Source organism: Rhodococcus sp. 06-235-1A, assembly GCF_002258785.1.
Taxonomy (GTDB): domain Bacteria; phylum Actinomycetota; class Actinomycetes; order Mycobacteriales; family Mycobacteriaceae; genus Rhodococcoides.
This window is the reverse complement of the sequence record NZ_NOYI01000027.1, coordinates 54,875-111,363: the sequence shown is the minus strand read 5'-3', so window position 1 is coordinate 111,363 and position 56,489 is coordinate 54,875. Positions and strand designations below refer to the sequence as shown.

General features: G+C 64.0%; 58 protein-coding genes and 2 riboswitches (2 of these 60 running past the window's edge). Of the genes, 21 read left to right on the top strand and 37 right to left on the bottom strand.

Going from position 1 to position 56,489, the window contains the following annotated elements; all coding sequences use genetic code 11:
• On the top strand, window positions 1-31 hold the 3' portion of the coding sequence (locus CH275_RS24120) for an OsmC family protein (protein WP_094659497.1). Its footprint begins 446 nt before the window's first position; only the last 31 of its 477 coding nucleotides appear in the window; its start codon lies off the left edge, out of view; the stop codon is at window positions 29-31.
• 45 nt (window positions 32-76) lie between these two features.
• Here the strand turns inward: CH275_RS24120 and CH275_RS24115 are convergent, their stop codons facing one another.
• The 8 genes from CH275_RS24115 to CH275_RS24075 all read right to left on the bottom strand — a co-directional run bounded on the left by CH275_RS24115 (window position 77) and on the right by CH275_RS24075 (window position 7,549).
• Window positions 77-1,423, bottom strand: coding sequence for an LLM class flavin-dependent oxidoreductase (locus CH275_RS24115; protein ID WP_094680702.1), 1,347 nt, complete (start codon window positions 1,421-1,423; stop codon window positions 77-79).
• A 15-nt stretch (window positions 1,424-1,438) separates the two neighbouring features.
• Entirely contained in the window at window positions 1,439-2,311 is an 873-nt protein-coding gene (locus CH275_RS24110; protein ID WP_094680701.1) for an LLM class flavin-dependent oxidoreductase, read from the bottom strand.
• Window positions 2,312-2,317: 6 nt separating this feature from the next.
• The gene (locus CH275_RS24105; RefSeq protein WP_094680700.1) at window positions 2,318-2,632 is read right to left on the bottom strand and encodes a rhodanese-like domain-containing protein; all 315 of its coding nucleotides are present in this window, start codon (window positions 2,630-2,632) and stop codon (window positions 2,318-2,320) included.
• Between the two features lie 488 nt (window positions 2,633-3,120).
• On the bottom strand, window positions 3,121-3,543 hold the full coding sequence (locus CH275_RS24095; RefSeq protein ID WP_094680699.1) for a nuclear transport factor 2 family protein: 423 nt from the start codon (window positions 3,541-3,543) through the stop codon (window positions 3,121-3,123).
• 191 nt (window positions 3,544-3,734) lie between these two features.
• Window positions 3,735-4,199 (bottom strand): phosphotransferase, encoded by a 465-nt coding sequence (locus tag CH275_RS24090; protein WP_179276317.1) that lies wholly within the window; start codon window positions 4,197-4,199, stop codon window positions 3,735-3,737.
• The gene (locus CH275_RS24085) at window positions 4,196-5,518 is read right to left on the bottom strand and encodes an MATE family efflux transporter (RefSeq protein ID WP_179276316.1); all 1,323 of its coding nucleotides are present in this window, start codon (window positions 5,516-5,518) and stop codon (window positions 4,196-4,198) included. The genes CH275_RS24090 and CH275_RS24085 overlap by 4 nt, the downstream gene beginning before the upstream one ends.
• The gene (locus tag CH275_RS24080; RefSeq protein WP_094680696.1) at window positions 5,515-6,048 is read right to left on the bottom strand and encodes a CGNR zinc finger domain-containing protein; all 534 of its coding nucleotides are present in this window, start codon (window positions 6,046-6,048) and stop codon (window positions 5,515-5,517) included. Before CH275_RS24080 ends, CH275_RS24085 begins: the two co-directional genes overlap by 4 nt.
• Before the next feature lie 202 nt (window positions 6,049-6,250).
• Window positions 6,251-7,549, bottom strand: a complete 1,299-nt coding sequence (locus tag CH275_RS24075) for an NtaA/DmoA family FMN-dependent monooxygenase (RefSeq protein WP_094680695.1) — start codon at window positions 7,547-7,549, stop codon at window positions 6,251-6,253.
• A 166-nt stretch (window positions 7,550-7,715) separates the two neighbouring features.
• Between CH275_RS24075 and CH275_RS24070 the strand changes: the two genes are divergently transcribed.
• Genes CH275_RS24070 through CH275_RS24050 form a run of 5 tightly spaced genes read left to right on the top strand, consistent with a single transcriptional unit; the run spans window position 7,716 to window position 13,600 of the window.
• On the top strand, window positions 7,716-9,551 hold the full coding sequence (locus CH275_RS24070; RefSeq protein WP_094680694.1) for an FAD/NAD(P)-binding protein: 1,836 nt from the start codon (window positions 7,716-7,718) through the stop codon (window positions 9,549-9,551).
• Between the two features lie 44 nt (window positions 9,552-9,595).
• On the top strand, window positions 9,596-10,684 hold the full coding sequence (locus CH275_RS24065) for an ABC transporter substrate-binding protein (protein WP_256991191.1): 1,089 nt from the start codon (window positions 9,596-9,598) through the stop codon (window positions 10,682-10,684).
• The gene (locus tag CH275_RS24060; RefSeq protein WP_094680693.1) at window positions 10,684-11,541 is read left to right on the top strand and encodes an ABC transporter permease; all 858 of its coding nucleotides are present in this window, start codon (window positions 10,684-10,686) and stop codon (window positions 11,539-11,541) included. The genes CH275_RS24065 and CH275_RS24060 overlap by 1 nt, the downstream gene beginning before the upstream one ends.
• Entirely contained in the window at window positions 11,517-12,275 is a 759-nt protein-coding gene (locus CH275_RS24055) for an ABC transporter ATP-binding protein (protein WP_094680692.1), read from the top strand. Before CH275_RS24060 ends, CH275_RS24055 begins: the two co-directional genes overlap by 25 nt.
• The gene (locus CH275_RS24050) at window positions 12,272-13,600 is read left to right on the top strand and encodes an LLM class flavin-dependent oxidoreductase (RefSeq protein ID WP_094680691.1); all 1,329 of its coding nucleotides are present in this window, start codon (window positions 12,272-12,274) and stop codon (window positions 13,598-13,600) included. The genes CH275_RS24055 and CH275_RS24050 overlap by 4 nt, the downstream gene beginning before the upstream one ends.
• 75 nt (window positions 13,601-13,675) lie before the next feature.
• Here CH275_RS24050 and CH275_RS24045 read toward each other — a convergent pair whose 3' ends face one another.
• The 10 genes from CH275_RS24045 to CH275_RS24000 all read right to left on the bottom strand — a co-directional run bounded on the left by CH275_RS24045 (window position 13,676) and on the right by CH275_RS24000 (window position 24,875).
• Window positions 13,676-14,407, bottom strand: coding sequence for a class I SAM-dependent methyltransferase (locus CH275_RS24045; protein WP_094681092.1), 732 nt, complete (start codon window positions 14,405-14,407; stop codon window positions 13,676-13,678).
• A gap of 126 nt (window positions 14,408-14,533) precedes the next feature.
• Window positions 14,534-15,475, bottom strand: a complete 942-nt coding sequence (locus CH275_RS24040; RefSeq protein ID WP_094680690.1) for an NADP-dependent oxidoreductase — start codon at window positions 15,473-15,475, stop codon at window positions 14,534-14,536.
• A 38-nt stretch (window positions 15,476-15,513) separates the two neighbouring features.
• Window positions 15,514-16,638 (bottom strand): LLM class flavin-dependent oxidoreductase, encoded by a 1,125-nt coding sequence (locus tag CH275_RS24035; RefSeq protein ID WP_094680689.1) that lies wholly within the window; start codon window positions 16,636-16,638, stop codon window positions 15,514-15,516.
• Window positions 16,635-17,375, bottom strand: coding sequence for a DUF1684 domain-containing protein (locus CH275_RS24030; RefSeq protein ID WP_094680688.1), 741 nt, complete (start codon window positions 17,373-17,375; stop codon window positions 16,635-16,637). Before CH275_RS24030 ends, CH275_RS24035 begins: the two co-directional genes overlap by 4 nt.
• Window positions 17,372-18,727 (bottom strand): NtaA/DmoA family FMN-dependent monooxygenase, encoded by a 1,356-nt coding sequence (locus CH275_RS24025; RefSeq protein WP_094680687.1) that lies wholly within the window; start codon window positions 18,725-18,727, stop codon window positions 17,372-17,374. The genes CH275_RS24030 and CH275_RS24025 overlap by 4 nt, the downstream gene beginning before the upstream one ends.
• The gene (locus tag CH275_RS24020) at window positions 18,724-19,800 is read right to left on the bottom strand and encodes an LLM class flavin-dependent oxidoreductase (protein WP_094680686.1); all 1,077 of its coding nucleotides are present in this window, start codon (window positions 19,798-19,800) and stop codon (window positions 18,724-18,726) included. The genes CH275_RS24025 and CH275_RS24020 overlap by 4 nt, the downstream gene beginning before the upstream one ends.
• Window positions 19,793-21,391, bottom strand: a complete 1,599-nt coding sequence (locus tag CH275_RS24015) for a dipeptide ABC transporter ATP-binding protein (RefSeq protein ID WP_094680685.1) — start codon at window positions 21,389-21,391, stop codon at window positions 19,793-19,795. Before CH275_RS24015 ends, CH275_RS24020 begins: the two co-directional genes overlap by 8 nt.
• Entirely contained in the window at window positions 21,388-22,281 is an 894-nt protein-coding gene (locus CH275_RS24010) for an ABC transporter permease (RefSeq protein ID WP_094680684.1), read from the bottom strand. Before CH275_RS24010 ends, CH275_RS24015 begins: the two co-directional genes overlap by 4 nt.
• Complete coding sequence (locus CH275_RS24005; RefSeq protein ID WP_094680683.1) at window positions 22,274-23,254, bottom strand: ABC transporter permease; 981 nt, start codon at window positions 23,252-23,254, stop codon at window positions 22,274-22,276. Before CH275_RS24005 ends, CH275_RS24010 begins: the two co-directional genes overlap by 8 nt.
• A 4-nt stretch (window positions 23,255-23,258) precedes the next feature.
• A complete protein-coding gene (locus CH275_RS24000) occupies window positions 23,259-24,875 on the bottom strand; it encodes an ABC transporter substrate-binding protein (protein WP_094680682.1) in 1,617 nt (538 codons plus the stop codon).
• Window positions 24,876-25,094: 219 nt separating this feature from the next.
• Window positions 25,095-25,189, bottom strand: a riboswitch (SAM riboswitch).
• Between the two features lie 79 nt (window positions 25,190-25,268).
• Between CH275_RS24000 and CH275_RS23995 the strand changes: the two genes are divergently transcribed.
• A complete protein-coding gene (locus CH275_RS23995) occupies window positions 25,269-26,078 on the top strand; it encodes a phosphotransferase (RefSeq protein ID WP_094680681.1) in 810 nt (269 codons plus the stop codon).
• A gap of 66 nt (window positions 26,079-26,144) precedes the next feature.
• Here CH275_RS23995 and CH275_RS23990 read toward each other — a convergent pair whose 3' ends face one another.
• Entirely contained in the window at window positions 26,145-26,699 is a 555-nt protein-coding gene (locus CH275_RS23990; RefSeq protein WP_143546867.1) for a hypothetical protein, read from the bottom strand.
• Between the two features lie 333 nt (window positions 26,700-27,032).
• Between CH275_RS23990 and CH275_RS23985 the strand changes: the two genes are divergently transcribed.
• Together CH275_RS23985 and CH275_RS23980 are read left to right on the top strand one after the other, a co-directional pair.
• Entirely contained in the window at window positions 27,033-28,808 is a 1,776-nt protein-coding gene (locus CH275_RS23985) for an HNH endonuclease signature motif containing protein (RefSeq protein WP_094680679.1), read from the top strand.
• A 148-nt stretch (window positions 28,809-28,956) separates the two neighbouring features.
• Complete coding sequence (locus tag CH275_RS23980) at window positions 28,957-29,295, top strand: TfoX/Sxy family protein (protein ID WP_094680642.1); 339 nt, start codon at window positions 28,957-28,959, stop codon at window positions 29,293-29,295.
• A 72-nt stretch (window positions 29,296-29,367) separates the two neighbouring features.
• On the opposite strand, the gene CH275_RS23975 is transcribed toward CH275_RS23980, so the two are convergent.
• The 6 genes from CH275_RS23975 to CH275_RS23950 form a co-directional block, all read right to left on the bottom strand.
• Window positions 29,368-29,892, bottom strand: a complete 525-nt coding sequence (locus tag CH275_RS23975) for a GNAT family N-acetyltransferase (RefSeq protein WP_094680643.1) — start codon at window positions 29,890-29,892, stop codon at window positions 29,368-29,370.
• Window positions 29,889-30,938 (bottom strand): FAD-dependent oxidoreductase, encoded by a 1,050-nt coding sequence (locus CH275_RS23970; protein WP_094680644.1) that lies wholly within the window; start codon window positions 30,936-30,938, stop codon window positions 29,889-29,891. Before CH275_RS23970 ends, CH275_RS23975 begins: the two co-directional genes overlap by 4 nt.
• Window positions 30,939-30,945: 7 nt before the next feature.
• Entirely contained in the window at window positions 30,946-31,923 is a 978-nt protein-coding gene (locus CH275_RS23965; RefSeq protein ID WP_094680645.1) for an ABC transporter substrate-binding protein, read from the bottom strand.
• Between the two features lie 34 nt (window positions 31,924-31,957).
• On the bottom strand, window positions 31,958-32,755 hold the full coding sequence (locus tag CH275_RS23960) for an amino acid ABC transporter ATP-binding protein (protein WP_094680646.1): 798 nt from the start codon (window positions 32,753-32,755) through the stop codon (window positions 31,958-31,960).
• Window positions 32,752-33,717, bottom strand: a complete 966-nt coding sequence (locus CH275_RS23955; protein WP_094680647.1) for an amino acid ABC transporter permease — start codon at window positions 33,715-33,717, stop codon at window positions 32,752-32,754. The genes CH275_RS23960 and CH275_RS23955 overlap by 4 nt, the downstream gene beginning before the upstream one ends.
• Before the next feature lie 116 nt (window positions 33,718-33,833).
• Window positions 33,834-33,927, bottom strand: a riboswitch (SAM riboswitch).
• Between the two features lie 103 nt (window positions 33,928-34,030).
• Window positions 34,031-35,386: an LLM class flavin-dependent oxidoreductase gene (locus tag CH275_RS23950; RefSeq protein WP_094680648.1), complete on the bottom strand. Its 1,356-nt coding sequence runs from the start codon at window positions 35,384-35,386 to the stop codon at window positions 34,031-34,033.
• Between the two features lie 159 nt (window positions 35,387-35,545).
• On the opposite strand from CH275_RS23950, the gene CH275_RS23945 reads away from it, so the two are divergent.
• The 5 genes from CH275_RS23945 to CH275_RS23925 all read left to right on the top strand — a co-directional run bounded on the left by CH275_RS23945 (window position 35,546) and on the right by CH275_RS23925 (window position 39,428).
• Complete coding sequence (locus tag CH275_RS23945; RefSeq protein WP_094680649.1) at window positions 35,546-35,914, top strand: hypothetical protein; 369 nt, start codon at window positions 35,546-35,548, stop codon at window positions 35,912-35,914.
• A gap of 130 nt (window positions 35,915-36,044) precedes the next feature.
• Window positions 36,045-36,383, top strand: a complete 339-nt coding sequence (locus CH275_RS23940; RefSeq protein ID WP_373453738.1) for a WhiB family transcriptional regulator — start codon at window positions 36,045-36,047, stop codon at window positions 36,381-36,383.
• Between the two features lie 120 nt (window positions 36,384-36,503).
• The gene (locus CH275_RS23935) at window positions 36,504-37,262 is read left to right on the top strand and encodes an HAD-IIA family hydrolase (RefSeq protein WP_068053998.1); all 759 of its coding nucleotides are present in this window, start codon (window positions 36,504-36,506) and stop codon (window positions 37,260-37,262) included.
• A complete protein-coding gene (locus CH275_RS23930; RefSeq protein ID WP_094680650.1) occupies window positions 37,262-38,335 on the top strand; it encodes an isochorismate synthase in 1,074 nt (357 codons plus the stop codon). Before CH275_RS23935 ends, CH275_RS23930 begins: the two co-directional genes overlap by 1 nt.
• A gap of 151 nt (window positions 38,336-38,486) precedes the next feature.
• Entirely contained in the window at window positions 38,487-39,428 is a 942-nt protein-coding gene (locus CH275_RS23925) for a TauD/TfdA dioxygenase family protein (protein WP_179276311.1), read from the top strand.
• Window positions 39,429-39,434: 6 nt separating this feature from the next.
• On the opposite strand, the gene CH275_RS23920 is transcribed toward CH275_RS23925, so the two are convergent.
• Genes CH275_RS23920 through CH275_RS23905 form a run of 4 tightly spaced genes read right to left on the bottom strand, consistent with a single transcriptional unit; the run spans window position 39,435 to window position 42,536 of the window.
• Window positions 39,435-40,658, bottom strand: coding sequence for an O-succinylhomoserine sulfhydrylase (locus tag CH275_RS23920; protein ID WP_179276312.1), 1,224 nt, complete (start codon window positions 40,656-40,658; stop codon window positions 39,435-39,437).
• Window positions 40,655-41,068, bottom strand: a complete 414-nt coding sequence (locus CH275_RS23915) for a rhodanese-like domain-containing protein (protein ID WP_094680651.1) — start codon at window positions 41,066-41,068, stop codon at window positions 40,655-40,657. The genes CH275_RS23920 and CH275_RS23915 overlap by 4 nt, the downstream gene beginning before the upstream one ends.
• Window positions 41,069-41,113: 45 nt before the next feature.
• The gene (locus tag CH275_RS23910; protein WP_094617789.1) at window positions 41,114-41,641 is read right to left on the bottom strand and encodes an Rv0361 family membrane protein; all 528 of its coding nucleotides are present in this window, start codon (window positions 41,639-41,641) and stop codon (window positions 41,114-41,116) included.
• 34 nt (window positions 41,642-41,675) lie between these two features.
• Window positions 41,676-42,536, bottom strand: a complete 861-nt coding sequence (locus CH275_RS23905; protein ID WP_094680652.1) for a TauD/TfdA dioxygenase family protein — start codon at window positions 42,534-42,536, stop codon at window positions 41,676-41,678.
• Window positions 42,537-42,832: 296 nt separating this feature from the next.
• Here CH275_RS23905 and CH275_RS23900 point away from each other — a divergent pair, with 296 nt between their 5' ends.
• Window positions 42,833-44,218 (top strand): FAD-dependent oxidoreductase, encoded by a 1,386-nt coding sequence (locus CH275_RS23900; protein WP_094680653.1) that lies wholly within the window; start codon window positions 42,833-42,835, stop codon window positions 44,216-44,218.
• Window positions 44,219-44,287: 69 nt separating this feature from the next.
• On the opposite strand, the gene CH275_RS23895 is transcribed toward CH275_RS23900, so the two are convergent.
• Window positions 44,288-45,157: an SMP-30/gluconolactonase/LRE family protein gene (locus CH275_RS23895; protein ID WP_179276313.1), complete on the bottom strand. Its 870-nt coding sequence runs from the start codon at window positions 45,155-45,157 to the stop codon at window positions 44,288-44,290.
• Window positions 45,158-45,212: 55 nt separating this feature from the next.
• Between CH275_RS23895 and CH275_RS23890 the strand changes: the two genes are divergently transcribed.
• Window positions 45,213-45,959 (top strand): amidohydrolase family protein, encoded by a 747-nt coding sequence (locus CH275_RS23890; RefSeq protein WP_094680655.1) that lies wholly within the window; start codon window positions 45,213-45,215, stop codon window positions 45,957-45,959.
• Window position 45,960: 1 nt separating this feature from the next.
• Here CH275_RS23890 and CH275_RS23885 read toward each other — a convergent pair whose 3' ends face one another.
• Together CH275_RS23885 and purT are read right to left on the bottom strand one after the other, a co-directional pair.
• Complete coding sequence (locus tag CH275_RS23885; RefSeq protein WP_094680656.1) at window positions 45,961-46,443, bottom strand: DUF456 domain-containing protein; 483 nt, start codon at window positions 46,441-46,443, stop codon at window positions 45,961-45,963.
• A gap of 24 nt (window positions 46,444-46,467) precedes the next feature.
• Window positions 46,468-47,664, bottom strand: coding sequence for a formate-dependent phosphoribosylglycinamide formyltransferase (purT, locus tag CH275_RS23880; RefSeq protein ID WP_094680657.1), 1,197 nt, complete (start codon window positions 47,662-47,664; stop codon window positions 46,468-46,470).
• A 96-nt stretch (window positions 47,665-47,760) separates the two neighbouring features.
• Here purT and CH275_RS23875 point away from each other — a divergent pair, with 96 nt between their 5' ends.
• Window positions 47,761-48,837, top strand: a complete 1,077-nt coding sequence (locus CH275_RS23875) for a CaiB/BaiF CoA transferase family protein (RefSeq protein WP_094680658.1) — start codon at window positions 47,761-47,763, stop codon at window positions 48,835-48,837.
• 11 nt (window positions 48,838-48,848) lie between these two features.
• Here the strand turns inward: CH275_RS23875 and yczR are convergent, their stop codons facing one another.
• Window positions 48,849-50,330, bottom strand: a complete 1,482-nt coding sequence (gene yczR, locus CH275_RS23870; RefSeq protein ID WP_094680659.1) for a MocR-like transcription factor YczR — start codon at window positions 50,328-50,330, stop codon at window positions 48,849-48,851.
• 91 nt (window positions 50,331-50,421) lie between these two features.
• On the opposite strand from yczR, the gene CH275_RS23865 reads away from it, so the two are divergent.
• Window positions 50,422-50,946, top strand: coding sequence for a methylated-DNA--[protein]-cysteine S-methyltransferase (locus CH275_RS23865; protein ID WP_094680660.1), 525 nt, complete (start codon window positions 50,422-50,424; stop codon window positions 50,944-50,946).
• A gap of 70 nt (window positions 50,947-51,016) precedes the next feature.
• Here CH275_RS23865 and CH275_RS23860 read toward each other — a convergent pair whose 3' ends face one another.
• Together CH275_RS23860 and CH275_RS23855 are read right to left on the bottom strand one after the other, a co-directional pair.
• Window positions 51,017-51,457, bottom strand: coding sequence for an LGFP repeat-containing protein (locus CH275_RS23860; protein WP_094680661.1), 441 nt, complete (start codon window positions 51,455-51,457; stop codon window positions 51,017-51,019).
• A gap of 191 nt (window positions 51,458-51,648) precedes the next feature.
• Window positions 51,649-52,938, bottom strand: coding sequence for an adenylosuccinate synthase (locus CH275_RS23855; RefSeq protein ID WP_094680662.1), 1,290 nt, complete (start codon window positions 52,936-52,938; stop codon window positions 51,649-51,651).
• A gap of 201 nt (window positions 52,939-53,139) precedes the next feature.
• On the opposite strand from CH275_RS23855, the gene CH275_RS23850 reads away from it, so the two are divergent.
• Together CH275_RS23850 and CH275_RS23845 are read left to right on the top strand one after the other, a co-directional pair.
• Window positions 53,140-53,805: a hypothetical protein gene (locus CH275_RS23850; RefSeq protein ID WP_179276314.1), complete on the top strand. Its 666-nt coding sequence runs from the start codon at window positions 53,140-53,142 to the stop codon at window positions 53,803-53,805.
• Entirely contained in the window at window positions 53,802-54,575 is a 774-nt protein-coding gene (locus CH275_RS23845) for a site-2 protease family protein (RefSeq protein WP_094681087.1), read from the top strand. Before CH275_RS23850 ends, CH275_RS23845 begins: the two co-directional genes overlap by 4 nt.
• A 1-nt stretch (window position 54,576) precedes the next feature.
• Here the strand turns inward: CH275_RS23845 and CH275_RS23840 are convergent, their stop codons facing one another.
• Window positions 54,577-55,518 carry a helix-turn-helix transcriptional regulator gene (locus CH275_RS23840; RefSeq protein ID WP_094680663.1) on the bottom strand — a complete coding sequence of 314 codons (942 nt, stop codon included), beginning with the start codon at window positions 55,516-55,518 and terminating at the stop codon, window positions 54,577-54,579.
• Window positions 55,519-55,571: 53 nt separating this feature from the next.
• Here CH275_RS23840 and CH275_RS23835 point away from each other — a divergent pair, with 53 nt between their 5' ends.
• A complete protein-coding gene (locus CH275_RS23835) occupies window positions 55,572-56,039 on the top strand; it encodes a pyridoxamine 5'-phosphate oxidase family protein (RefSeq protein WP_094680678.1) in 468 nt (155 codons plus the stop codon).
• On the opposite strand, the gene CH275_RS23830 is transcribed toward CH275_RS23835, so the two are convergent.
• Window positions 56,029-56,489 carry the end of a cation diffusion facilitator family transporter gene (locus tag CH275_RS23830; RefSeq protein ID WP_094680664.1) on the bottom strand. It continues 469 nt past the right edge of the window, so the window shows 461 of its 930 coding nt (coding positions 470-930); its start codon lies off the right edge, out of view — the gene reads right to left on this strand; the stop codon is at window positions 56,029-56,031. The two genes, CH275_RS23835 and CH275_RS23830, sit on opposite strands and share 11 nt — an antisense overlap.

Sequence of the window (56,489 nt, the reverse complement as noted above, 5' to 3'; positions counted from 1 at the left end):
GAACGAGTGGTCGCGCGCAGAGTTGAGCTGACCGGCCCTGCCCTTCGACCCGACTCGTAGGGCGCTCCAAAGCGCCCTACGAGGCCTGCTCCCGCTCAGACGCGGTCTGCTCGTCGAGACCGAGGTGCCCGCGCAGCGTGGTGTTCGTGTACTCGGTGCGGTACACCCCGCGCTCTTGTAAGGCCGGAACCAGCTTGTCCACGAGGTCGTCGATGGCATCACCCAAGTGGTAGGGGTTGATGTTGAATCCGTCGACCACCCGGTGCCGCACCAGATCGGCCCACCGATCGGCCAACGCCGCAGGCGTTCCGGAATGGAACCGAGACGCAGGCGAGATCTCGAGTACCAGTTCGCGGATCGACAGGCTTTTCTCCACGGACAACGCACGCCACTGGGCAATCTGATCGAGCTTGCCGGTACGTGCATCGACCGCGAGGGTTCCACGGGACGGGTCGAGCTCGTCCTCTACCGGATCGATGTCCGGCAGCGGACCTTCCGGGTCGTAGCTCGACAGGTCCTTACCCCAGTAGTGCTCGAGGAACGCGATGGCGCGAACTCCGTTGTAAGCGTTGGATCTTAGCCAGCGAACCTTCTCTTCCGCCTCCGACTCGGTGTCACCGAGAACCACGGTGACACCCGGCAGAATCTTGACCGCATCGGCGGCGCGACCGTACGCAGCCGTTCGCGCGCGGAGATCTCGCGCGTAGGCGACAGCCGAGTCGTAGGCGTTGTTGGCCGAGAAAACGACGTCGGCGTGCCTCGCGGCCAGATCGCGTCCACCCGAAGAATCCCCGGCCTGAAAGAGCACCGGCCTGCCCTGCGCACTGGACCGAACATTAGGTGCTGCATGGGCTTTGAGCAGATCGGTATCGGCGTCGATATCCGAACCTGCCCAATACTGTTTCGCCAGTTCGACTACCTGGGTGGCCCGCTCGTAGCGTCGTTCGTGCTCCAGCCAGCCGCCACGACGGAAGTTCTCACCCGTCCACGCATTGTCGGTCGTGACGATGTTCCATCCGGCGCGCCCGTCGGAGAGGATGTCCAGGCTCGCCAACCGCCGGGCGAGCTCGACGGGGATGCTGTAGGTGGTGTTCTGTGTGGCGACCAGGCCGATGCGCTCGGTCACCGACGCCAATGCAGCGAGCTGAGTGATCGCATCCGGCCTGCCGGCGATGTCGGTCGACAGGATCGCACCGCGGTTCTCCCGCACCCGCTGACCGTCGCCGAGGAAGAAGGCATCGAACAGACCGCGTTCGAGCTTGGTTGCCACCTCCACGAAGGTGTCGGTCGCAACCTGATCGGGTGCCTTCGGATCCTCCCAGACCGTTTGGGCGCCGATTCCCGGATAGAAGACGCCCAGATGGATCTGTGCATTCGGGTCGAACGGTGCGCCGGTGTCCGGGTGCTGGTCGTTGGTGCTCACGATGATTTCTTCTCCCTATTTCTGAGCCGAGGCGGCGTAGCGGCTGACCGGACGCGCTAGTCCCAGATTCTCGCGCAGCGAGAGTTCAGGGGTCGGCCTGCGAAGCAGATGTGCCGGGACGGCAAGGTCTTTCACAGCGTCCGTCCCGAGATGCAACCGGATACCGTCGGCCGCGCCGACCAGCGACTGGGCGTCCGACAGAGTATCGATGTCGGCGAACACCAGGGCTGCTCCATCTGCGCGCGCCGCTTCCGCCCGATCCGCGACATCGTCGCCGCGCACCAACGCCACATCCAGCAGATCGGTGACGCCCAGATCTACATCTCCCATGACGACCACCTGACCCTGCGGCGAACGCGGGGTGATCAGGGGCCCGACGACGTCGAAGAATTCGCCCTCGAACCGCACGTGATGCACCTTGGCTGGGTCGAGATATCGACCGGTCGCCGCGTCACGAATAACCGCGTCGTCCTCCCACGAATCCCACAGTCGCCGAGAGACTTCGATGACGTCCCGGATCTCGGCGGTCACGCTCGACCGCACCTCCGATCCCACTGCGGCATGAGCAGCGGGAGAGTTGTCTGCGCCGATCACCCAGGCTCCCCGGCCGTGGGATGCATAGTCGAGACTGGCGAGTTGTGTTGCGAGAAAGAAGGGTTCGGTGGTCACGGTGTGGACGGTCGGGGCCAAACCGATCGTCGACGTCGTCGACGCTACGAACGCCGCACGCGTGCCTGCATCGAGTCGATTCCGGGCCGAGACCAAAGAATCACCGAAGGTGACCAAAGTGAATCCGGCGCGTTCGGCGTCCGCGACGTTGCTGTGAAGCCGCTCGGGTGACTCGTCGTAGCCGTCGAGTTCGAGGGCGAAATACAGGGTGTCAGCCACTGTCGCTCACACGCCCTGGATCGGTAGGCCGTCATCGCGCAGCGCGGGAAAGCCACCGTCGACGTGCGAGACGTTGGTGTAGCCCAGCTCTTTCAGTTTCTCGACGACCGGGCCGGATCCCTCGACCGAGCCGCAGAACACCACGATGCGCTCGGAACGGTCGCGATTGTCGGCACCGAATTCGATTGCCACATCGCCCTTGTCGACCACGATCGCTCCTGCGAGCGTGCCGAATTCGATTCTCGACGGTGCGCTTCGCACATCCACCAACGTGGCCTCGCCCGCCACGGCTTCGCTGGGGCTGATCAACTCCGAACTCATCGTGATCCTGCTTTCTCCGGGGCGTGCACCGATACCTGCACAAGAGCCCACGCTGCCTCAGTTTCGCCCGAGAGTGAAGGGTTCCGATCAGCGTGAGGCAAACCAAGGAATACAGATGTGAACACTCAGGACGAATGGCCGAACGACGATAGGCTGCCTGATCATGGGCGCCGATTGCTTCTCGCGCTGCAAGATCCGGACGACAATGGGCCGGCGGCGCATTTTCCCCGGCGAACTTCGATGGTCCCGAAGCTCCTGGGCAACCCTGGACTGCCACCACTCGGTCTCTGAATTCGCTGCGCGAGTGGGGTCTGGACCCTCACCCGCAGACACCGAAGTCGACAGCAGCATGGGTGCAGGCGGACTGCGATCCCAGGCGATCGATGATCGCCGTCGGTCGCCTTCCGAGCCAGGTCATAAACGTGACGCTAGGCTCGCCGGCCCCGATAGTGCACCCGCTGCAATCACGCTGATTCGACGGCCAGGTGCTACCGATCCTGTTCCGTCGACCTCCAGGATGATCCGGTCTCCCGCTCGAAAGCTGGTCGCACGTCGACGGTGTCGTACACGATCGACAGTGTTGTGATGCGCCCGTCGTCGTCGAGTTCGGCTACATCGACGACGTCGAACGGGGCAGCTACCCCGGAGGGCAGCCGCCAGTCGAAATGGAACCAGAACGTGACGAGCCGCGCTCCTGCCGAGGTGCGCCCCTCGGCCACGCCCTTCGACGTCAGCTCGGCGCTTGCGGTATCGATGAACAATGCCCGATAGAAGTCGGGTGCCGGCGTCGGACCGTACAGCGGCGAATGCACGACGGCACCGGGCGCGAACAGACTCACGAGCGCGTCGAGGTCGGCGCGATGGAGGGCGTCGAGGTAGCTCTTCACGAGGTCGTCCGTGGCCGAGTTCATGCGCCCACGCTAACCGATCGCAGAACGTTGGCAGCGGCCTGCCGCCGGACGCCACGGCCGCCTCGGCAAGCGGGAAGGTCTTGGCAACCGTCACCTGGAATCAGCGTGAGGCAAACCCGACGCAATGGCGGTCAGAGTTCCGACACCCACCCCGCAGAGTCGTTCTCATCCGAAACCGCAGCAGGTGAATGTCACAGCACCAGCACGTCGAACCATTGTGCCGCTGCAGAACTCAACGGTGGCACCTGTTCGTAGCCGGCCCGAAACGATCGCCGTACCGACGCCGGTATGGGTCGCCACTCGGTGAAACGGGTACCGAGATAAACGCTCGCCTTGGCCAGATCCAGCACCGGAGGATCAGTCCGCACCTCGTCGAAATCGAGGACCCCCACCACCCGAGAATTCTCGGTGAGGATGTTCGCTGCTCGAAAGTCGTTGTGCACCAGTTGGACACTCTCGTCGAGCTCGGGAAGATCGGCGAGAGAATCGCGAAGCCTGCGCGGCGCGTCGGGCGCGAACCCTCTGTCCCGATCGGACAGCCAGTTCTCGATTCGCTTCTTCACGTGCACCTCGCCGTGAGGTGACGGCCAGGCGTAGGAGCAGAGATCGCTCGATGCCCGATGTAGCAGAGCGAGGCTCGCTCCTGCGGATCTCACGGCGATGTCGAGGTACCAGAGGCGAACGGCCGACGTGGATCGGAACCAGAATGCAGACGCGACGGACTCCGGCTACTCGCCGCGTGGAGCCTGCGATGGGGCCAGACCGCTCGAACCAGCAGACCTACCGGCATCCCGATCCACATCCACCTCAGATCGCCCGTCAACCATGTGGCACCGGCACCGACCACGGTGATGCCAGTGCCGAGCCCGATGCGAATGAGATTCACCCCGAACGCACCTCGGCCGAACTCGACTCCGTCACGGGTGAACGCCACCGCACCGACAACGAAGCTCAGAGCCGACAGCCACCAGATCGTTCGTGCCGCAGACTCGACCTCCTCCGAGGCCGCGAGCATCTGCATCGCCAGCGGCCCGATTGCGAAAACAACTGCTGCCGAAACACTTCCGAGCCCGATAGATCCGATCAGTACGGCCCTCTCCACCTCCGAGCGCTCCGCGTCCGATCGAGACGAGGACACCAGAATTTGAGCCGCCGACTTCCACCCTTCGACGGCCAGCACCACCAGCAACCACACCTGATACACCACCAGATGCGCGGCCGCGTCCACCGCCGAGGACCGCACTGCGGCTGCAGTCATCGCCAGCGTCGCGCCGCCGAGAAGCCCCGAGCGCACCGCGAGCAGACCAGCTGCGGCAACCGAAGTCTGCCATCGATCCCGTCCGCTGCCGGATGACGCCGTACGCAACCACAATCCGCGGCGCGCCAATATCCGCCATCCGACTGTGGCGACGGCCAACTGCGCCAGACCCGATGCGGCACCGAGGCCCAGGATCCCCAGATCCATCGAGACAGAGGCAACGACGATTCCCACGTGTATCACCGCCCCGCCCAACGCAAGTGCGGTGACGTCGGAGACGTGCCCGGCCCCGCGAAGCGCGCCGTAGCCGGCCAGTACCACTGCCGACACCGGCAACCCAGCGGCCCGCACCAGGAGGTAGGCGCGGGCATCACCCTCGGCGACGGTCGACAACGCGAACAGCGTGACGCCGCAGGCGAGCACGAGGCCCCACACCGCCGCGAGAGCAACCGATCTTCGTACAGCCGCCTGTAGCCCCACTCGGTCTCCTGCTACCCGGAACCGCGCAATCTGGGTCGTCTGCGCGAACATCAACGGAGTGAGCAGCCACGTCGTCGTGGTCACCACACCGGCACCGAGGGCAAGCGCGCTCTGCTCGGACACTCCCAGGTACCCGGCCGCGGCAGTGTCTGCGAGACCGCTCAGCGGCTCCGCGAGCAGCGCCAAGCCGGCCAGTCCTGCCAACCGCAATGCCGACCGGAGGATTGCCGTGTTCACGACACCCTTCGTCGATGCTGACGCACATGAGTACGAGTAGCGCATCGACGAGAGCAGAAGCGTTGGCGCGCAGAGCGACTGAAGTCCACGAACGCACTTTCGCACGAGTCGCACACTCCCAACCGCAGTGCACCGGACGGGTCGGCCAACACGGTCGCGAGCGCGACCAGACAGTTGGTCCGCAGTCGTTCGGCGATTCCCGTCGTCGCATCGTCGTAGTGCAGGTGCGGAGCGAAGTCGTCCGAAATCGAGACGGTGACTCGAACATCTACCGATGCCAACACGTCGTTGAGCAGCTCGGCGGCCGACTTCGACGTCTCGGCCTCGAAGACGGGCGAAACCTCTCGAGCACACCGTTCGAGGACCGCTTGGGCATGGGCAACTTCGACCGGACCGGCGACCCCACGGTGCCTGATGGGCAGCGATTCCCGCACCAACAGCGCAGCGACCCAATCACGGTCCAGACTGTCCGTTTTCCAGGCGTTGACAATCTCGGCCGCCAGCTCGGCGGCAGGTCGGTGAACGGTCATGACGCCAGCATGCAGTAAGCGTCTACTTCAATTCAACGCTTACCGAACGCGGAGAGAGTCAGCCGCGGATCCCGAAGTCGACGGCAGCGTGGGTGCACGCAGACTGGGATCCGAGGCGGTCGATCAGAGCGGCTACTCGTGCTTTGAGCCAGGTCATGAACGCGACGCTAGGCCCGCCGCCCAGATTCGTCACCCGTTGCAATCACGCTGATTCGAACGGAGGCAAGGGAGGAAGTTCGAGATTTTCGCGGAAGGTTCCGCCGATGTAATCGGTGCCGAGGATGCCCCGTGTGCGCAGTTCCGGGAACAGTCCGTTGAGCACGAAGTCCCCTGTCCGTGAGTCGGTCAGTCCGCCGACGGAGATGACATCGAGAACGCCCGCGTCGTAGCGTTCCTGGATGGCGTCGGCCAGCTGCTCGGGGGTTCCCGCCGCGGCCCAGTGGCCGGTGTCCTTCGATGCGATGATCAACTCGCGCAGCGTTTTTCCCTGCGCCGCCAGTTTGCCGAAGATTTCCACCCGGCCGCGTCGACGGTTGACCGAGGACGGGTCGGGCAACACCGACTCCGGGATCGGCTGGTCCAGCGGCAATTCCGACAGGTCGACGCCACCACCGAGCATGTCTTCGAGCCGTATTCTTCCGGCCTCGAAGTCGGTCGCATCCTCGGCCTCGCGAACGATCTGCGCCACTTCTGCTTCCGACGCGCCGTAGGTGGCATGGAAGGAACTGAAGATCAGGGGCAGTTGGTCACCGCGACCCAGTTCGGCGGCCCGGGTCCTCACTGCCTTGGTGTAGGTGACGGCGTCTTCGAAAGTCGGAAGTGAGGTGAACACCACCTCCGCGAATCGGGCACCCAACTCGATCCCGCCTGCGGACTGCCCAGCCTGGAACTGCACCGGCCGACGCTGCGGCAAGGCAGGAATGTTCAGCGGACCCTGGACGGTGAAGTACTTGCCCCGATGATCGATGCGCTGCACCAGCGAGGAATCCAGTTCCGTGCCCTTCGGCCCCGACGTCAATGCGCCGGGCTTCCAGCTGTCGAACAACTTGTTCACCACCTCGAGCGACTCGGTGGCGCGGGCATACCGTTCCTCCGGGCTCGGCAGGTCCAGGTCGCTGTAGTTCTCCTCCCCCAACGACGAGGTGACGGCATTCCACGCGGCACGGCCGTTGCTGACGTGGTCGAGCGTCCCGAAGAGCCTCGCCAGGTTGAACGGATGATGAAACGTCGTGGTGACCGTAGCGATCAACCCGACATCCGAGGTGACCGCAGCCAGCGCGGCCAGATAGATCAACGGTTCCTGGGCGCCGATCGCACCTTGCGACCCGAAGCTCAGCAGATCGGCCGCGAAGAGCGCATCGATCTTGTTGGCCTCGGCAATTCTGGCGACCTCGAGCGCCTGATCCAGGGTGGACTTCGTGGAATCGACTGCCGCGTCGTAGATATCGGTTCCACCACTGACGCCGGTGACGGTCTTGAGTGTGCGACGACGCTCGCTCATGCGCCCTCGTGCCGAACTGTTGCGAATGTCATGTGAAACGACGGTAAAGTGCCGCCGGCCGAAAAGGGAAGACTTCTACTCAGCGTGATTTTTTACACCTGCAATCCCCGATTTCTGCACGTGCATACTTGATTTCGAGACGTCTGCACACTCGGGAAGGAAGCCAGTGACCGCGTTCACCATTGCGATAGTCGGCGCAGGCCCCCGCGGTACCGGCGTGCTGGAACGGCTTCTGGCACGCGAGCCCGCCGCGGATATCCACGTGATCGATCCCTTCCCGCCCGGAGCAGGCAGAATCTGGCGTGGCAGCCAACCGCCACTGCTGTGGATGAATTCCGTCGCTGCCGATGTCACCATGTTCACCGACGACACCACCGTCGTGGACGGACCCATACGAACGGGTCCGACGCTGGCCGAGTGGGTACTCGACCACGTAGACACACTGCGCGCGGACCCCGAACTTTCGGACGAGCTCGAGCGGTTCACGCCCGGATCGTTCGCCTCACGCACCCTTCAGAGTCGCTACCTCGGTTGGGTGTTCGAGCGCGCCATCGCTGGGTCCAGAGCGCACGTGCATGTACACCGCGCGCGGGCGACAGACCTGTCGGCCGACGGAGTTGTCACTCTCGACGACGGTTCGACCATCCACGCCGACGTGGTTCTGCTCGCGCAAGGCCATCCCGATGCGCTTGCCTCACAACGGGAGACAGAATTGGCAGACTTCGCGAATGCCCACGGGTTGACGTACATCGGCCCCGGATACACCGCAGATCTGGACCCGAGCCCGGTACCTGCGAGTGCGCCGGTGTTGGTTGCGGGACTCGGGCTGGCATTCATCGATTGGATGGTGTTGCTCGCGGAAAGTCGCGGCGGCACCTTTGCACGGAGCGAGAACGGCACACTCGTGTACACACCTTCGGGCCGAGAGCCGGTGCTCTACGCAGGCTCGCGACGCGGGGTGCCGTATCACGCGAAACTCTCCTACGACATCGCCACCGCTCGGCCACCTCTGCCGAAGTACTTCACCGCCGACGCGTTCCCCGGCGACGGACCGCTGCACTTCCGCGACGAGATCTGGCCACTGGCGTCCAAAGAACTTGCCTGGGCCCACTACTTCGAACTGTTCGCTGCCCATCCCGAGCGCACCACAGGATCCTGGGCGGACTTCGAGACCGGATTGGCCGAGATCGAGTGGGAGTCGGAGGAACTCGGTCGGTTCGTCGAGCAGTTCGTTCCGAAGGACGACGACCGGATCGATCTTGCGCGTATCGACAAGCCCTTCGCCGGAGTGCGATTCGAGAGCCTGGAGGATGTTCGGACACACCTGGACGAGTACATCGAGACCGATCTACGCCGTCGAGCCGATCCGCATTACAGCTCCGACGCAGCGGTCTTCTCCGCATTGCTGTCGGTGTACATGACGCTCGGTGAGTTGTTGCGCCACGGCCGTATTCCAGCGCACTCCGTTGCAACGGACGTCGAAGGCTGGTTGCATTCGTTCTTCAGCTTCGTCGCCAGCGGCCCGCCCCCGGAGCGGCTCGAGCAGCTACTGGCCCTCAGCCGGGCAGGAGTGGTCCACTTCCTCGGGCCCGACATCACCTTCACTGCGGAGGACGCGTCCTTCGTCGCTCGCAGCGCTGCCCACGATGTGGTGGTGCACGCCGCGACCTTTATCGACGCGCGCCTACCCGTCGCATCGATTGCCACTGCGGGCGACGAGCTACTCCGCACCCTGCATGCGCGTGGGGAGATCACCGACATCCGCGCGACCGAACAGAGCGCCGCGAAAGTAGCCGTGGACGGGCACTCTCGATTGATTACAGCGTCGGGAGAGATCGCTGGTAACCGGTATGCGGTGGGGCCGTGGGTTGCTGGACACACGTGGTCGAGCGCCTTCCCGCGGCCGAGGACCAACGCTGGGTTCTTTCGACACAACGATCAGCTCGCCGCCGAGCTGCTCGGCCACCGAAATGATCGTGAAGCGCACTTAGAATCACGCTAACGTAAACTGTTGTTCAACAATCAGTCTCGCGTTTCACTGGTCCCATGCGCACCTTGATGGCCATACGACGACCGTTCCGAACCGCGACCACAGCCCTGGTCGCCCTGTGCACCGTGGCCGTGGCTCTGTCCGGTTGTGCGTCGGACGATTCGCCGGACAACGCTCTCGCCGCCGACGCTGCGCTGCCCACCGAGGTCCCGGAGGGAACCAAGCTGGTCATCGCGGACCAATCGGAGGCTCAGCAGACCGTTCTGGCCGCATCGGGCGAAGCAGATGCTCTGCCGTTCGACTACGAGTTCGCAAACTTCGTGGGCGGACCTGCGATTCTGGAGGCCTTCCGGGCCGGGGCCGCCGACGTCGCCATCGTCGGCGACACCCCGCCGATCCAGGCACTCATCGCCGGCCAGGATGTGCCCATCATCGCTGCACGCCAGTCGGACCCGAACAACACTCGGCTCGCAGTGGCCGCGGGTCGAGACATCACCACTCTCGCCGATCTGCGAGGCACCAAGATCGCCTACGCCGAGGGCACCGCTCAGCAGGCAATCGTGTTGCGCGCGTTGGCTGCTGCCGACCTGACCACCGATGACGTCGAGCTCGTCCGGTTGCAGCTGTCGGAGTTTCCGGACGCCATCCGCACCGGTCAGGTGGACGTCGCGCCGCTGAACGAGCCCAATTTGACCCGCTTCCTTGCCAATCCGGGCACAACGTTGATCGACGTCAGCGAGTCCGACGGCACGTCCACAGGATTGAGCTACCTGTACGCGCGTCGTGAAGCACTGCAGGATCCCGCCAAGGCCGCAGCCCTGCGCGCCTACGTTGCGTCCTACATTCGCGCGATCGACTGGTCCAACGACAACCCGGACGAGTGGATCCAGGCGTACTACGTGGACAATCAGGGGCTCACCGAAGCGGACGGTCGACGTATCGTGGAGTCGCTCGGACCGGCGACCTTCCCCGTCCTCGACGAGGCTCTGGTACAGCGCCAGCAGGACACCATCGACGTCATCGATGCAGCAGGCGAACTGCCCGAGAAGGTCACCGCATCGGACGGATTCGACCTGCGGTTCGAGCCGATCATCGCGGAGACGGTCACCGAGGTCGGCGCCACCCGCACGCGCGAGGACAGCTGATGGCCACCCTGGCACTGCGCCGCACCAGCAAGCCACACGTACTCGACTCGACCGGCAAGCTCGCGCCCCGGCGTACCTCGACCCGGCGCCTGGGGCCGGGCAAGCCAATTCCGTACGGGTTGGCCGTCGGCCCTGTGCTTCTCCTTCTTCTCTGGGTGATCTCGTCCGCCGCCGGATGGCTTGACCCGCAGACCCTCCCGGCTCCTTGGACCATCTACCAGGCCGCGGCCGAACTGATCGCCGACGGTCGCCTGCAGAGCAATCTGCTCACGTCCGTTCAGCGCGCAGGGATTTCACTCGTACTGGGCGTCGCCATCGGGGTCGTACTCGCCCTCGTCGCCGGCCTGAGCAGGCTCGGTGAAGCTGTGGTCGACGGGCCGGTGCAGATCAAACGCGCCATTCCCACCCTGGCCCTGATCCCCTTGTTCATCGTCTGGTTCGGAATCGGCGAGTCGATGAAGATCATCGTCATCACCACCAGTGTGCTCATCCCCGTCTACATCAACACCCATGCCCAATTGCGCGGAGTCGACAAACGTTTCGTCGAGCTGGCCGAGACCGTCGATCTGTCCCGCTGGCAGTTCATCCGAAAGATCGCTCTCCCAGGCGCACTCCCCGGTTTCTTCACCGGCCTGCGCATGGCGGTCACGATTTCGTGGCTGGCACTCGTCGTGGTCGAACAAGTCAATGCCACCAGCGGCATCGGCTACTTGATGACGCAGGCACGCACCTACGGGCAGATCGACATCATCGTCGTCGGGTTGGTGGTGTACGCGCTGTTCGGATTGATCGGCGACACCCTTGTTCGGGCGGCCGAAAGAAAGGCACTGGCATGGCGACAGACACTGGGCGGTTGAGCACCACAACAACGCCGAACGATTCTCGAGTAGTCGAAGCTCGCGGTCTCAGCAGAGGTTTCGACGATCGGCTCGTGTTGGACAACATCGACCTCGATATACACAAGGGCGAGTTCGTTGCGCTGCTCGGGCGAAGCGGCTCGGGCAAGAGCACGCTACTTCGCGCATTCGCCGAATTGGATGACGGCGTACTCGGTTCCGGCGACCTACGCGTGCCGCGAGCTCGAGCCGTCGTCTTCCAGGACTCTCGTTTGCTTCCGTGGGCCCGTGTACTCGACAACGTCATCCTCGGACTCGCCGGCCGCGATGCCTCTGCTCGTGGCCGCGCCGCCCTCGCCGAGGTGGGCCTGGAGGGCCGCGAGAGGGCCTGGCCCAAGGAACTGTCCGGCGGCGAACAGCAGCGAGTTGCGTTGGCCCGCTCATTGGTTCGTGAGCCGGAGCTATTGCTTGCCGACGAGCCATTCGGTGCACTCGACGCACTGACCCGCATCCGCATGCACGTCCTGTTGCGGGATCTCTGCGCGCGCCACAACCCTGCCGTGCTGCTGGTCACGCACGACGTCGACGAGGCAGTACTACTCGCCGATCGCGTACTCGTACTCGACAACGGCCGCTTCGTTGCCGATCGCCAGATCGATCTACCGTCACCGCGTCGTCACGGCGACCCCCGATTCGTCTCGCACCGCAACGCCTTGCTCGAGGCTCTCGGTGTCGAGGAAGGAGCACACGCATGACCAGGACCCTGCACTTCAATGCCTTCCTGATGTCCACCGGTCATCACGAGTCGTCCTGGCGTCTGCCGGAATCCGACGCGCGCTCCGGCACCGATATCAAGCACTACCAACGTCTCGCCCAGATCGCCGAGCGCGGCACGTTCGATTCGATCTTCTTCGCCGACAGCCCCCAATTGATGGCAAATGTCGCGCTACGCCCGTCCGGGAACCTCGAACCGTTGCAGATTCTGACGGCCGTATCGACGGTCACCGAACGAATCGGCCTGATAGCCACTGCCACAACGAGTTACAACGAACCGTTCAACCTTGCGCGTGCATTCGCCTCCCTCGACCACATCTCGGGCGGTCGTGCAGGCTGGAACATCGTCACCACGGCCGGTCTGGAGGCGGCACAGAACTTCAACCTCGACGAGCTGCCCAAGCACGACGTTCGGTATGCCCGCGCGGCGGAATTCGTCGACGTGGCTCAGAAGTTGTGGGACAGCTGGGACGACGATGCGATCTCAGCGGACAAGGAGTCCGGCGTATGGGGACACAACGACAGGGTGAGGACTGTCGATCATCGAGGCGAATTCTTCTCGGTCCGAGGGCCGTTGAATGTCCCGCGACCGATCCAAGGGTATCCACTTCTGGTCCAGGCGGGCTCGTCCGAGGACGGCAAGGATCTTGCGGCCCGGCACGCCGAGGCAGTGTTCACCGCGCAGCAGACCATCGACGATGCTCGTGCGTTCTACGCAGATCTGAAGGCGCGCGCTGCTGCTGTCGGTCGAAATCCTGACCACATCAAAATTCTGCCCGGCATCGTACCGGTCATCGGCTCGACCGAGGCCGAGGCCCGCGCACTCGAACTCGAGCTGGACCGGCTCATCGTGCCCGAATACGCACTTGTTCAGCTCGCGAAAACCTTGAAAGTGGATCCAACGGCTCTGCATCTGGATGAACAGCTTCCTGAGCAGCTACTGCCCGAGGACGCTATCGAAGAGGCCAAGAGCCGCTACACCCTGATCGTGGAACTTGCTCGACGCGAACGGCTCACGGTGCGGGAACTGATCGGTCGCCTCGGCGGCGGACGCGGGCATCACACGTTCACCGGTACGCCGCTGCAGGTGGCCGACGCCATCGAAGAGTGGTTCCTCGGCGGAGCCGCAGACGGCTTCAACATCATGCCGCCGGCGCTCCCCTCCGGACTCGAGGTGTTCGTCGATGAGGTGGTCCCGATTCTGCGGGCTCGCGGCCTGTTCCGAACCGAATACACCGGATCGACGTTGCGTGAGCACTATGGCCTGCCGCGGCCGGTGAACCAATTCGGTTTGGTGACTGTCTGATCGGGGGCTGGTGGGCCGAAGCTGACACTCGACTACGCCTGCTCCGACCGAAAGGGACCAGACAGATCCGGTCCACTACCTGCGTGCGTACACGCTGATGTGCCGCTCACTCGAGGCAGTGAAGGGCTCGCCGTTCCAACCGCCCCACCGGTCCCGCAACTCGAGACCGGCGATTCTCGCCATCAGATCCATCTCGGCCGGCCAGATGAGTCGGCACGAGATCGGACCCAGCCGAACCCCGTCATCGGTGAACGAGACGTGGTTCTCGTCGAGGATCTGCGTCAGTGGGTCATAGCGATTCACGTCGAGAATCACCTCACCGGCACTGAGTCGTTCGACGTTGACGAACTGGTTCCCCCGTAACCATGCCGATGGCACGCCGGCTTCGACGACGAAGACTCCGGTTGCCGTCAGATGCGAGGCCGCATTCTCGAAGCAACGCACCTGACCGTCCTGGGTCAGCAGGTTGTAGATCGTGTTGTAGACGAGGTAGACGAGCGAATATTCGTCGGCTGGGCCGGTCGCGCTCGACATGTCGCCGATCGTCACATCGATCTCGTTGCCGCCCGGCCTCTCTCGCAACCGACCGATCATATCCGGCGACAGTTCGATACCGTCGACTCGAATGCCCTGTTGTGCAAGCGGAATCGCGATACGTCCGGTACCGATAGCAAACTCGAGTGCAGATCCGTCGGCGGCCAGACCTGCGAGAAAGCGAACGGTGTCGTCCTCATCGCCACGCACGGATTTGTCGTATCGCCGTGACACCTCCGGCCCGAAGCTCGTCGCGGGGTCGAATCCTTCCATGCGCCTGATGGTGTCAGCCGGGTGACCAACCATCAACCGATTTGTCGAGGGCAGCCGAACCAGTCGCCGCGGTTCCTGCCATCCCCTCCGGGAGGCAAAAGTGAATGCCCCGCTCAACCTTTGCCGTCACGGAATCAACACGAACTTTCCGCGTGGGTGATCCCTTTTCAACTCCGCATGCGCCGTCGCCGTGTCCGCCAACGGGAACGTCTTCGCGACGACGACCTCGAAATCACCCTCACCTGCTTGTCGCACGAGTGACAGGGCTGCCTTCTTACGCCGTTCCGCGCTCTGCGGGTTACCGCCACCCACCGAAGGGAAACCGTCGTTAGCGGCCCGCTCGAAGGCAGCGATCGTGACCAAACGGGCTTTGTCCGTCAACAATTCGAGGGATACATCCACGGCCTCGTCGGTGCCGACCGTGTCGATGGCCGCATCGATGCCGTCGGGTGCCACGGCCCGCACACGATCGAGCAATCCCTCGCCGTACTCGATCGGCACCGCACCGTATTTCCGCAGAGCGTCATTGTTCTCCGCACGCGCTGTGGCGATCACGGTCGCACCACGGGCCTTTGCCAACTGCACGACTATGGATCCGACTCCGCCGGCCCCGCCGTGTACGAGCACGGTGTCGCCGCTCGACGCAGCGACCGTTTCGAGCGTGTCGTATGCGGTACCGGCGACGACGAGCAGGCCGGCAGCGACATTCCAGTCCAGAGAGGCGGGCTTCGGCAGTACCGCGTCCGCAGGAACGAGAATCTTCTCGGCGTATGCCCCCTTCGCACCGGACACGATCACCTCGTCGCCGACCGAGATCGGCCCGCCCGCACCTTCGGCCGCGTTACCGACAGCAACGACGACGCCGGCCGCTTCGCTACCGAGCGGGAGCGGAAGCGACGACTCGTCGGTGCCGAACGCGCCGCTGTAGAGCTTGTAATCGATCGGATTGACCCCGATGGCCCTCACCTCTACCAGAACCTGCCCTGCTGCAGGCTTGGGCAGAGCCCGATCGACGATCTCGACGACCTCTGGCCCACCGAATGATGTTGCTACCGCTACTCGAGTCATGCCGCCCTCAACTGTCCTGTCGAATCGTTTGTTCCCCACTACACGCGCAGTCGCGGTAGTCCCCACTCCTTGCCGAGCAGTTCGTACGAGCGCAGCCGGTCGGCGTGGTCGTGGGTCATCGTGGTGACGACCAGTTCATCTGCGCACGTTGCCTTCTGCAGACGATCGAGCTTGTCGCACACCGTCGCCGCCGAGCCGGTGAATTGGGTGTCCACGCGATCGGCCACCAGTGAGTACTGCTCGTCGGACAGCGGTGTGAGACTCCTGGGATCCGGATACTCGACGGCACCGTGACCGCTCCGAATGCTGTACACCCACTGGGGGAACGACGCCGCCAACTCGTGCGCGCTGGAATCCGAATCTCCCACAACCACATCAGCTGACACTGCAACATACGGATGGGACAACGTGTCCGACGGCACGAATGCACTCCGGTACTCGTCGATCGCGTCGAGTGTCGTTCCAGGACTGACGTGGTAATTCGCGACGAACGGTAGTCCTCGAGCACCCGCTTCACGGGCGCTTGGCCCTGCACTGCTTCCGAACAACCACACTTGCACCTGGGCACCCGCACCGGGACGGGCCGACAAGGGCACACCGTTTCGCTCATATGTACCGGACAGCAGCGCCGCGATATCGTCGAGCTGATCACCGAAGTCCGGTGAGATCGCCTCGGGCTGCTGGAGGGCACCCAGCGATGCTGCCAGTCGGGCCGACTTCAGCAGTGCAACAGGTGAATACGGAGCTGGAAACAGCACCCCGTCGATCGTTCGCGCATCGCGAGGCCGCTCGGGTACCGGGGCACCGGACAGCACTTCGGCACGCCGCTGCCCGGATCGACCCACACCAAGATCGATACGTCCCGGATACAACGCATCCACCGTCCCGAAGGACTCCACAACGGCAGCAGCTGTCGTGAAACCGAGCTGGACCGCAGCCGATCCGACACGAATCCGGTTGGTGGCAGCGGCAATCAGACCGATCAAAACTGCGGGTGAAGAACTGGCCGCGGCCACGAAGTGGTGCTCGGCCACCCAGTAACGCTCGTAACCCCACTCCTCGGTCTGGCGCGCAAGGTCGACAGTGTTTCGCAGCGCCTGCGCGACCGTCGACCCCTCGCTGATCGGGGACAGATCGAGAACCGACAACGGAACTCGCGTCATCTCGGGTTCTTCTCCCCTGCCTCGACGGCGACAGTCAGCCTGTTCTCAGCAGGCGCGACGGGGCACGTCGCGTAGTCGGTGAACGCACATGGAAGGTTGGATGCCCGGTTGAAATCGAGAACGACGGTGCCGTCTACCGGAGCGGGCACTGCCAAAATCCGCGCAGCCGGATACGTGGTCACACCACTTGTCGCATCGGTGAACAGGACCTTCAGACCATTGCCAGTGCCGCCGAACGCAATCAGTTGCCCAGCAGTACCGGCCAACTCGAAGTCGAGAGTGCCCACGGCCGAGTGATGGTGTTCGAGTCCTTCCACCACGGCTCCGGTCGTGACGGTCACCGGCGAGTCGTACGGGGTGAACGTCCCGGCAGCAACGAACTTCTCGCTCGGCTCGTAGGCCGGGATGCCGTGGTAAGACTGCAAGGACTGCGCCTTCGGGTCATGTACCCGGAGCGCGACCGATCCGGTGCGACGGATCACCTCGATTCGCCGATCTCCGTCCTCGACCAGAATCCCAGGGGCACCCTCCACCGGATCCAACGTCGTCACGCCGTCGAACCCTTCGACAGTCACCGAGTCGGCGTCCGCCTTCCAACGGCCGGAAATGTCCGCGACGGTCTCGAATTCATCTGTCAGCCAATACAAACCGGTCAAGGAGACCCACCCCAGAGGATCACCGTAGGACGCCTCTCGGTCGGCATGCCATTGCTTCCAGTCCTGCTCGAAATCGCTCATGATGCTCGCACTCCTTCACGCTGTTCGTACGGGTGCCGCAGACCGAGATGGTCACGCAAGGTTGTTCCGGCATATTCGGTGCGGAAGCTGCCGCGGTCCTGAAGTTCCGGAATCACCTTGTCGACGAATTCATCAAGGCCGGCTGGGGTGATGTGCGGGACGAGGATGAAGCCGTCGCTCGCGTTGTTCTGCACGTAGCTGTCGATCTCCTCGGCCACCTGCGCAGGGGTTCCGACGAACTGCTGCCGCGTCGTCATCGCGATGATCAGTTCACGAATGCTCAGGTTGTCTGCTTCGGCGCGCTCGCGGTACTGCTGGGCAATGGTTCTGGGGTCGCCGTGACGCGCACGACCACGGGTGATGGACACATCGCCGCTGGGTTCGATGTCTGGCAAAGGCCCGTCCGGGTCGTAGGCGGACAGGTCCTGTCCCCACACCTGCTCGAGGAATGCGATGGCCGTCCGGCCGCTGACCTGCTGATGCCGGATGTGGTCCGCCTTCTCGGCGGCGTCCTGCGCAGAATCGCCGAGCACAAAAGTCGCGGCGGGCAGCACCTTCAGGTCGTCGTGCTCGCGGCCGTACTTGGCGAGCCGACCCTTGACGTCGGAGTAGAACTTCTGTCCGTCCTCGAGCGTGCCGTGGATGGTGAAGATGGCGTCGGCCTTGGCCGCACCGAACTCGCGGCCCTCGTCGGAATCGCCCGCCTGCAGAAGAACCGGATGCCCCTGCGGACTGCGCGGCAGCGTGAAGCGACCCTGCACATCGAATTGCGGACCTGAATGCGAGACTGCGCGGATCTCGGACTCGCGACCGAAGATGCCACGCTCGCGTTCGACGACGAACGCGTCGGACTGCCAGGAGTCCCAGAGCTTTTGCGCGACGTCGATGATCTCGTTGGCACGCACATAACGGTCGGCACGATCGAGATAACCGCCCCGCCGAAAATTCTCGCCGGTGAACGCGTCCGAGGACGTCACCATGTTCCATGCCGCCCTACCGTCGGACAGATGATCCAGCGAAGAGAACTGCTTGGCGAGCTCGAACGGTTCGTTGAACGTGGTGTTGATCGTCCCGGCAAGTCCGAGCTTGGTCGTCACCGACGCAAGCGCATTGAGGACGGTGAGCGTATCCGGTCGACCGACCACGTCGAGATCGTGGATCTTGTTGCGATGTTCTCGCAGTCGCAGCCCTTCGGCAAGGAAGAAGAAGTCGAACAGACCGCGCTCGGCCGATTCGGCGAGGTGCACGAACGAGTCGAACTCGATCTGGCTCTTCGATTCCGGATCGGCCCAGACAGTGGTGTTGTTGACGCCGGGGAAATGGGCACCCAGATGTATCTGCTTCTTCGTCACAGGCTCTTCCCCTTGAGTACATAGCGATTGACGGGACGCGTCAGGCCGAGACGCTCGCGCAGAGTCGATCCGCTGCGGGTGTCCGTGGCCGGTAGTGATCGGATCCCTGACGGCAACGCGAGCGGTACCAGTGTGACTCCGTCCAGGCCGGCTGCTTCGATCGAACCGAGCAGGAGATGAAGGCCTGCCAGGTCGCCGATATGCGACACGCTCTCAGCGGCTCTGACGTGCCCCGCCCAGTTGTCGAGCTGAGCGAGTTCCTCGGCGGCAGAATCGGATACCAAGGTCTCCACGTCCAGTAGGACGAACACCTCGACCGGGTCGCGACCTTCGGCAATGACGGCCCGTCTAATTCGGAGGGCGGTCGTTGCCGCATCCTCGACCGTGTCGGCGGCGATGCGGACGATGTCAGCGCGCGCAGCAGCCACCGATACCGACTCCTCGGAGTCGACGCGAATCACGACGAGCGGCTGCCCTTGCGGGGATCTCGGAGTGATCGACGGACCCTTGACCGAGAAGTTCTCACCCTCGAAGTCGATGTAGTGCAGCTTGTCTCGGTCGATGAACCGTCCCGACTCGACGTCGCGGATCTCCGCGTCGTCCTCCCAGCTGTCCCAGAGCCTGGTGACGACCTCGATTGCTTCGTCCGCCTCGCGCCACAGGCTGCCGTTGTCCTGCTCGGCTTTCCGTCCGAACAGCGCTGCCTGCTCGGCCCCCGGACTCACCTCGACCTGCCATCCGGCCCGGCCGTGAGAGGCGAAATCCAGGCTGGCGATCTGCTTCGAGACGTGGAACGGCTCGGTGTGCGTGACGGTGATCGTGGGCACCAGCCCGATCTTCTCTGTGGGGGCGGCTGCCCGTGCCGCGATGGCCGCGGCCTCGAGAGTCCGACTGGCGAACGAATCGCCCAGAAACGCGAGATCGATACCCGCTCGGTCTGCAGTCTGGAGCTGGTCGATCCAGAACCCTGCGGTGAACACCTCTTCCGCGCGAGAATCAGGACGACGCCAGGCCTGCGGATGTGCTCCGGTGCCTTTCAGCTCTATCGCGGTCAGGAACAGCTTCTCAGACACTGGTGCTCACTTTCTCGTGCGCGCTTCCGGGAATGGCCCCGAGTAGCTCGCGGGTGTAATCCTGCTGTGGATTGTCGAACAGCGCTGCGGTGTCGCCGTATTCCACGATGACGCCGGATTGCATGACGGCCACGGTGTCGCTGATCTGACGGACCACGGCCAGATCGTGCGAGATGAAGAGGTAGCTCAGACCCAGCTCCGACTGCAGGTCGCCCAGCAGCGTCAGGATCTGTGCTTGCACCGACACATCCAGGGCCGAGACCGGCTCGTCGAGCACCAGCAGTTCCGGTGCGAGAGCCAACGCTCGGGCGATGGCGACGCGTTGGCGCTGCCCACCGGAGAGCTCGGCCGGCCGGCGGGCCAGGTAGTCGCTGGTGAGTGCTACCTGATCGAGAAGCGTCCTGGCCCGCTCGGAACGCTCACTAGAGGAACCGATCTTGAACGCATCCAACGGTTCTCGCACGATATCCCCGACGCGCAACTTCGGGTTCAGTGAGGCGTACGGGTTCTGATAGACGATCTGAACACGCCGCCGCAATTCACGCTTGGCCTTGCCGCGCAGACCGGTGATGTCCACACCGTCGAACGTGACCGTGCCCGACGACGCGGTCTCGAGCCCGATCGCGATGCGCGCCAACGTGGACTTGCCGGAACCTGATTCGCCGACGAGCGAAACGGTGCGCCCCCGTTCGACGGTCAAGTTGGCTCCCTTGACCGCGTCGAGGTGAACGCCGCGGCCGATGGTGAACCGCTTCGAGACGTCGCCGACCGTCAGAATCGGATCGCCGACCGTGGTGCGCGCGGGTCGTACGGCCGTGTTCAACGAGGGTGCCGCGGCCAACAGCTGACGCGTATATGCATGGGTCGGATTCGCCAGTACCACTGCGGTGGGGCCGGATTCGACGATCCGACCCGCGCTCATGACGATCAAGCGATCGGCTCTATCGGCAGCCACGCCCAAGTCGTGAGTGATCAGCAGGACTGCGGCACCGGTCTCGGCGATCCTGGCGTCGAGATGGTCGAGGATGCGTCGCTGCACCGTGACGTCGAGGGCGCTGGTCGGCTCGTCGGCGATCACCAGTTCCGGGCGGCACGCGAGAGCGATTCCGATCAGTACGCGCTGACGCTGCCCACCGGACAGGTCCTGCGGATACTGCCGCGCCCGCACCTCGGGGTTGTCCAGCCCGGCTTCGGTGAGGATGCGAATCGCCTCGATCTTCGCGGAGCGGCGATCGGCCAGACCGTGCACCCGCAGCACCTCGGCAACCTGGTCGCCGACGCGAACCACCGGGTTCAGCGAGGTGGTCGGATCCTGCGGGACGAGTCCGATGTGACGGCCGCGCAACCGGTTCAGCGTCTTGTCCGACGCCGTATCGAGCCGCTGCCCGTCGAACGTCACCGATCCGCCCACGATGCGTCCGGAACCCGAGAGCAGCCCGATGAGGGCGTGCGCAGTCGTCGACTTTCCGGAGCCCGATTCGCCGACCACGGCCACCACTTCACCGCGGTCGACGGTGAACCCGATGCCGGCAACAGCAGTCGTCTCGCCGTAATTCACGTGCAGATTCTCTACTTCGAGAACGGGGCTCATTGTGATCGCCTCTCGAGTGCGTGCCCTAGGCGGTGCGCGGACACGACGACAGCCACGATCACCAATCCCGGCAGTGTGGTCATCCACCAGGCGGTGGCCAGGAAGTTGCGGCCCTCGGAAATCAGCGATCCCCACTCCGGGGTGGGCGGAGCAGCACCGAAACCGAGGAAGCTCAGCGCCGATACCGCGAGAACTGCCATACCGAATTCGACTGCAGCGAGCGCGATCACGGGACCGTAAGAGTTTCTGAGGATGTGCGTGCGGAACACATCGAACCACCGCACACCCGAGGCGTAGGCCGCTTCGACGTACAGGGATCTGCGCACCCGTAGTACTTCTGAGCGCATCACTCTGGCGAAATTGGCGATCAGCGTGACACCGACGGCGATAGCGACGTTCACGGTACCGAAGCCCAGAGCGGTCACCAGCGCCAGCGAGAGCAACAGCGTCGGAATCGACAGCAACACATCGACGATGCGCATCAGCACCGCATCGACTATTCCGCCGACGGCACCAGAGACCAGACCTATGATCGAGCCGACGACCAACGCGATACCGACTGCCAACAGCGTTGCCGTCAGAGAAAGACCGGAACCGTGGACCACCCGGGTGAAGACGTCGCGGCCGATGTTGTCGGTGCCGAACCAGTGCGTCGCGCTGGGTGCCTGGAGTTTGTCCGCCGGTATACCCACCAGTGGGTCGCCGCTCGCGAAGACGGACGGGAACAGCGCGAACCCGAGAGCCAGCAACAGCACGATCACGGAGGCACCGAGCCAGATATGTTTCAACACATCTCGCGGACCTGGTCGCCGCGCGGGTGCCGGTGTTTCCACGCCTGCGGCGGGAATGGCCGAATGGACGGCGGGTTCACGAATCAGGATGTCAGACATGAGCTTTCTCCGGTTCTGCACTGGTCTGCGCGGGCCGGTACTCGCGCACGATGCGCGGATCGATCAGCGGATAGAGCAGATCGACTGCGAGATTGACCAGGACGAAGACCAGCGAGGTCAGAACGACGATGCCCTGCACCACTGGAATGTCCTGGGCCAACACCGACATCTGGGTGAGCCGCCCGACTCCGGCGCGTGAGAACACCGTCTCGACCACGACCGATCCGGCCAGCAGGGTGCCCACCAATACCCCGGCGATCGTGAAGGCCGGGATCGAGGACAGTCGCAGAACATGTCGCGTCTGCACCCGAAGGCGTGAGACGCCCTTGGCGCGAGCCACATCCACGAACGGCTGCTTCCACGTGGTGGCCATGCTGGTGGCGAGGACCTGAGCAATGACAGCGCCGGTCGGCAGAGCGAGCGTCACCGCAGGCAGCACCAACGACGCTGCGCCCGCGTCACCGAACGCCGGGAACCAACGCAGTCGGAACGAGAACAGTTGCAGCAGTAGTAGTCCTACCCAGAACGTCGGCACCGCCACCCCGAGCGGTGGGAGCGCGAGCAGCAGGTTCTTCAGCCAGACGATCTGGGTGTACGTGGCGGCGTAGGCCACCGCGGATCCGAACACGACGGCCAGCACAAGCGCGGTCCCCGCCAAACCGAGCGTGCTGGGCACCGCGTCGAGAATGACCGTCGTCACCGGTTGGCCGATGGCGATCGACAATCCGAAATCGCCCTGCACGGCCCCGACCAGCGAGTGCCAGTACTGCGCCAGCACCGGCTGATCCAGGCCGTAACGAGCCTGCAGTTCAGCGATGGCCGCAGCGTCCGCCGGGGTACCCGAGCCGGCCGAATCCACCGCAAGACTGACCGGGTCCGAGGGAAGGAGGAAGAGCACGATGAACGAGATGGTGAACGCAGCCCACAGCACTGCCAGTGCCTGCAGGACTCGCTGTCCGATGTAGCGGGCCATGGCTCTACTGCCCGCTCAGCCAGGTATCGAAGAACTGCAGGCGAGCGGAGGCCTCGAACTTCAGATCCTGTACTTTCGACGCCGCGCCGACGGCCTGTGAGAGCTCGATCGTGGGAATCCACAAACCGTTGTCGAGCACCTGCTGCTGCGCGGTTGCGAGGATCTCGTTGCGCTCGGCCACGTCGGTGGTCGAGAGCTGCTCGGCCAACGATGCATCGAGATCCGGAATCGGTCCGCGCGCGTTCAAGTTCCGGCCGTCCACGGCGAACGAGGTACGGAGAATGTCCCCGTCGGCGCGGGTGCTGTTGTAGTACGTGGAGTCGTAGTCCTTGGTGCCCTGCCGCGCCGTCGCCTCCGAATTGGAGACCAGCTCGAGCTGGAGGTCGACGCCAACCGCGCGCAATTGCTGCTGGGTCAGCTCCAGAATCGCCTGGTTGCCGGCGAACACGGCCGAGTACATGACCTTGAAACTCAGCTTCTGCCCGTCCTTTTCGCGGATCCCGTCGGCACCGGGAGCCCAGCCCGCTGCGTCGAGGAGCGACTTCGACTTCTCGGGATCGTAGGTGACGTCAGCGAGTTCGACGTACCCCGGCGTGGCGCTGGCCAACGTGCCTGTCGCCGTTCGGAAGTCCGGTCCGAGGACGGTATCGACGAGTTCCTGACGGTTGATCGCCGGCACCAGAGCCGTCCGGACGGCGGGGTCCTGTAGCGCACCGCGAGTGACGTTGGGCTGAATGCCGAACGGAATGCCCGGGTTGGATGCCGTCAGGATCCGGCCACCGGTCGCCTCGATCTGTGGAGCGTCCTGCGGTAGCGCGTCGCTGACCGCGTCGAGTTGGTCGGAGGACAAACTACCGGTGCGTACACCCGACTCGGGCACGATGGTGAACTGGATACGGTCCAGGTATGCCTCGCCCTCGTGACCGAATACCGCTGAGCCCCAGTTGTATCCGGTTCGCTTGGCCAAGGTGACGGAACGGTCCTGCTGGTAGTCCACGTAGGTGAACGGTCCCGATCCGATGTTGGTACCCAAGCACCGCGACTCGGCCGACTGCGCCGACGTCGCAGTGGACTGAATTCCGAGCTGAGGCGTCGAACTCGCCTGCAGGAACTGCGCATTGGGTGCCGAGAAGTCGATGCGGACGGTGAGCGGGTCGACGACGGTGGCACCTTGATATCCGGTCAGGTAACTGGCAGCCAGCGGCGCCTTGGCGGCACCGAGGGTGCCGGTGATGGCGTCGAAAGTGTCCTTGACTGCGGCGGCGTCGAGCGGGGTGCCGTCACTGAACGTCACACCGTCTTTCAACTGGAAAGTGAACGACTTCGCGTCGGCACCGACTTCCCAACTCTCGGCCAACCATGGCTCGACTTCTCCGGTTTCCGGGTTCTGGTCGGTAAGCGAATCGACCACCTGCCGGGTGACGTAGATCGTCTGGTTGGTACCTGCCTGAGCCGGGTCGGAGCAGGTAGGAGCGCCGGACAGGCCGTAACGCAGCGTCCCTCCGGACTGCGGTGGGCCTGCGTCGGCAGCCGAGGTGGTGGCGCTACCTGCGCACCCGGCGAGCAGTGTGGCGGTGGCGGCGATTACTCCGGCCACCAATAGGACAGGGCGAGTGGACACGTGGGTGTCTCCGGTATCTGGTCGATCGCACGAGAAGTCCCGCGTCCGAGCCACGTGTGCCCAGGAAGGAGTTCGTGCAGATGATGAGGTGTGGTGTCGAAAAGTACGGAGCCGAAATGTCAGCTACGACAGGTCGAACCGTTCAGACGGCACAGATCGACATGGATACGACGGCATCCGTCGACGAAACCTGAGGCGACTCGGGTATTCACGTGTATTCCTCCATCGGTCCCGGCGGTAGCACCCTCACCCGACGAGCCGGGGGGTTGCTGCGACGTCAAAGAGCCAGGTCTCTCGGTCGCTCTGGATGGTCCTACTTTCCCGATACTACGAGAGGGTCGGCGCAGTTGCCAACCGGGGTAGGAATTCCGCCCGTCATGAGACCGTAGAAGCATGAACGACGAGACAGAGATCCCGTTGCCCGGAGGGAGCAGGACCGTCGTGCATCGGGTAGGCGAGACGGTACGTCGAGCGACGGGAGACCACTCGGCGGCCGTCCACTTTCTCCTGAACCAGCTGGAGTGCAAAGGTTTTCCCTACGCACCGCGCTTGTTGGGAACAGACGATCGTGGCCGAGAGATACTCACGTATCGGCATGGGACGGCCGGCAACTATCCGATGCCGGCCGCCGTGCGCAGCGTCGAGGCACTGGAGAGCGCTGCCCGGATCCTATGTCGATTGCACGACCTCACCGTCGGGCTTCGACTGCCCGACGGCCATGCCCGACACCTGCCCGACGGCGTCGACCCGGAGGTGATCTGCCACTGGGATGCAGCTCCGTACAACTTCGTCTTCGAAGGCTCGACAGCCGTCGCATTGATCGATTTCGACGAAGCGGGGCCCGGTCGACGCATCGACGACCTGGCGTATTTCGCCTATCGTTTCGCGCCTCTCTGCAGCGACGAGAACTTCTCCGACGGAGGGTGGAACCCGGGCACCGATCGATACGACAGGTTGCGCCGAATCTTCACGATCTATCCCGATCCTCGGGGTGCCGAACTGCCTGACATCGTGATCGCCAGGCTCGCTGCCATGAAGATCGCAGCCGAGGACGGCCCCGCGCACGAGCACGTCGCGCTGTATACACGGGACCAGGTGTTCATCGATCGGAACCGAGATAGCATCGTCGATGCCATTCGATCCGCATCGACGGTCATCCCAGGGCCCGACGGCACAGGCGCAAGGGATACGTCGTCCGAGTGAGCTGCTGACCTGCAAGTGACTTTCCGCTGAAACCGTCGGCGTTCGGCTACGACGGGTCCGCGACTGTCAGACGGCCACCGTCAGTTCAGCGCTCTCACTGCCTGTCGGACTCGAATCGAGCTGCGGCCCGGTCATGTTCGACGCGTCGACGTTCAGCCGTTGCACCCAATACCCGACTGTTCCGACAGCGGCGGTGAAACGATCCAGCACATCCATGCACAGCCAAGTCGCGACCGAGAAATCCTGTCCCTCTCCATCGAGACCGATCAAAGTCAACTCGTCTCCCACGGCCAGCAATGCGCGATCGACTTCGGAACCGGTTCGTTCGAGCCATGCCAGGGCACGTCGAAGGAGCATCCAGTCGGCCGCGAACACACGCTCGGTAGCCGATTGTCTGCACAGTTCCGCAGTCGCAGCGATCGTGTCCACGACCGGTGCAGACAATGCACCGTCCAATTCGGCGAGCAGTCCTCGATCGGAATCGATCAGGTCCGCCATGTAGCGCCAACGGGTGGGTAGGTCGACGTCTTCGGGCCACAATTCCGTCGTGCCGAACTGAAGCCGGGTGACCAATTCTTTGGGCGAACTGTACGTGGCGGCCAAGCGAAATGCGTCGTTCATGTCGATCATCCCCATTGGGTCACACGCAGCTGACGGGCACCGACTCGAAATCGAGTGGCGGAGGTACGAACATGCAGCGCGATCGTCATCGAAACCAGCAACGCTGCTGTGGTCGTTACGTCGGCCTCGACCGTTATTGAACGCCCCCACCTGCGCTGGCGCGACTCGACGTTACGCAGAATCGACAACGTCACATTTCCAATCCATGTGTAATCCGCCGCATAACGGGCCACGGCACCGGTGACGCGTCTCCCACTGCGCCGTCTCGATAGTCGAGCGTTCATGGGAACGTGCGTTCGAATACTTGTCGGTGGGTCGCGATAGATTCTGTTCATGCTTTCGGGGGACGGCGGATCAGGGGTGGACGGCATCGAGACGGTGCCGCCTGCCCCTGTCGTGTCCGATCCGGAGTTGTCGGTATTGGTGAATCGGGTGGAGTCCGCGGTTGCGGAGTTGGCCGGGCAGGGGTCGGTGTCGTGGACGAATGCCGACCGGCGTGCGGTGATCCAACGCATGGAAACACTCACTCGATCGGTGACGGCGTATTCGTATACCTGGCTGAACGAGTTGATCGCGCAGCACGGCCTCGATGTGTATCCCGGGTCGGTGCCGTGTTCGGTGGCGTGGATGTTGCGGATCACCCCACGAACAGCCGGGGCTCGAGTGCGCCTGGCCGCGGAGTTGGGGGATCGCACCGCGCTCTCCGGTGAAGTGCTGCCGGCGTTGTTGCCGCACACTGCTGCTGCGTTGCGGGCGGGGTTGCTCGATGCCAAGCATGTGCAGATGATCCGCGAATTCTTCCGCCATCTGCCGTCGAGTGTGGACCCGCAGACCCGGGACCTCGCTGAAGAGCAGTTGGTGGGCTACGCAGCGACCCGGCGGCCCGACGATTTCGCGCCGTTGGTGGCGCACCTGGACTCGATCCTCAGCCCCGACGGCGATCACGACGAGGACGAGGACAAGGACAAGAACAAGAACGGAAAGCCGAGGCCGCGGAAGCGACGGGATGCGTTCTTCTATCTCGGTGAGCAGGGTGCCGACGGGATGTCGGAAGGAAACTTCTGCGTCGACCCCGAACTACGCGCCTACCTCGAAGCCCTGTTCTCCAAAGCCGCGAAACCGGGAGTGAACAATCCAGCCGACCCGACATCGGTCGTCCACGGGGATGAACGTAGCGACCAGACCGGCGACGACAACGACAGCGACAAGCCCTCCGGTAAGGATGCTGCAGCCCCACCGCAGCCCAGGCCGACGCCCGACGATGCCGGCTCCAGCGATGCAGGCCTGTGGGATGGGACGGACTGCAACGGGGACGGCGAACGCGGCTGCGGTGACAACGACGGCGTTGAGAGCGGCTGCGGTGACAGTACCGAATGTGGTTGCGGCACAGCGTCCGAAACCGCGCCTGAACCCGACGACATTGCCGACACCGACACAGCGGCTGCGGCGCGAGTCGCTCGGGATCAGCGCACCCAACGCGAACGCCACCACGACGCACTGAAAATGGCGCTCCGGCACAAACTCGCCTCCGGCACCCTCGGCACCCACCGCGGCCTGCCTGTCACCGCCATCGTCACCATGAGCCTGAAAGACCTCGAAGCCGGCTGCGGTTACGCCATGACCGCCACCGGATCCCGCGTGTCCATCCGCGATGCGATCCGTATGGCTTCCCACGCCCACCACTACCTGACCATCTTCGACGACAACGGCAGAGCCCTCTACCTCGGCCGATCCAAACGGATCGCCTCCGCCGACCAACGCATCGTGCTCATCGCCCGAGACCGCGGTTGCAGCTTCCCCTCCTGTACCCGTCCCGCGACGTGGTGCCAAGCCCACCACCTCGATGACTGGACCACCGGCGGACCCACCGACATCGACTCTCTGACCTTCGGCTGCGACATGCACCACGCCCTCGTCGGCACCGGACCAGGAAAATGGGCGACCACCAAAACCACAGCAGGACATCGATATCCGGGCCGCACCCTCTGGCATCCACCCACCGGAATGGACCCACGCCGGCGTGGGCTGATCAATCACGCCCACCACCCCGAGGAAGTGCTGTACCCACCCGACGACACCGGCGACGAGGAACCACGACAACCCGCATGACGGTCCGCACCAGCGTCAGGGCACAGCCCTGTCTGCGGTCGACCCTGCGCTGAAGCCAAAGGAATGCCGCGCAGAGGGAGATCCCGGTTGCGCCCAATCCCGATCAAGTCTTCGATGAGGGCAACGACCATCGGAGGGGTACGAGGACATGGCGTACGACGAACTTCTTGCAGACCGCGTTCGCGACATCCTCTCGGAGCAGGAGAGTCTGCGCGAGCAGAAGATGTTCGGCGGGCTCGCATTCATGGTGCGAGACAAAATGGTGGTGTGTGTCGGCACCGACGACCGTGCGCTGCTGGTTCGTGTGGATGGGGTCCATGAACCCGAATACCTCCAGCGCGACGGAGCGCACCACGCTGTGATGGGTCGAGACCGCTCGATGGGCCGAGGGTGGATCACCGTCGACGCAGATGCGCTGACAAGCGAGAAAGCACTGGAATTCTGGGTCGCCGCCGCGCTCGAATACAACTGCAACCGAGCCGACTGACAGCCTCTGCAAACGCTCCTCGTACTACCCGAACCCAGCGACGGCGCAGGCGGGGCACTCACAGCAGCGATCTCATTCGAGACTCTTCTCGAAGGGGTGCGATCCGACAGTCTTGGACGGCAAGCTCCGGTCGTACAGCGGGGTGTATCCGGCTGCCAGGTACAGGGCTACGGCTTCCGGCTGATTCCAGCCCGTCGTGAGATAGACCCGGCTATATCCACGCTCGCGTGCGCTGCGTTCCAGCTCGGCCACGACACGCTTGCCGAAGCCTCGACCCCGCTGTGATTGCGCCGTCCAAATTCGTTTGAGCTCGGCAGTGTCCTCGGCGTACTGCCGATACGCGCCGCCTGCAACAGGAACGCCGTCGTACAGGGCCACGAGCAGAACCCCACCGGGTGGCTCGAACTCGTGACCGGGATACGACTTCAACTCCTGATACTGCTCCCCAGGGGACCGGCCGTATCGTGACGCGTATTCGAGCGCCAGTTCCTGCAGCAACGGCGTTGCAAGGGGATCGTCCTGCCCGATCCTGACGAACTGGAGGCGTGCATCATCGGCACCGGTGACGCGGGCATTGACTTCGAACGTCGCACTCATGCTCTCCCCTGCCTTCGTGATCCGTCGACGAGATCGGCCACCACCTCACCGACGGCGGGCGCGAATTTGAAGCCATGGCCCGAGAATCCTGCCGCTACTACAGTGTTACCGCTGCGCGTGATAGCGAAGTTGGAGTCCGGCGTACTGGTGTACAGACACGTCGATGGGTCCGCGGATTTCGCGTCCACTCCCGGCAGCCACTTCCCGGCGTAGTCGATCAATCGCTGCACACCATCCGGGTTCGGCACGAAGCCACGGGTACGAGGACTCACGACCGGCCCCGTGGCATGCTCGCCGATCTTGATACCGTCGGGCGAAGACAATCCATAGATGCCGGCAGTATCGAGAAGTGCACCGGGATGGTGAATGAAGCTCGGCCACTGCATTTCTGGGCGCAACGGTACGAAATGCGCCGGCTGTTCCTGGGTGGTGACCAGCGGCGGAATCACTTCCTGCGGCACGAACTCGGATGTCCACGCCCCAGCAGCGAGAACGACCACGTCGGCAACATAGGTGCGGGTGTCCGTCACCACGTCGGAGCCGGAGATCTCACGCACCGGCGTCTCGTATTCGACGGTCGCACCGCCCGAGCGAGCTGCTTCGATCGCTGCGGCAACGCTGCGATCGGCGTGAAGTCGCCCGGCCGCAGCGTGGAACAGCACTGTGGTGTCGAATCGAAGTCCGGGCCACCGCTGCTGCGCAGCAACAGGTTCGAGAACCTCGAACTCGAGCCCAGCCCGCTTCAGTGCGTCGATCCTCGGATTCACCGTCGCCGGATCTCCATGATCGACTGCTCCCGTGACAGCCAACAATGCTGTGTCGGTCGCGGTTTCGAGATCGCGCCAGAGCGAGTGTGCCCGAGCGGCCAGTGATACGTAGTAGTCGTCGGCGTAAGCATGCCGAAAGATCCGTGAACTGCCGTGCGAGGCACCGTTCTTGTGTCCCGGCCCGAACTGCTCGAGCAGGGTGACATCGTGCCCGCGTCCTGCGATCTGCCACGCCGACGACGCTCCTATGATGCCGCCACCGACGACTACGACTTTCACCGTGTTCCTACGCCGCGGGCTTACGAGGCAGCCCGGGCGGGTTGACGACGGAGTCGGATACAGCCTCGGACTGCAGGCCCCACCGATCGATGACCCGCTGGTAGCTGCCATCGTCGATGGCATGTTGTAGTGCCTCGTGGATGGCCTCGATGAGACCGTTGTCCTTCTTTGTCAGCACCGCGATCTCTCCCTGCAACGCATCACCGGCTCCGGAGAACGTCCCGACGACCTTCGATTCCCCACTGGTTGCTGCGTGGTAGACGGCAGAGGGGTTCGGGCCCAGATAGCCGTCGATGCGCTTGGATCCCAGTGCCAGGTAGTAATCGGAGGTGTTCTGGTAGTAGGCCAGCTCCGCCGGCTGAAGACCTTCGGCCACGTTCGCCTCGTTCCAGTCCACCAACAGCTGCTCCTGGTTGGTGCCGGACCCGACGCCGATCTTCTTGCCTGCGATGTCCTGACGCTTCTCGACCTTCCAATCGGTGTCTTTCTGGGTCTCGAATGCGAGGTTGTCGAGCCGGTACGTGGCGAAGTCGTACTTGTCCTTGCGCTCCTCGGTGACCGTGACGTTGGAGATGAACACGTCGTTCTCACCGGAGTCGATCTTGACGAAGTTCTGCGACCAGTCGGCAACTTGCAGATCGACGTCCAGCCCGAGAATGTCGCCGACGAGGTAGGAGAAGTCGACCTCGGATCCGACGATGGTGGTGTCGTCGGTGGCGTAGAAGCGCAGCGGCGGCGCGGTCCCGCCCGAGCCGGTGACGATCAGCGTTCCTCGGTCTCGAATGGCCTGTGGCACTTTCGCTGCGATCTCGTCGACTTTGTCGACTCGCACTCGTTCGGTCTGCTCGGGAGTGAGGTCGAAGCTTTGCCCGTCCTCGGTGACGACCTGCGACTCGGCCTCCGGTTCGCTGCAGGCAGTCGCGGTGAGCGCCACGATGGCCAATGCTGCGGCCATGACCGTCAGCCTGCGTGATGGTTTCGACATGAGTGTTGTCCGTCTTTCGCTGAAGTGAGGTGGTTTACAGAACGTGGGAGAGGAAAGCTTTGGTCCGCTCGTGGTGCGGCGAATCGAGAAGAGTTGCAGGAGATCCCTGTTCGACGACGACGCCGGAATCCATGAATACGACGGTGTCGGCGATCTCGCGCGCGAAGCCCACTTCGTGCGTGACGATCACCAGCGTGGCACCATCGCGTGCAAGTCCGCGAATGACTTCGAGCACCTCGCCGACGAGCTCCGGATCGAGCGCCGAGGTGGGCTCGTCGAACAGAATCACTTTGGGGCGCAGCGCCAGTGCCCGCGCGATCGCGACTCGCTGTTGCTGGCCCCCGGAGAGCCGACGCGGGTAATCGTGCGCTTTCGCGGCAACGCCGACCCGCTCGAGCAGCGCCAGCGCTTCGGGCTCCACATCCGCACGCTTGCGCTTCTGCGCCGAAATCGGTGCCTCGATGACGTTCTCGAGTACCGTCAGGTGCGGAAACAGGTTGAAGTTCTGGAACACGAACCCGATCTGCGAACGCTGACGCAGAATCTCACGGTTGCTCAGCTCGTGCAGCTTGGTACCTCTGCGTTTGTAGCCCACCAGATCGCCGTCCACCCGCACGGTCCCCTGTTCGACTTTCTCGAGGTGATTGATGATGCGCAACAGGGTCGATTTGCCGGATCCGGACGGGCCGATGATCGCGGTGACCTCGCCGGGGCGGACGGTGAGGTCCACTCCTTTGAGCACCTCGAGGGGACCGTAGGACTTGTGCACTCCACGAACCTCCACTGCAAACTCGGTCTCTGAAGTGGACGTGGTGGCGTCGAGAGTGGTCATCGTGTTGCTCCTCGCGGGGCGAGGGTGATCTCGGCCAGCTTCTTGCGCAGCTTCTGGACGGGAGTGAGTTCGATTGTGCGCACTGCCCCCTTGGCATAGTGCCGCTCCACGTAGTACTGCACCACCGAGAGAATCGAGGTGAGAATGATGTACCAGACAGTGGCCACCATCAGCAGCGGCACCACTCGGCCGCTTCGGCCGTAGATGACCTGAACCTGGTAGAACAGCTCGGCGATGGCCATGACGGAGACGATCGACGTGCCTTTGAACAGGCTGATCACCTCGTTGGCCGCATTGGGCAAGATCCCCCGCATCGCCTGCGGAAGAATGATCTTGAAGAACTCTCGACTTTTCGGAATACCCAGTGCTGCAGACGCTTCCAGCTGTCCATGATCTACCGAGATGATACCGGCGCGGACGATCTCAGCGGAGTATGCGGCCTGATGCAGAGCGAGCCCGATGATCGCTGCCGTCGAGCCGCTGATGACGTTGTTGACGTCGAACTCGAAGAAGCTGGGTCCGAACGGAATTCCCACCGACAGGGTTTGGTAGAGATACGCGATGTTGAACCAGAACAGCAGCTGCACGATCAGGGGAATGGACCGGAACGCCCAGATATAGAACCACGAGATCACCTGCAGCACTGGGTTGTTCGACAGCCTCGCTACCGCAAGCGCGATACCGAGAGCGAAGCCGATCAGGGTTCCCCAGAACGTGAGCTGGATGGTGAGCCACAGGGCCGAGAGCACCGATTGTGCGGTGAAGTACTGGGCGAACGTGCCCCAGTCCCATCCCGGATTGGTGGCGAAGCCGTGCAGGAACTGAGCGACCACGACCAGGGTGGCGATGCTGATCACCCAACGCCACGGATGCCACTTCCTGGCGACGACGAGTTGCTCGTCCGGCAGTTCTGCGGTGTCGCTCGAACCGGTGGATTTCGGCGAGGTCTGTAGTTGCGTCACCGGAGCCGCCGGTGCGGATGGGCAGCGATCATCGCTGTGGTGCCTTTCGAAAGGGTGGACTGTGAGTACGCGAACCGGTCAGGCGGGCGTACGGATACAGGTGTTCATCAGCAGTTCCTCCATCGGTCCTGGCGGTAGCACCCACACGCCCGAGGGCGGGGTTGCTGCGACGTCGTAGAGCCAAGGTCTCTCGGTCGCTCTGGATGGTGACAGGAATGTATAGAACTTCAGATTGAAAAGTCAAGTGCGCGTGGTCTTTCGGGTTGAAATCACGATGATTTCAACCCTTGCCACGTTTCCGAACTGCCTGGTGTCAGCTGAAGGCGCCCCGGTATCGGGCAGCCGGATGCGACGCGGGCAGTCTGTCCCGGCCGGTGAGTTTGCGTCGGACGGTGCCCCGGCCGTACTCCCGTTGCGCCAGCCCGCGCTGCTGAAGAACCGGCATCAGATGTTCGATGAATTCCACGTAGCTGCCCGGGATCGTCGAGTTGATGACGTTGATCCCGTCGACGCCGGCGTCGCGCCACTGTTCGAGACGATCGGCGATGGACTCCGGCGTTCCCACCACCCGCCCGCTCCGAGTCCGCATGTGCGCCAGATCCCGAACGGTGGGTTCTCGATCGGTGATCGCCTCGCGGAGCCACGCCAACGTGCTCTGGGAGCCTTCTCCCTGCACCTGACCGATCGGGGTGTCCAGATCGTAGGAGCCCAGATCTATGCCGATCCCACCCGCAGCGTGCGCGATCATCGCCTCGTCGTCGACGTATTCGTCCAACTCCGCTTCTCTGCGTCGAGCTTCGCTCTCGGTGCTCCCGATGACGAACGACAGACCCTGGAAGAATTCGAGGTCCCCCACGGACCTACCGGCCTCGATGACCAGACGGCGCGTGTCGGCGATGAGCGAGCGCGCGGCCTCGGGTGTCGGAGACGCAATGAATTGGGCCTCGGCGTTACGCGCGGCGAAGCGTCGGCCCGTCGGAGATGAACCGGCCTGGAACAACAACGGCGTCCGCTGCGGCGATGGAGCCACGAGATGCGGGCCCTCGACGCTGTAGCGCGCGCCGACGTGATCGATCTTGTGCACCTTCGAGAAATCGCTGTGCCGACCGGATGCTTTGTCCTGCAACAGCGCTCCGTCGTCCCACGACCCTTCCCACAGCTTGTACACAACATCGACGTACTCGTCCGCCCAGGCATATCGATCCTCGTGGAGAGCCATATCTCCGAAGCCGAAGTTGCGCCAGGCGTTCGGCGACAGACTCGTCACGATGTTCCAGGCGATGCGGCCGTCCGACGCGTGATCGAGCGTGGACATCTTTCGCGCGAAGTTGAACGGATGCTCCTGCAGAATCGACGACGTCAACGCGATACCGAGATGCTCTGTCGCATAAGCGATCGCCGACGCGATCACGGTGGGATCGTTGCTGGGAATCTGCAATCCGGATTCGACGAACTTCTCCCACGAACCCTGATAGTCGTCGTACAGTCCCACGACATCGGCAAAGAATATGAAATCGAACTTGCCGCGCTCGAGTTCTTTCGCCAACGACACCCAATGCTCCAACGAGGAGAAATCGGTCTGCTCCGCCTCCGGCTTGCGCCACGCACCGTGCACGATATGAGACGTGGTGTTCATGACGAATGCGGAGAACCTGAGCGGCCGAGTCATACCGCCACCATGCCACGAATACACACGACGCGGCAGTCCACTATCGGCTGTTGCCGACCGCGTAGCCGATACCTACGAAATCGCCTGAAGACCTAGAGCTTTGCGATGAACAGCTGACCCGCCGGTACCATCGACTGCACGCAACCGAGGAGGTAAGGCTTGTTTCGCGACATGCCGCGCTATCAGCAACTGAACGCAGCGAGTGTCGTTTCTCTCGGTTCGCTGGTCGTGATCGGCACATTCCAAGCAGCCGACACGTCCGATCTGGTACGTCTGACCGCGCACGCGACCATTCTCGTGGCGGTCGTGGCGGCAATTATCCACGGGGTCAGGCACACTGCGATGAAGCCGACGTGGCTACTCCCCCGAATGACGCTGATACTGTTCGCTCTCGGCAGTCTCATGTGTGTCGTCGCAGGCGAGTACCTCCCCGCGGCGGTCGGCGCGATCCAGGCGGCATTGCTTCCGCTCTTGATGCTGGACGATCGATTGAACGCGCTCTTTCGGTACACCCCCGACGTGTCCTGAACAGGACCCTCGAATCACCCTGATTTCAACCATTGCGTCGCACCCTCGACGCGGCGAGCCTTTTCGGTAGCGAATCGTTCTGTGCGGGCTGGGTCTCGCGCAGCGTCGACGAAAGGAATGGGTCGCCACGATGCCGAACAGCTCTACCACGTCGAACAACACCGCAATCGCCATGATCGAACGCAGAATCTCCTCCGCCGCCGAATCCTGGGGCTGGCAGGTCGACGCACTCTGCCGCGGCCAGGACTCGGAGATCTTCTTCTCCCCGTCCGGCGAGGGCCGCTCGGCCCGCCGCGTACGGGAGGACCGCGCGAAGCAGGTGTGCGCTGGCTGCCGGGTCATCGAAGAGTGCCGACGATTCGCACTGGCCGCCAACGAACCGTTCGGAGTCTGGGGCGGAACGACTGCCCGCGAGCGACAACAGCACCGGGCCAACTCCCGACGTGCCGAGGAACTGCAGGCGAGTTAGCAGCAGGAGTGAAGCTTGCGGAACGACCCGATAGTTCAGGAGTGAAGCCAGCGGAACGACCCGATAGTTCACAATGGACGGGTGAGCGAAACCGAGAAGCCTCAGCAGTGGACGTACCTGATGGACATGGACGGCGTGCTCGTCCACGAGGATCACCTGATCCCCGGTGCCGACACGTTCCTCGCCGAACTGCAGGCCAACGAAATCCCGTTCATCGTACTGACCAACAATTCGATTCGTACCCCCCGTGACCTGCGCGCACGTCTCGCATTCACCGGTCTGGACATTCCGGAGAAGTCGATCTGGACCTCGGCTCTGGCCACCGCGACCTTCCTCGGCAATCAACGACCCGGTGGCAGCGCCTATGTCGTCGGCGAGTCCGGCTTGACCACCGCCCTGCACGACATCGGCTACACGCTCACCGACTCGAGCCCGGATTACGTGGTGCTCGGCGAGACCCGGACGTATTCGTTCGAGGCAATCACCACCGCCATTCGCCTCGTCGAGAAGGGCTCGCGCTTCATCGCCACCAACCCCGACGCCACCGGCCCCTCCCGTGAGGGTTCACTGCCCGCGACCGGTTCGGTGGCAGCGTTGATCACGAAGGCCACCGGCAAGGAGCCGTACTACGTGGGCAAGCCCAACGCATTGATGATGCGGTCGGCACTGCGCGCGATCGGCGGGCATTCCGAGAACACGCTGATGATCGGCGACCGGATGGACACCGACGTGCTCTCGGGCCTCGAAGCCGGACTGCAGACCATCCTGGTCCTCACCGGGATCTCGACGGTCCAGTCCGTCGAGCAGTACCCGTACCGACCGACCAAAGTTCTCGATTCCGTCGCAGACCTGGTGGGCCGCACTCAGAACCCGTTCTGATGACTCTCGAATTCGTTCTGTCCCGGCAGGATCACCACGTCGTCGGACTGGGTGTCCGGCACGCTTTTCCCGACGTCGCCGACGCGGTGGCCGCGGTCCGGGAAGGCCGAAATGTCGTCGGCGCACTCCCTTTCGACATGTCCGACGCCACCGCCCTGATCGAACCGGAGGAGTTCTACCGACTCGACGGGCCCTGGATGACAACCGATACCCTGCCGCCGCTACCGGCGGCAACCGTCGCACGACAGATTCCCGATCCGGACGTCCACGTGCAGCGAGTGCGAGATGTCGTCGAGCAATTGAAAGCCGGTGCAGCCGAGAAGATCGTGCTCGCGCGGGCCATCGAGGTGACCGCGGAATCGCCGATCGAGCCTGTCTCGGTGTTGAGCGCGTTGGTCTCCCGCGATCCGATGGGCAACGGCTTTCTGGCGAATCTGTCGCCCGCAGGTAAGACCGGCACGCACATCGTCGGCGCGAGCCCGGAACTGTTGGTTCGTAAGCGCGGCAACATCGTCAGCTGCCATCCGTTTGCCGGGACGGCTGCGCGTTCCACCGATCCCGACGAAGAAGCACGCATCTCCGCGGCGTTGGCGGCCAGCGCCAAGGATCAGGCCGAACACCGATTCGTCGTCGACGAGATCCGTGCTGCGTTGACGCCGTTCTGCGAGTCGCTGGAGGTGCCCGAGTCACCCCAGCTGAGCAGCACTCCGCAGCTGTGGCACCTGTCGACGCCGATCGTCGGCACCCTGGCCGATCCCGCGACCTCGGCGCTCGATCTCGCACTGGCGCTGCATCCCACGGCCGCCGTCGCCGGGGTTCCCCGCGCCGCGGCCATGGCTGCGATCGCAGACGTCGAGGGCTCCCGTGGCTTCTACGCCGGAGCCGTCGGGTGGACCGACGGCAGCGGCGACGGCGAATGGATGGTCACGATCCGCTGCATCGAACTCGCGGCGGACGGACTGTCCGGAACGGCCACCGCCGGCGGCGGCATCGTCGCAGATTCCGACCCCGACGCCGAACTGAACGAAACCACGGCCAAGTTCAGAACCGTGCTCAGCGTCTTCGAGCCCTGACGCAGATACGGACACTGCTACCGATCGATTGCGGCGTTGAGATCACGGTGAATCGAACTGTGTACATGACCGATCGACAATGGTCAGCTTGTTGAATTCCGCACTGCACCGGTGCAATTCGGGCAGTCTTCGACCAGCGAAAGGTATCGACATGTCGGTGGACACTCTTGTCGAGAATACGACAGCTCTGCGTGCGATCAAGATCGGTGGCAACCTCGGTGCCCGCATCGAAGGCGTGCGACTCGGCGGCGATCTCGATGCGAACACTGTCGAGTTCGTTCGGCGCGCTCTGCTCGAGCACAAGGTCATCTTCTTCAGCGGCCAGCACCACCTCGACGACGAAAGCCAGTATGCGTTCGCCGAATTGCTCGGGTCGCCGACCACCCCGCACCCCACTGTCACCTCACGTGGCACCAGAACACTGGCCATCGACTCCGAATACGGCAAGGCCAACAGCTGGCATTCGGATGTGACCTTCGTCGACCGAATCCCGAAGGCCTCCATCCTGCGTGCGGTCAGCCTCCCGGAATACGGCGGGAACACCACGTGGGCCTCACAGACCGCCGCCTACGCGCAGTTGCCGGATTCGTTGAAGGCGTTGGTGGACAACCTCTGGGCCACGCACTCGAACAACTACGACTACTCGGCGACTGCTGCAGAGAAGATTCGGAACGACAAGACCGAGGAGTACCGAAAGGAGTTCCAGTCCACTTACTTCGAGACCGAGCACCCAGTCGTCCGCGTGCACCCCGAAACCGGTGAGAAGACTCTGCTGCTCGGTCACTTCGTCAAGAACTTCATCGGATTGTCGACCAAGGAGTCGCAGACCCTGTTCGATCTCCTACAGAATCGAGTGACCAAGCTGGAGAACACTGTTCGCTGGACCTGGAGCCTGGGCGACGTGGCCATCTGGGACAACCGCGCCACCCAGCACTACGCCGTCGCAGACTGGGACGATCAGTACCGCCGCCTCGAACGCATCACCTTGGCCGGCGACGTGCCGGTACACCCCAACGGAGAGAAGAGCCGGGTGGTCGCAGGCGACGCGGCGCACTACTCCCTCATCGACAAGCCGCTACCGGTGACGCTCTGACACCGACTACTTCAGAGCCTGGTCCAGATCTCCGATCAGATCCTCGGTGTCCTCGAGGCCGATGGAAATGCGCACCACACCGTCGGTGATGCCCACTGCCGCACGGCCTTCCGGGCCCATCGCGCGGTGCGTGGTGGTGGCCGGATGAGTGATCAGTGTCTTGGAGTCGCCGAGGTTGTTGGAGATGTCGACGATACGCAACGCGTCCAGCACCTCGAAGGCGCGCTTCTTGCCCTCCCCCTCCGGTGCTTCGAGTTCGAAGGTCACGACGGTACCGCCGCCCGACATCTGCGACTTCGCCAGTGCGTACTGCGGATGTGATTGCAGGAACGGGTATTTCACCCAGCGCACCGCAGGGTGAGCTTCGAGGAACTCGGCGATCCGCAGCGCGGAATTCACCGAATGCCGCACCCGCACCGGCATCGTCTCGAGCCCTTTGAGCAGCGTCCAGGCATTGAACGGGCTCAGTGCCGGGCCGGTGTGCCGCATCAGAGTCTGCACCGGGCCTTCGATGTATTCCTTCGAGCCCAGGATCGCCCCGCCGAGTACCCGACCCTGGCCGTCGATGTGCTTGGTGCCCGAGTACACGACCACGTCGGCCCCGAGTTCCAGGCTGCGCTGCAGCAACGGCGTCGCGAAGACGTTGTCCAGCACCACCGTTGCTCCGGCAGCATGTGCCAGCTCGGAGACGCGCCGGACATCGACCAACGACTGCATCGGGTTGGACGGGGTCTCGAAGAACACCGCCGTCGTCGGCACCGACAGCGCCTGCTCCCACTGCTCGAGGTCTTCGCCGTCGACGAAGACGGTCTCGACGCCCCACCGCGGCAGAATCTCGTTGCAGACCACGAAGCAGGAGCCGAAAAGGCTACGCGCAGCGACCAATCGGTCACCGGCCTTCAGCAGTGCGCCCAATGCGGTGAACACCGCCGACATTCCGCTCGACGTCCCGAAGCATGCCTCGGCACCCTCGATCAGCCGCAGCCGCTCCTCGAACATCTTGACCGTCGGGTTGCCGTAGCGCGAGTACACGAAATGATCGATGTCGCCGGTGAACGCCTGCTCGGCCGCTCCGGCACTCTCGTACACGAAACCCGAAGAGAGATAGAGTGCTTCGGCGTTCTCGTCGAACCCGGATCGCATCAGACCGCCGCGAACTCCCAGCGTTCCCTGACCCACACCCTCGGGCAAGGGCTTGTCGAATCCGCCGCCTTTCGGAATGTTCGTCACGACTGCCTCCACGGCAACCCGACCGCACGCCAACCCGTGGCTCCGCGATGACCGTCGGCATCGGTGGCACCTTCGAAACCGTCGAGCACGTTGTAGGACGGACCGATTCCTGCAGCCGTCGCGGCTTCGGCAGCACCGATGGATCGCTGACCGGAGCGGCACAGGAACACCACCGGTCGATCGCCATCCACGCCTGCGGCTTTCAAGTCCTCGACGAAGTTCGTGTTCCGGGCACCGTCGGGGAAGCTGACCCATTCGATCAAGTGCGTGGGGCGGTCGATTCCGGACGTGTCAGGCACTCCGACGTACTGCCACTCGGCGCGCGTCCGAACGTCCACGAGCACGGCCTCGGGGTTGCTCTGCAACAACTCCCAGGCAGCTTCCGGGGTTATGTCACCTGCGTAGGTCACTTGATCAGCCTTCCGTCACTCGCTGTTTCGACATCACACACGCCATCACACATTGCACACCAGCCACTTGTCGTCGACGCGGACGAACTTCCACTGATCGTCGGTCTGCACTCCGGATTTCTCTTCCTTCAGCGGGACCTTCACCACACCGCGGTCGCCGTTGACCTCGTACTCCGACGGCACCCCGTCGATGGACGTCTCGCCGTTGCGCTCGACCTCGCCTGCTCGATCGGTTCGGTACTGCGCGTCGTCGCCGGGAACGAGGAGCGCAACCTGGTCGAAGCAGGTGTTCTCGCGCAACAGATCCGCATCGCCGGTGTTCTGTGCTTCGAGGAATCCGTCGACGGCGTCGGTGAGCAGCTGCGCCTGCGTCACGTTGTTCTCGGCGGGGGCGAACTTCGACGCTGCGAAGATGCCGACGAGCAGAACCACGACGATGCCCGCGGCGATGATGAACGGCCACGCGTTCGGTGGACGCTGCTCACCGGAGTCGGCAGCGGCCTTCGACGCGTTGTTTCGCGCTTCCTCACGACTGTCGACCCACTGCTGCCTACGTTCACTCCACGACGCCATGCGGCCAATCTTCCTCGATCCGACGGGCCGGGCACTATCGGGGTCCGACGGGAATGTCTCCTCGCAACGTGATGCGGTGCATCTTGCGATGCTCGGTGCCGTAGTCGCGATTGGCGTAGTGCGAGGTGCTGCGGTTGTCCCACAGCACCAGATCGCCCAGCCGCCAGCGGTGCCGCACGATGTGTTCGGGCTTGGTCAGGTGCGCGTACAGCAGATCCAGGATGCCGCGACTCTCGGCCTCCGACACCCCCACGATGTGCGAGGTGAAACCCGGATTGACGAAGAGCCCCTTGCGGCCGGTTTCCGGATGGACCCGCACGACGGGATGTTCGACGGGAACCAGCGCGGTGACTTCCTTGCCGTCCCACACATTCCCTTTTCCGCCGCGCTTCTGCGCGAGGTAGTAACCGAATTCGCGGTTGCCGTCGTGAATCGCCGTCAGCCCGTCGATCATTCGGCGAACGGGTGCGGACAGCGACTCGTAGGCGAGCTGACTGTCGGCCCAGTTGGTGTCGCCGCCGTGCGGTGGCAGGACGACGGGCCGCAGGATCGAGCCCATCGGCGGACGTTCCATGAACGTGACGTCGGTGTGCCAGACGTCGGCGAAACCGTTGTCCTGACTGTCGAGCGCGTAGACCTCGGGAGCGACGTGGCCGCTGTCGTGTACCGGGTGGCCGGCCGTGAGGTCGCCGAGACGACGGCCGAATTCGACGTGTGCCGCGTCGTCGAGCGTCTGCCCGCGCAGCACCAGAACCTTGTGGTCGACGAGCGCTCGGCGTACGGCATGAATCTGAGCATCGGACGCCGACGCGACGTCGAGCCCGATGACCTCGGCTCCGAACGACGGGCCGAGCTTGTCGAGCGTGAGAGTGGCGGTCTGTTCCAGGGTGGTCATGTGTCCTCGAATCCGTGCACGGCAGGGCGCTGATCTGCGGCAACGCTGCCGTCGAGAGAGGGGTCCCGTCCTGTTCAGGGAGGGGAAGGGCGTCGGGTCAGGTCACCGACAACACATGTTGGTGCAGGTACGACAGAAGTCGACGGTGAACCGTCGAACCAGGTATGTCGTGCGCACAGAGCAATTCCTACCGGAAACCGGGAAATCCGGCAAGTTTGCCCACTGCCCCAGCTCAGGTTGTCCTTAATTTATGCTGGGGTGTCCGCACTTCCCTCGAAGAAGGTAGCTCGCTGCACATGACTGATCAGACTCGTCCACTCCGCGTCGCCATCGTCGGTGCCGGACCGGCCGGCATCTATGCCGCCGACGCGCTCATGAAGTCCGACCACAATGTCAGCGGACCGGGCGTGAGCATCGACCTCTTCGAGCGCATGCCTGCACCGTTCGGGCTGATCCGCTACGGCGTGGCCCCGGACCACCCGCGCATCAAGGGCATCATCACCGCACTGCACAAGGTGCTCGACAAGCCGCAGGTTCGCCTGCTCGGCAACATCGACTACGGCACCGACATCACCCTCGACGACCTGCGCCGCTTCTACGACGCCGTCATCTTCTCCACCGGTGCCAACGCGGACCGCGCGCTGAACATCCCCGGCATCGACCTCGAGGGCAGCTACGGCGCCGCCGACTTCGTGTCCTGGTACGACGGCCACCCGGACGTGCCGCGCACCTGGCCGCTCGAGGCCGAGAAGGTCGCCGTCCTCGGCGTCGGAAACGTCGCTCTCGACGTCGCACGCGTCCTCGCCAAGACCGGCGACGAACTGCTGCCCACCGAAATCCCGGCCAACGTCTACGAGGGCCTCAAGGCGAACAAGGCCATCGAGGTGCACGTGTTCGGCCGCCGCGGACCGGCTCAGGCAAAGTTCACCCCGTTGGAGCTACGCGAGCTCGACCATTCCCCCAACATCGAGGTCATCGTCTCCCCCGAGGACATCGACTACGACGAGGGCTCGGAGCAGGCCCGCCGCAGCTCCAAGCAGATCGACATGGTTGCCAACACCCTGCAGGACTGGGCCATCCGCGACGTCGGCAGCCGCCCGCACAAGCTGTTCCTGCACTTCTTCGAGTCGCCAAGCGAGGTACTCGGTGAGGACGGCAAGGTCGTGGGTCTGCGCACCGAGCGCACCGAGCTCGACGGCACCGGCAACGTCAAGGGCACCGGCAAGTACAACGACTGGGACGTCCAGGCCGTCTACCGCGCCGTCGGCTACCTCAGCCAGAACATCAGCCAGCTCCCGTTCGACGAGCAGGCAGGCACCATCCCCAACGAGGCCGGACGCGTCGTCGAATCCCCGTCCTCGACCACCCCCGTTCCCGCCACGTACGTCACCGGCTGGATCAAGCGCGGACCCGTCGGCCTCATCGGTCACACCAAGGGCGACGCGAACGAGACGGTCGCCAACCTGCTCGAGGATGCACCGAGCTTCGTCGGTGCGGCCGAGCCTGATCTGGATGCCGTCACATCGTTCCTCGAAGGCAAGCAGGTTCCCTTCACCACCTGGGACGGCTGGTACCGCCTCGACGCGCACGAGCGTTCACTCGGTGAGCCCGAGGGCCGCGAGCGCGTGAAGGTCGTCGAGCGTGAGGACATGCTGAAGGCTTCCGAGCCCGACAAGGCCTGAGCGGCTGCGCCGCATGTGCACGAAACTTCGTAGCCCACTACGAAGTTTCGTGCACATGCGCGAAGCGCTCTACACCCGAACAGACAACAACTTGCCCTCTGTCTCGATTTTGCGTTGATGCTCGTTGAAATCCGGTGCAGCGCAGACGAACAGCGTGCGGCCGTCGGATCCGCCGAGTCCGCAGGCGAAGACCCCGAGATCGAAATCGAGCTGCTGGAGGATCTCCCCGCCCTGTGCAACGTGCAGCACTCGCTGCCCGAGCGCGTCGGCGATCCACATCGTGCCGTCGGTGTCGATGCAGCATCCGTCGGCGGCCACCTTCACCTCGCCCAGGGCCGTCGCCATATCTGTCGACGACGGTAGTTCGCCGAACGTCGCCCAGTCACGCCGCTCCCCCAGAGAACCGTCCTCGGCGATGTCGAAGGCACTGACCCGGTTGCCGACCGTCTCGTCCACCAGCAGTTCGCCCGACGCGGTGAATGCCATCCCGTTGGGGAAGTACAGATCCGAGGCCACGACGTGCGCAGAACCGTCGGGGTCCACGCGAATAAGATCGGCCGTCTCGACGGGGGCGAAGTTCATCAGATCGAACCCGAAGTTCCCGATGTACGCGCGGCCCTGCGCGTCCACGAGCATGTCGTTGAGGTTCGCGGACACGTACGTCGACAGATCGGCATGCACCGTCAGCGAGCCGTCGTGCTCGCGCAGCAGCAGCTTGTGGTCGCGCATCGACACGATCAGCAGTCGGCCGTCGGGCAACCAACCCAGGCCCGACGGCTGATTGGGTACCTCGGCTTCGACTCGCACATCGGACCCGTCCTCGAGAGCGGACAGGACACGGTGGGAGTAGAAGTCCGATACCCAGACCCTCCCCTCGTGCCAACGTGGACATTCGAAGTAGGTGTATCCGTCGAGAACGACAGTGGTCTCCGGTTTCATGTTTCGAATTCAAACACCGAGCACGGTGGCCGCGACGCCGAATGCGTGAGCTGGCATGCTGGGAGCCGTGTTCGACGCCCACCTACACATCATCGACCCGAAGTTTCCGCTCATCGAGAACCACGGTTTCCTGCCCGATCCGTACACCGTCTCGAACTACCTCTACGACGTCGACGGGCTCGGCATCACCGGCGGCGCGGTGATCTCGGGATCGTTCCAGGGCACCGATCAGACCTATCTGATGGCAGCACTGGAGACTCTGGGACGCGGCTGGGTGGGCGTGACTCAGATCGATCCGGAATGCTCCGACGAGGACATCGTCGCGCTGCACGACGCAGGCGTACGCGGAATGCGATTCAACCTCAAGCGCGGCGAGACCGACGTTCAGATGCTCACCACGCAGGCACGTCGCGTGCACGAATTGGTCGGATGGCACGCCGAGCTGTACGTCGATGCGTCCCTGCTGCTCTCGCTCGAACCCATCCTCGCGAAGTTGCCGGCGGTCAGCATCGATCACCTGGGCTTGTCCACTCAGGGGTTGCCGTACCTTCTGAACCTCGTCGACCGCGGAGTACGCGTCAAGGCAACCGGATTCGGTCGAGTGGATCTCGACATCGCCGACACGCTGCAGCAGATCCATCGAGTCAACCCCGCGGCGTTGATGTTCGGCACCGATCTACCGGGCACCCGAGCCCCACGTCCGTTCTCGGAGACCGACCTCGACATCATCACCCACGCTGTCGGTGGCGACCTCCCTGCCGTGCTCGACGGCAATGCCCGGGCTTGGTATCGCGTCTCCTGATCTATACGAGCACGGCTCCCCCGAGCCACACCGCCGAGGCGAGCAACGCACCGAACAGTTCCACCAGTATGGAGAGCCCGGCGGCCTTGGTGGCGTGCACGGTCGATCGCCAGGCCTCGGAATGGTTTCGGTGCCTGGGTACTTCGGCGACGTAGACCCCTGCGATGAACCCGATGAACAGCCCGACGACGGGGATGACGAAAAATCCGACGATGCCGAGTAGACCGCCGATCATCAGCGATCGCATCGGCACACCCGCTTCCCGCATGCGCCGACCCGGCCACGTGTACTTCACGACGCCGCTGAGTACCAGCAGCACCGTCGCGACCGCGAACACCGTCCAGGCGGCTGCTCCACCGGTGAGCCACGCCCAGACAGCGACGGCAGCGAAGATCAGGATGGTGCCGGGCAGAATGGGAACGACGATACCGACGAGGCCGACCAGAATCACCAGGCCGACCAGTATTTCTCCGAGCGCGCTCATGAGCTCAGTGTGCCCTGTGCCGGGTCAGACGACAGGACGAACCTTTCCTGCTGCCTCGCGTGCTCGGCTTCGTGCCGTCTCGATGTCCGACGCCGTCGACACCGCGACGCCCATCCGACGCCTGACGAAGCTCGTCGGCTTGCCGAACAGGCGCAGGTCGGTCTCGGCAACCGCCAACGCATCGGCGACGCCTTCGAAGGAAACGCCGTCCGCATCCACGCCGCCGTAGATCACCGCCGACGCACCGGGTGAGAGCAGCGCCGTGTCGATCGGCAGACCGAGCACGGCGCGGGCATGGAGCTCGAACTCCGAGAACCGTTGCGTACGAAGCGTTACCAGGCCGGTATCGTGTGGCCGCGGACTGACCTCGGAGAAATACACGTTGTCGCCCTGGACGAACAGCTCGACGCCGAACAATCCGCTCCCACCCAGTGCCGTCGTGATTCGCTCGGCAACATCGCGCGCACCGGCCAGGGCCGCGTCGGACATCGGTTGCGGCTGCCAGGATTCGACGTAGTCACCGGACTCCTGCAGGTGGCCGATCGGCTCGCAGAACGCTGTTCCATCCACCCCGCGCACAGTCAGAAGAGTTATCTCGTAATCGAAATCGACGAATCCCTCGACGATGACACGGCCGAGATCGACGCGGCCACCCTTCAACGCGTACTCCCACGCGGCCTCGACATCGTCCTCGCTGCGCACGACGGACTGCCCTTTGCCCGACGACGACATGACGGGCTTGATGACGGCAGGGAAACCAATGGTGGACAATGCTTCTCGAACCTGGCCCAGCGAATCGGCAAAGGCATAGGGCGACGTCGGCAGCCCGAGCTCCTCGGCAGCCAGACGCCTGATGCCCTCACGGTTCATCGTCAACTGCGTCGCCCGTGCCGTCGGAATGATCACCGTCCGGCCCCTGGCTTCCACCTCGGCCAACGCGTCCGTCGCAATGGCCTCGATCTCCGGGACAACGAAGTCCGGCTGCTGCGAATCGATCAGCGCCAGAAGCTCTTCGGGGTTGCTCATGTCGATCGTGAATGCATGATGCGCCACCTGGTGGCCAGGGGCATTGTCGTAGCGATCGACGGCGATCACCTCGACGCCGAGGCGCTGGAACGCGATGATCACCTCTTTGCCCAGCTCACCCGAGCCGAGCAGCATCACCCGGGTCGCCCCTGGAGTGAGCGGAGTACCGATACGGACGGGTTCTGGGGCAGTCACAGCCTTATTATCCACACCCACATTACTTGGACGACCTAGTACAGGTTAGTCTCCTGTCACAATCGCAGCGCACAACGTCGGAACGAGGCAAATTACGTGTCGAACACTGGTGGACCGCTCGCAGGGCTCCGCGTCGTCGAACTCGCAGGCATCGGGCCCGGCCCGCACGCCGCACTGCTCCTGGCCGACCTCGGCGCGGACGTCGTTCGCATCCAACGCGCCGGGCAGGTCTCTCCGCACGACCATCAACTGCGCAGTCGCACCATCGTCGAGGCGAACCTCAAGGACCCCGCCGACATCGAGAAGGTTCTCGGCCTCGTCGAGCGCGCCGACGTGCTGATCGAGGGATTCCGCCCCGGTGTCACCGAGCGACTCGGACTCGGACCCGACGACGCCTTGGCCCGCAACCCGCGCTTGGTCTACGGCCGCATGACCGGCTGGGGCCAGGAAGGCCCCTGGGCACAGACCGCAGGCCACGACATCAACTACATCTCCGTCACCGGCGTCCTCAACGCCATCGGCCGTGCGGGAGAGCGCCCGGTGCCGCCGCTGAACATGGTCGGCGACTTCGGTGGCGGCTCGATGTTCCTCGTCTTCGGCATCATGGCGGCGCTCTACGAGCGACAGAACTCCGGGCAGGGCCAGGTGGTCGACGCGGCCATGGTCGACGGCACGGCCGCACTCTCGCACATGATCTGGTCGTGGCGCGGAGTCGGAGCGTGGAGCGACGACCGCGGCACCAACCTGCTCGACACCGGCGCGCCGTTCTACGACACCTACGAGACCTCCGACGGCCAGTACATGGCAGTCGGCTCGCTCGAGCCGCAGTTCTACGCTCAGCTGCTCACCGGACTCGGCCTCTCCGATACGGATCTGCCATCGCAGATGGACAAGTCGCGTTGGCCGGAACTGCGCGAGAAGTTCACCTCGACATTCCTGTCGAAGACCCGCGACGAATGGGCCGCGATCTTCGACGGCACCGACGCCTGCGTATCGCCGGTCCTCACCTTCGCCGAAGCTCCGAACCACCCGCACATGAAGGATCGCGACTCACTCATCGACGTCGGCGGCGTCACGCAACACCGTCCGGCACCGCGATTCTCCCGCACCGAAAACGGAGTTCCGACGCCACCGCCGTCCACCGCCACCGACATCGCGTCGGTCTGGGTGTAACCGCCTGCGCGTCAGAACACCAGAGCCGGCTGTTCCGATTCGGCGCTGGGGGCGAGTGCTCGGTACGCCCCGGCCGTTGCGGCGACAGCGGCCCGAAGCTCTTGCGGCTCACGGGTGTACGGCAACCTGAGATAGCGCTCGAACGCACCCTCGACGCCGAATCGCGGTCCTGCCGCCAGCACCGCTCCGAATGCCGGAGCGGTGGCGGCGAGTGCACTCGACACCGGTGCAGGCAGCTGCAACCACAGCGACATACCGCCCTCGGAGCGGCGATAGCGCCAGTCCGGAAGATGCTCGGCCAGAGCGTCCTCGAGTACGTCACGACGTTCACGCAGTTGCGATCGGCGGAGCTCGAGTGCGGGTTCGGCGTCCTGCAGCAAGAACGACGACGCCAACTGATCCATGATCGACGTGCCGAGGTCGTGCGCCGCCCGCGAACCTGCGAGCTGGGATACCAGCGACGGGTGCGCCCTGATCCACCCGATGCGCAGTCCGCCCCAGAACGACTTGGACGCCGAGCCGATCGTGACGATGTCGGAGCCCGAGACCCGTCCGAACGACGCGACCGGTGGTGGCGGCGGGGCGTCGAGCCACAGGTCCACCATCGTCTCGTCGACGATGAGCGTCATGCGAGTGTCACGGGTGATGCGCGCGAGTTCGGCCCGGCCCTCGGCGTCCAGCACCTGCCCGGTCGGATTGTGAAAGTCCGGAATCAGGTACGCGACCTTGGCGGCCGTTTGCCGTGCGGCACTGCGAATTCCGTCGAGATCCCAGTCGCCGTCCGCGGGACGAACCGGCACCGGCACCGGCCGCGCGCCGACGCGTCGGATGGCCTCGAGCGCGTTGGGATAGGTCGGGTGATCGATCAGCACCCGATCACCGGGTGACGTCAACGTGCCCAGCAAGAGCCGAACTGCTTGCTGCGCACCGGATGTGACCATGATCTGATCCGCGGTCGTCGGTAGGCCACGCTCGACGAATCGCTGCGCGATGGCCTCCCGCAACACCGCCAAGCCGATGGGCTCCATTCCGTGCGTCGGCAGGTACGTCGGAAGTGCTTGCAGTGCAGACTCGTACGCGGCCGTCATGGTTCCGTCGGCGGCCGACATGGCAGCGTGAGACATGTCCACCACCGGACCCGACGTCGACGTCGACTGGATCAGCAGTCCGTTCGGGGTGGGGGCCGCAGGCAGCGCGACGGTACTGCGCGAACCCTGCTTGCTGATCAGATAGCCCTCGTCACGCAGCACCGAATAGGAGGAGGTGATGGTGGTGCGGCTCAAATCGAGTGCGGCCGACAGATCGCGCTCACTGGGCAGACCGACACCCAACGGAATCCGACCGTCGTGAATGAGGAGTCGAACGCCGTCCGCCAACGCGCGATACGTCGGACGCGACGCCTTGCGCCGGCCGGGTCCATCGGAGGAGGCGTCAGCGCGCCAGCTACCGAGATCGCGGGCCAGTGACGTTGCGTTGAGAACTCTCGAGGCCATGTTCTCCAGTATTGGCCCACTGGCATCGAACATTCAAGTCCATTCGGTCGTCTACTGGACTGCTCCCCGACCTCGGGTGGATACTGGACCCATGCCGAGCTGCACGCTCTTCGACACCGCCATCGGTCGCTGCGGTATCGCCTGGACCGACGACGGAGTAGCCGCGGTTGCGCTGCCCGAACCGTCGGACGAGGCAATGATCGACTACCTGACCGGCTTCGGTGCGGCAGAAGGGCCGGTCGACGCACTGGCCGCCGATGCCATCGACCGGATCACCGGACTCCTCGACGGCCGTGCCGTCGACTTGAGGCCGATACCGCTGGTGCTCGACGTTTCGGAGTTCGATGCGTCGGTGTACACCGTGTGCAGCGACATCCCTCGGGGCGCGACACTCACCTACGGCGACATCGCTCGCAGACTCGGCCATCCCGGTGCGGCGCAAGCGGTCGGCGGTGCACTCGGCCGCAACCCGGTGCCGATCATCGTTCCGTGCCACCGTGTGCTCGGTGCAGGCAGCGAAGTCGGCGGCTTCTCCGCGCCGGGTGGAGCGAACACCAAACAACGAATTCTTGGCATAGAAGGCGTACCGGGATTCGACGAGCCCACATTGTTCTGAATCAGAGCGCGGCGTTTATTCCGACCGTTCGACCGAATAAACCGCCGAAAACAGGGAGCAGAATTGTATTTCAGGCCGAAATTCCCAGTTCGGAAATAGGACCGTCGACCGCCGAGACCGATACAGCTTCCGGACCGGGGCTGACATCCGATTCCTCGCCCCGACCACCGATGGTGAACGCACCCACATCGGGCAGCCATCCGATGGCCCCGCGCTGGAAAAGGTTGTATCTGCCGGAGCCCGTCGGCGTCGGACGCTCGTTGCTGATCGGATAGCCAAGTGCCCCATAGGGTCCGCCGTGACCGAGGTACCAATCGAGTATGGGACCGTGCACCTCGTGCGCGCCACCTTCGGGAAGAGCGAACACAGTGGCATGGGTGAATTCGAGCATTCCGCCGCCCTCGGGACCGAGCATGAATTCACCGGCTTGAGCGCCGATCCAGGGATGTTCGTAAGTGAACCGATCGTATTGGTAGCTGAAAACTTCCAACCCGTTGTAATTTTCGGTCATCGCTGGAACCTCCGTCGCTTTACCTGAACCGATTATCCACGTCGGCGAGCAGATATGCAGCTCGATTCGGACATATATGTGGGATGCCGCAGAATTCGCTCTGTCTCGACCAGGCCTCACACACATGCGAAAGCCCCGAGGCTGGACGCCTCGGGGCTTTCGCATGTGGCAAGTTGCGTACCGCAGATTTCCTACCGCAGGATGTCCCGTCGAACGATGGTTTCGTCGCGACCCGGTCCGACGCCGATGCACGACATGTACGCGCCCGAGAGCTCTTCGAGACGCAGGACGTAGTTCTGCGCGTTGATGGGCAGTTCCTCGAACGTGCGGGCGCCGGAGATGTCTTCCCACCAACCGGGCATCTCTTCGTAGATCGGCTTCGCGTGATGGAAACCGGTCTGCGTCATCGGCATCTCGTCGTGCCGAACGCCGTCGACGTCGTACGCGACACAGATCGGCACCGTGTCCAGGCTGGACAGGACGTCGAGTTTGGTCAGGAAGTAGTCGGTGATGCCGTTGACGCGCGTGGCGTATCGCGCGATGACGGCGTCGAACCAGCCGGTGCGCCGTGCACGCCCGGTCGTCACGCCCACCTCGCCGCCCTGCTTGGCCAGGTACTCGCCGTGATTGTCGAACAGCTCCGTCGGGAACGGTCCCGAGCCGACACGCGTCGTGTACGCCTTCAGGATGCCGAGGACGGTCCCGATCTTGTTGGGGCCGATGCCGGAACCGACCGACGCGCCGCCCGCCGTCGGGTTCGAGGACGTGACGTAGGGGTACGTGCCGTGGTCGACGTCGAGCAGTGTGCCCTGCGAGCCCTCGAGCAGAATCGTCTCGCCGCGCTCGAGCGCCAGGTTCAACTGCAGCCTGGTATCGGTGATGCGATGCTTGAAGCCCTCGGCCTGCTCGAGCACCTCGTCGACCACCTGCTGCGAATCCAGTGCGCGCCGGTTGTAGATCTTCGAGAGCACCTGGTTCTTGAATTCCAGTGCGGCCTCGACCTTTTGGGTCAGGATCTTCTCGTCGAGCACATCCGCGGCCCGAACACCGACACGGGCGATCTTGTCCTGGTAGCACGGCCCGATTCCGCGCCCGGTGGTACCGATCTTCTTGGCCCCGAGGAAACGCTCGGTCACCTTGTCGATGGCTACGTGGTACGGCATGATCAGGTGCGCATCGGCACTGAGCAGCAGGTTCGAGGTGTCCACGCCGCGCTTCTCGAGGCCGTCGAGCTCGGTGAGGAGCACTCCCGGATCGACGACGACGCCATTGCCGATGACGTTCTTCACGCCCGGCGTGAGGATTCCCGACGGGATCAGGTGCAGAGCGAACTTGTCGCCGTTCGGCAGGACCACGGTGTGGCCGGCATTGTTACCGCCCTGGTAGCGCACCACCCACTGAAGTCGTTCGCCGAAAAGGTCGGTGGCTTTGCCTTTGCCCTCGTCGCCCCACTGGGCGCCGATCAGGACTATCGCCGGCATGTGCTCTCCTACGTTGCATTCGTGCGAGGACGTGCTGCAGATTTGCTCGAACGGACGCAGCAGTCACCATTTGTCGCAGGCGCGACAGTGGCCGGGAGAACAGTCTAGCCGAGCCGGTGAGCTGGCCCGCATGCCGCTACGGTGGAGTCGAAACGAGGGCACTATGGTCGCCTGAGGGTTCGACGAAGATCTAGGAGCGCCGTGACACCGTTCGTTCTGCACTGCGGGAACCCGCCGCTGCCGATCACGCTGACCGACGTCCCACTGCGCAGCGCCGACGCCGTACCGACCGACGACGACTGCAGCGGGATCTTCTCCGACATCGAATCGGTCCCTGCCCCCCGCATCATCGTCCTGGGCGACGATGCCTCCCTGGCCGCCGTGCTGACCCGACTGATGCGCACCGACCGCCTGCACGTCGAACTCGCTTTCGTGCCCGACACGGCCACCGACGCAGCGCACATCTACAAACTCGGCACCGGATCACGCGCCGCGAAAGTGGCACTGACAGGCTCGGCGTCGGGCACTCCCCTCATTCGCGACGACGCGGGCAAGGCGGTGGTCGGCCGGGCACTTCTCGGCGGGGCCGACGGAGCCGAACTCGAGGGCGAGGCCTACGTCGACGACACTCGCCTGTTCTCCGGCGTCGTACCCGGCGTCGAGGTGGCACCGACCGCGGAACTGCCCGGCCTTCGTGCGCGCGTGATCAGCCGACGACGTCTTCTACCCCGCCGCTGGGTGAGCGGGCGCGCAATGCAACTCGGTTCCCCTGCCGCGAACCTGATGCGCGACGGCATCGCCGGCGACCGAACGGTGAAGAGATCGACGTTCTACCGGCACCATCAGGAGTGGTTGCTGGTCCGATGACCGTTCCCTTGCGTCGCAGTCCCGTCCTGCCGAGCCCGGTCTTCGTCGCCGTTCTCGCCGTCGCAGGAGTGGGCGGCGCAGTGGCGTGGACAGCCGAGGACGTCACGTCCACCGCTGCACGCCTCGGGGTGTTCGTTCTGGTACTGGCCGGCTGGATCGCCTCGGTGTGCCTGCACGAATTCGGTCACGCGTTCACCGCGTTTCGCGCCGGGGATCGCGAGGTCGAGCTCCGCGGCTACCTGACGCTCAACCCGCTGAAGTACACCCACCCGTTGCTCTCGATCGTCTTGCCGGTCGTATTCATCGCGATCGGCGGAATCGGACTGCCGGGCGGTGCCGTATATCTGCGCACCGGCCAGTTCTCGGCATCGACGCAGCGGCGCATCGCCCTCGCCGGTCCGTTCGCCAATGCCGTTCTCGCCGTGTTACTTCTGATCGTCATTCGCGTGTTCGGCACGGACGGGACCCATCAGGCCTTCTGGTACGGGCTCAGCTTCCTGGCCTTCCTGCAGATCATGGCCACGATCCTCAACCTGATTCCGGTGCCGGGACTCGACGGATACGCCGCACTCGAACCCTCGCTCTCGCCCGCCACCCGTGCATCGATGAACCAGTTCAAGGGCTACGGAATCCTCGTTCTCGTGGCATTGCTGTTCGTGCCGGCAGTCAATTCGGCATTCTTCGGGGCGATCTACACCCTCTTCGGATTGTCCGGTGTTCCCGAGTTCTTCGCCGGCAACGGTAACTTCCTGATGCGATTCTGGCTGTGACTCAACTGTTCTCGCTCACGATGCTCGCCGCGACATCACGCAGCGATCGTCGCAGCGAAGCCGGCCCCAGCACACTGACTCCCCCGCCGAGCGCGATCAGCTGAGCGAGTGCGACCTCCTCGCTCTCGAGCATCAACTCCACCTCGGTCCAGCCGTCACTGTCGGCCGTGCCCAGATCCGGCGTGGCCGCGACTCCGATCACCCGAGGCAGGGCACGCACTGCGTTGTCGGACAATCGGACTCGACAGGGGAACCTCAGCAACGACCGATCGAACTCCACCATCGACGCATCCCACCACTGCGCGAGGTCGAACCCGACCGGCCGAAGCACGTCGGTAGCCTGCTCCACCACGCTCTCGATCCGGTCGACCCGAAACGACAGGATGCGCGCACCGCGAGTGGCCACCAAGTACCAGACCGACGCCTTCACCACCAGGCCGAGTGGCCCGACGACCCGGCTCCCCCCGCGGTAACGGATCTCGATCTCCCGACCACCGAGCACCGTCCGCGCCAAGACGGGCACCAACTCGTTCGCAACGGGCGCGGTGAACCAACCGGGAACATCGACGTGCACACGCTCACGCCACAGCTGCGCGCTCGCCCGGAGCGAGACCGGCAGCGCGCCGAGGAGCTTGCTCTCGGCAGCGGCGGTGGCGTCGGACAAGCCGAGGTCGGCCGCAACCGACGGCATACCGAGCAGCATCAGCGCCGACGTTTCGGTACCGGTCATGCCGGTCAGTTTCGACTGCCACCCGTCGAGCAATCGGATGCCGCCGCCGGGGCCGGGTTCGGTCCACAGCGGCACGCCCGCGGCCCCGAGCGCGCCGATGTCGCGGTAGATCGTGCGTACCGATACCTCGACCTCGTCCGCAAGGGACTGCGCGGTCGCCTGTCGCCCCTCTTGGAGCAACAACATGATCCGAAGCAACCGTGCGGAACGCATCTGCCCGATATTACTGACACACGATGTCAGTGATGGGGGTCGATACTCGCAACATGACGACGTGGAAAGACTTCTCGACAACCGCCCCGAACCTCGCATCGGCCGTACAGGCCAGATTCACCGCTCACAAACACCATGTGCTCGCGACGCTCCGCGCGGACGGCTCACCGCGGGTGAGCGGCACCGAGGTCGAGTTCGACGACAGTGGCGTCCTGCGCCTCGGTTCGATGCTCGGTGCCGTCAAGGCACGGGATCTGCAGCGCGACGGACGATTCGCGCTGCACAGCAATCCAGGGCATCACTCGATGGAGGGCGGGGATGCGAAGATCGGCGGTCGAGCCGTCGAAATCACCGATCCGGCTGCGCTGCAACCGATATTCGACGCTGCACCGGGCGAACTGGTGCCGTATCACGTGTTCGATCTCGACATCACCGAGGTCGTCCTGACGTCACTGGTGGACGATCACATGCAGATCGACGTGTGGCGTCCGGGCTTCGAGATACGCACGGTCACCAGGTGAGCTCTTCCTTGCAGGTCCGGCCGTGCGCGGTCGGTTCGACCTGAACCGTGGCGTGGTCGAGGCCGTAGGTGGACAACAGAGATCTGGCCCGGTCGAGCACCATCGACGACGACCCATCGCATTCGAGATGCACAGTGGCCACGTCCATTCCGGTGGTCAGCGTCCACACGTGCAGGTCGTGCACCCCCGTCACCCCCGGTAGCGCCGTCAGGTCGCCGGTCAACGCATCGACGTCGACGTGCCCTGGACTCGCCTGAGTGAGAATGCGCAGAGCCGAGCCGGCGAGCTTGATTGCGCGCGGGATCACCCACAGGGAGATCAGGACACCGACGACGATGTCGGCCCAGGTCCACTGAAACACGACCATCAGAACGCCTGCGACGAGCACCCCGACACTGCCGACTGCGTCGGCCAGAACTTCCATGTAGGCACCGCGCACTGCCAGGGAGT

Excerpts from the sequence above, each read along its gene's own strand:
- CH275_RS24105 (WP_094680700.1), bottom strand. The coding sequence starts at position 2,632 with ATGAGTTCGGAGTTGATCAGCCCCAGCGAAGCCGTGGCGGGCGAGGCC.
- CH275_RS24095 (WP_094680699.1), bottom strand. The coding sequence starts at position 3,543 with ATGAACTCGGCCACGGACGACCTCGTGAAGAGCTACCTCGACGCCCTC.
- CH275_RS24080 (WP_094680696.1), bottom strand. The coding sequence starts at position 6,048 with ATGACCGTTCACCGACCTGCCGCCGAGCTGGCGGCCGAGATTGTCAAC.
- CH275_RS24075 (WP_094680695.1), bottom strand. The coding sequence starts at position 7,549 with ATGAGCGAGCGTCGTCGCACACTCAAGACCGTCACCGGCGTCAGTGGT.
- CH275_RS24065 (WP_256991191.1), top strand. The coding sequence starts at position 9,596 with ATGCGCACCTTGATGGCCATACGACGACCGTTCCGAACCGCGACCACA.
- CH275_RS24060 (WP_094680693.1), top strand. The coding sequence starts at position 10,684 with ATGGCCACCCTGGCACTGCGCCGCACCAGCAAGCCACACGTACTCGAC.
- CH275_RS24055 (WP_094680692.1), top strand. The coding sequence starts at position 11,517 with ATGGCGACAGACACTGGGCGGTTGAGCACCACAACAACGCCGAACGAT.
- CH275_RS24050 (WP_094680691.1), top strand. The coding sequence starts at position 12,272 with ATGACCAGGACCCTGCACTTCAATGCCTTCCTGATGTCCACCGGTCAT.
- CH275_RS24045 (WP_094681092.1), bottom strand. The coding sequence starts at position 14,407 with ATGGAAGGATTCGACCCCGCGACGAGCTTCGGGCCGGAGGTGTCACGG.
- CH275_RS24040 (WP_094680690.1), bottom strand. The coding sequence starts at position 15,475 with ATGACTCGAGTAGCGGTAGCAACATCATTCGGTGGGCCAGAGGTCGTC.
- CH275_RS24035 (WP_094680689.1), bottom strand. The coding sequence starts at position 16,638 with ATGACGCGAGTTCCGTTGTCGGTTCTCGATCTGTCCCCGATCAGCGAG.
- CH275_RS24030 (WP_094680688.1), bottom strand. The coding sequence starts at position 17,375 with ATGAGCGATTTCGAGCAGGACTGGAAGCAATGGCATGCCGACCGAGAG.
- CH275_RS24015 (WP_094680685.1), bottom strand. The coding sequence starts at position 21,391 with ATGAGCCCCGTTCTCGAAGTAGAGAATCTGCACGTGAATTACGGCGAG.
- CH275_RS24010 (WP_094680684.1), bottom strand. The coding sequence starts at position 22,281 with ATGTCTGACATCCTGATTCGTGAACCCGCCGTCCATTCGGCCATTCCC.
- CH275_RS24005 (WP_094680683.1), bottom strand. The coding sequence starts at position 23,254 with ATGGCCCGCTACATCGGACAGCGAGTCCTGCAGGCACTGGCAGTGCTG.
- CH275_RS23995 (WP_094680681.1), top strand. The coding sequence starts at position 25,269 with ATGAACGACGAGACAGAGATCCCGTTGCCCGGAGGGAGCAGGACCGTC.
- CH275_RS23990 (WP_143546867.1), bottom strand. The coding sequence starts at position 26,699 with ATGAACGACGCATTTCGCTTGGCCGCCACGTACAGTTCGCCCAAAGAA.
- CH275_RS23985 (WP_094680679.1), top strand. The coding sequence starts at position 27,033 with ATGCTTTCGGGGGACGGCGGATCAGGGGTGGACGGCATCGAGACGGTG.
- CH275_RS23980 (WP_094680642.1), top strand. The coding sequence starts at position 28,957 with ATGGCGTACGACGAACTTCTTGCAGACCGCGTTCGCGACATCCTCTCG.
- CH275_RS23975 (WP_094680643.1), bottom strand. The coding sequence starts at position 29,892 with ATGAGTGCGACGTTCGAAGTCAATGCCCGCGTCACCGGTGCCGATGAT.
- CH275_RS23965 (WP_094680645.1), bottom strand. The coding sequence starts at position 31,923 with ATGTCGAAACCATCACGCAGGCTGACGGTCATGGCCGCAGCATTGGCC.
- CH275_RS23960 (WP_094680646.1), bottom strand. The coding sequence starts at position 32,755 with ATGACCACTCTCGACGCCACCACGTCCACTTCAGAGACCGAGTTTGCA.
- CH275_RS23950 (WP_094680648.1), bottom strand. The coding sequence starts at position 35,386 with ATGACTCGGCCGCTCAGGTTCTCCGCATTCGTCATGAACACCACGTCT.
- CH275_RS23940 (WP_373453738.1), top strand. The coding sequence starts at position 36,045 with ATGCCGAACAGCTCTACCACGTCGAACAACACCGCAATCGCCATGATC.
- CH275_RS23935 (WP_068053998.1), top strand. The coding sequence starts at position 36,504 with ATGGACATGGACGGCGTGCTCGTCCACGAGGATCACCTGATCCCCGGT.
- CH275_RS23930 (WP_094680650.1), top strand. The coding sequence starts at position 37,262 with ATGACTCTCGAATTCGTTCTGTCCCGGCAGGATCACCACGTCGTCGGA.
- CH275_RS23925 (WP_179276311.1), top strand. The coding sequence starts at position 38,487 with ATGTCGGTGGACACTCTTGTCGAGAATACGACAGCTCTGCGTGCGATC.
- CH275_RS23910 (WP_094617789.1), bottom strand. The coding sequence starts at position 41,641 with ATGGCGTCGTGGAGTGAACGTAGGCAGCAGTGGGTCGACAGTCGTGAG.
- CH275_RS23905 (WP_094680652.1), bottom strand. The coding sequence starts at position 42,536 with ATGACCACCCTGGAACAGACCGCCACTCTCACGCTCGACAAGCTCGGC.
- CH275_RS23900 (WP_094680653.1), top strand. The coding sequence starts at position 42,833 with ATGACTGATCAGACTCGTCCACTCCGCGTCGCCATCGTCGGTGCCGGA.
- CH275_RS23895 (WP_179276313.1), bottom strand. The coding sequence starts at position 45,157 with ATGAAACCGGAGACCACTGTCGTTCTCGACGGATACACCTACTTCGAA.
- CH275_RS23890 (WP_094680655.1), top strand. The coding sequence starts at position 45,213 with ATGCTGGGAGCCGTGTTCGACGCCCACCTACACATCATCGACCCGAAG.
- CH275_RS23885 (WP_094680656.1), bottom strand. The coding sequence starts at position 46,443 with ATGAGCGCGCTCGGAGAAATACTGGTCGGCCTGGTGATTCTGGTCGGC.
- yczR (WP_094680659.1), bottom strand. The coding sequence starts at position 50,330 with ATGGCCTCGAGAGTTCTCAACGCAACGTCACTGGCCCGCGATCTCGGT.
- CH275_RS23865 (WP_094680660.1), top strand. The coding sequence starts at position 50,422 with ATGCCGAGCTGCACGCTCTTCGACACCGCCATCGGTCGCTGCGGTATC.
- CH275_RS23860 (WP_094680661.1), bottom strand. The coding sequence starts at position 51,457 with ATGACCGAAAATTACAACGGGTTGGAAGTTTTCAGCTACCAATACGAT.
- CH275_RS23855 (WP_094680662.1), bottom strand. The coding sequence starts at position 52,938 with ATGCCGGCGATAGTCCTGATCGGCGCCCAGTGGGGCGACGAGGGCAAA.
- CH275_RS23845 (WP_094681087.1), top strand. The coding sequence starts at position 53,802 with ATGACCGTTCCCTTGCGTCGCAGTCCCGTCCTGCCGAGCCCGGTCTTC.
- CH275_RS23840 (WP_094680663.1), bottom strand. The coding sequence starts at position 55,518 with ATGCGTTCCGCACGGTTGCTTCGGATCATGTTGTTGCTCCAAGAGGGG.
- CH275_RS23835 (WP_094680678.1), top strand. The coding sequence starts at position 55,572 with ATGACGACGTGGAAAGACTTCTCGACAACCGCCCCGAACCTCGCATCG.